48 protein-coding genes and 1 pseudogene (1 of these 49 only partly in view) are annotated in these 56,588 nt (G+C 67.6%); 26 read left to right on the top strand and 23 right to left on the bottom strand.

Annotated elements, in window-relative coordinates; genetic code table 11:
• The first annotated feature begins 520 nt into the window (after positions 1 to 520).
• The 9 genes from AC3A6F_RS15945 to paoC (AC3A6F_RS15985) all read left to right on the top strand — a co-directional run bounded on the left by AC3A6F_RS15945 (position 521) and on the right by paoC (AC3A6F_RS15985) (position 11,215).
• Entirely contained in the window at positions 521 to 925 is a 405-nt protein-coding gene (locus AC3A6F_RS15945) for a Rap1a/Tai family immunity protein (RefSeq protein WP_487682367.1), read from the top strand.
• On the top strand, positions 922 to 1,347 hold the full coding sequence (locus tag AC3A6F_RS15950; protein ID WP_487682369.1) for a T6SS effector amidase Tae4 family protein: 426 nt from the start codon (positions 922 to 924) through the stop codon (positions 1,345 to 1,347). Before AC3A6F_RS15945 ends, AC3A6F_RS15950 begins: the two co-directional genes overlap by 4 nt.
• A 159-nt stretch (positions 1,348 to 1,506) precedes the next feature.
• Complete coding sequence (locus AC3A6F_RS15955; RefSeq protein ID WP_487682371.1) at positions 1,507 to 1,782, top strand: hypothetical protein; 276 nt, start codon at positions 1,507 to 1,509, stop codon at positions 1,780 to 1,782.
• Between the two features lie 395 nt (positions 1,783 to 2,177).
• On the top strand, positions 2,178 to 3,026 hold the full coding sequence (locus tag AC3A6F_RS15960) for a universal stress protein (RefSeq protein ID WP_487682373.1): 849 nt from the start codon (positions 2,178 to 2,180) through the stop codon (positions 3,024 to 3,026).
• A 28-nt stretch (positions 3,027 to 3,054) separates the two neighbouring features.
• The gene (locus tag AC3A6F_RS15965; protein WP_487682375.1) at positions 3,055 to 4,839 is read left to right on the top strand and encodes a PHA/PHB synthase family protein; all 1,785 of its coding nucleotides are present in this window, start codon (positions 3,055 to 3,057) and stop codon (positions 4,837 to 4,839) included.
• A 270-nt stretch (positions 4,840 to 5,109) separates the two neighbouring features.
• Positions 5,110 to 5,763: an aldehyde dehydrogenase iron-sulfur subunit PaoA gene (gene paoA, locus AC3A6F_RS15970; protein ID WP_487682377.1), complete on the top strand. Its 654-nt coding sequence runs from the start codon at positions 5,110 to 5,112 to the stop codon at positions 5,761 to 5,763.
• A complete protein-coding gene (locus AC3A6F_RS15975) occupies positions 5,760 to 6,713 on the top strand; it encodes an FAD binding domain-containing protein (RefSeq protein WP_487682378.1) in 954 nt (317 codons plus the stop codon). The genes paoA and AC3A6F_RS15975 overlap by 4 nt, the downstream gene beginning before the upstream one ends.
• Before the next feature lie 4 nt (positions 6,714 to 6,717).
• Positions 6,718 to 8,925 (top strand): aldehyde oxidoreductase molybdenum-binding subunit PaoC, encoded by a 2,208-nt coding sequence (paoC, locus tag AC3A6F_RS15980; RefSeq protein WP_487682380.1) that lies wholly within the window; start codon positions 6,718 to 6,720, stop codon positions 8,923 to 8,925.
• 88 nt (positions 8,926 to 9,013) lie between these two features.
• Positions 9,014 to 11,215, top strand: coding sequence for an aldehyde oxidoreductase molybdenum-binding subunit PaoC (gene paoC, locus AC3A6F_RS15985; protein ID WP_487682382.1), 2,202 nt, complete (start codon positions 9,014 to 9,016; stop codon positions 11,213 to 11,215).
• A 4-nt stretch (positions 11,216 to 11,219) separates the two neighbouring features.
• Here the strand turns inward: paoC (AC3A6F_RS15985) and AC3A6F_RS15990 are convergent, their stop codons facing one another.
• The 3 genes from AC3A6F_RS15990 to AC3A6F_RS16000 all read right to left on the bottom strand — a co-directional run bounded on the left by AC3A6F_RS15990 (position 11,220) and on the right by AC3A6F_RS16000 (position 12,911).
• Complete coding sequence (locus tag AC3A6F_RS15990) at positions 11,220 to 12,197, bottom strand: GGDEF domain-containing protein (RefSeq protein WP_487682384.1); 978 nt, start codon at positions 12,195 to 12,197, stop codon at positions 11,220 to 11,222.
• Between the two features lie 99 nt (positions 12,198 to 12,296).
• Entirely contained in the window at positions 12,297 to 12,506 is a 210-nt protein-coding gene (locus tag AC3A6F_RS15995) for a hypothetical protein (protein ID WP_123070961.1), read from the bottom strand.
• Positions 12,507 to 12,911: a hypothetical protein gene (locus AC3A6F_RS16000; protein ID WP_487682386.1), complete on the bottom strand. Its 405-nt coding sequence runs from the start codon at positions 12,909 to 12,911 to the stop codon at positions 12,507 to 12,509.
• A 111-nt stretch (positions 12,912 to 13,022) separates the two neighbouring features.
• On the opposite strand from AC3A6F_RS16000, the gene AC3A6F_RS16005 reads away from it, so the two are divergent.
• Positions 13,023 to 13,703, top strand: a complete 681-nt coding sequence (locus AC3A6F_RS16005) for an SOS response-associated peptidase (RefSeq protein WP_487682388.1) — start codon at positions 13,023 to 13,025, stop codon at positions 13,701 to 13,703.
• An 18-nt stretch (positions 13,704 to 13,721) separates the two neighbouring features.
• Here AC3A6F_RS16005 and AC3A6F_RS16010 read toward each other — a convergent pair whose 3' ends face one another.
• The 4 genes and pseudogenes from AC3A6F_RS16010 to AC3A6F_RS16025 form a co-directional block, all read right to left on the bottom strand.
• Positions 13,722 to 14,096: an IS1595 family transposase gene (locus AC3A6F_RS16010; RefSeq protein WP_487682390.1), complete on the bottom strand. Its 375-nt coding sequence runs from the start codon at positions 14,094 to 14,096 to the stop codon at positions 13,722 to 13,724.
• 326 nt (positions 14,097 to 14,422) lie between these two features.
• Positions 14,423 to 15,040: pseudogene (locus AC3A6F_RS16015) on the bottom strand (IS1595 family transposase); the annotation flags it as partial.
• Positions 15,041 to 15,207: 167 nt separating this feature from the next.
• Positions 15,208 to 16,593 (bottom strand): right-handed parallel beta-helix repeat-containing protein, encoded by a 1,386-nt coding sequence (locus tag AC3A6F_RS16020; protein ID WP_487682392.1) that lies wholly within the window; start codon positions 16,591 to 16,593, stop codon positions 15,208 to 15,210.
• Positions 16,594 to 16,833: 240 nt separating this feature from the next.
• Positions 16,834 to 17,988 carry a right-handed parallel beta-helix repeat-containing protein gene (locus AC3A6F_RS16025; RefSeq protein WP_487682394.1) on the bottom strand — a complete coding sequence of 385 codons (1,155 nt, stop codon included), beginning with the start codon at positions 17,986 to 17,988 and terminating at the stop codon, positions 16,834 to 16,836.
• 608 nt (positions 17,989 to 18,596) lie between these two features.
• Here AC3A6F_RS16025 and AC3A6F_RS16030 point away from each other — a divergent pair.
• Positions 18,597 to 18,968, top strand: coding sequence for an Lcl C-terminal domain-containing protein (locus tag AC3A6F_RS16030; RefSeq protein WP_487682396.1), 372 nt, complete (start codon positions 18,597 to 18,599; stop codon positions 18,966 to 18,968).
• A 24-nt stretch (positions 18,969 to 18,992) separates the two neighbouring features.
• On the opposite strand, the gene AC3A6F_RS16035 is transcribed toward AC3A6F_RS16030, so the two are convergent.
• Together AC3A6F_RS16035 and AC3A6F_RS16040 are read right to left on the bottom strand one after the other, a co-directional pair.
• Positions 18,993 to 20,435, bottom strand: coding sequence for a M20/M25/M40 family metallo-hydrolase (locus AC3A6F_RS16035; RefSeq protein WP_487682398.1), 1,443 nt, complete (start codon positions 20,433 to 20,435; stop codon positions 18,993 to 18,995).
• Between the two features lie 110 nt (positions 20,436 to 20,545).
• Positions 20,546 to 21,691: a metallophosphoesterase gene (locus AC3A6F_RS16040; protein WP_487682400.1), complete on the bottom strand. Its 1,146-nt coding sequence runs from the start codon at positions 21,689 to 21,691 to the stop codon at positions 20,546 to 20,548.
• Positions 21,692 to 21,886: 195 nt separating this feature from the next.
• On the opposite strand from AC3A6F_RS16040, the gene AC3A6F_RS16045 reads away from it, so the two are divergent.
• The 5 genes from AC3A6F_RS16045 to AC3A6F_RS16065 all read left to right on the top strand — a co-directional run bounded on the left by AC3A6F_RS16045 (position 21,887) and on the right by AC3A6F_RS16065 (position 27,772).
• Positions 21,887 to 22,366, top strand: coding sequence for a glycine zipper 2TM domain-containing protein (locus AC3A6F_RS16045; RefSeq protein WP_487682402.1), 480 nt, complete (start codon positions 21,887 to 21,889; stop codon positions 22,364 to 22,366).
• 99 nt (positions 22,367 to 22,465) lie between these two features.
• Positions 22,466 to 23,428 (top strand): protein kinase domain-containing protein, encoded by a 963-nt coding sequence (locus tag AC3A6F_RS16050; protein ID WP_487682404.1) that lies wholly within the window; start codon positions 22,466 to 22,468, stop codon positions 23,426 to 23,428.
• Entirely contained in the window at positions 23,425 to 25,764 is a 2,340-nt protein-coding gene (locus AC3A6F_RS16055) for an FtsW/RodA/SpoVE family cell cycle protein (protein ID WP_487682406.1), read from the top strand. Before AC3A6F_RS16050 ends, AC3A6F_RS16055 begins: the two co-directional genes overlap by 4 nt.
• Positions 25,734 to 27,311, top strand: a complete 1,578-nt coding sequence (locus AC3A6F_RS16060; protein WP_487682408.1) for a hypothetical protein — start codon at positions 25,734 to 25,736, stop codon at positions 27,309 to 27,311. Before AC3A6F_RS16055 ends, AC3A6F_RS16060 begins: the two co-directional genes overlap by 31 nt.
• 8 nt (positions 27,312 to 27,319) lie before the next feature.
• The gene (locus AC3A6F_RS16065; protein ID WP_487682410.1) at positions 27,320 to 27,772 is read left to right on the top strand and encodes an SH3 domain-containing protein; all 453 of its coding nucleotides are present in this window, start codon (positions 27,320 to 27,322) and stop codon (positions 27,770 to 27,772) included.
• 39 nt (positions 27,773 to 27,811) lie between these two features.
• On the opposite strand, the gene AC3A6F_RS16070 is transcribed toward AC3A6F_RS16065, so the two are convergent.
• On the bottom strand, positions 27,812 to 28,210 hold the full coding sequence (locus AC3A6F_RS16070) for a nuclear transport factor 2 family protein (RefSeq protein ID WP_487682412.1): 399 nt from the start codon (positions 28,208 to 28,210) through the stop codon (positions 27,812 to 27,814).
• The gene (locus AC3A6F_RS16075) at positions 28,207 to 28,998 is read right to left on the bottom strand and encodes an NAD(P)H-dependent oxidoreductase (RefSeq protein WP_487682414.1); all 792 of its coding nucleotides are present in this window, start codon (positions 28,996 to 28,998) and stop codon (positions 28,207 to 28,209) included. The genes AC3A6F_RS16070 and AC3A6F_RS16075 overlap by 4 nt, the downstream gene beginning before the upstream one ends.
• A gap of 88 nt (positions 28,999 to 29,086) precedes the next feature.
• Between AC3A6F_RS16075 and AC3A6F_RS16080 the strand changes: the two genes are divergently transcribed.
• Positions 29,087 to 29,980, top strand: a complete 894-nt coding sequence (locus AC3A6F_RS16080; protein WP_487682416.1) for a LysR family transcriptional regulator — start codon at positions 29,087 to 29,089, stop codon at positions 29,978 to 29,980.
• Between the two features lie 60 nt (positions 29,981 to 30,040).
• Here AC3A6F_RS16080 and AC3A6F_RS16085 read toward each other — a convergent pair whose 3' ends face one another.
• Positions 30,041 to 30,787, bottom strand: coding sequence for a hypothetical protein (locus AC3A6F_RS16085; RefSeq protein WP_487682418.1), 747 nt, complete (start codon positions 30,785 to 30,787; stop codon positions 30,041 to 30,043).
• A gap of 45 nt (positions 30,788 to 30,832) precedes the next feature.
• On the bottom strand, positions 30,833 to 31,555 hold the full coding sequence (locus AC3A6F_RS16090) for a MarC family protein (protein ID WP_487682420.1): 723 nt from the start codon (positions 31,553 to 31,555) through the stop codon (positions 30,833 to 30,835).
• 303 nt (positions 31,556 to 31,858) lie between these two features.
• Between AC3A6F_RS16090 and AC3A6F_RS16095 the strand changes: the two genes are divergently transcribed.
• Both AC3A6F_RS16095 and AC3A6F_RS16100 read left to right on the top strand, forming a co-directional pair.
• Complete coding sequence (locus AC3A6F_RS16095; protein ID WP_487682422.1) at positions 31,859 to 34,030, top strand: phosphocholine-specific phospholipase C; 2,172 nt, start codon at positions 31,859 to 31,861, stop codon at positions 34,028 to 34,030.
• Between the two features lie 19 nt (positions 34,031 to 34,049).
• Positions 34,050 to 34,724, top strand: a complete 675-nt coding sequence (locus AC3A6F_RS16100; RefSeq protein WP_487682424.1) for a PEP-CTERM sorting domain-containing protein — start codon at positions 34,050 to 34,052, stop codon at positions 34,722 to 34,724.
• A gap of 24 nt (positions 34,725 to 34,748) precedes the next feature.
• Here the strand turns inward: AC3A6F_RS16100 and AC3A6F_RS16105 are convergent, their stop codons facing one another.
• Complete coding sequence (locus tag AC3A6F_RS16105; RefSeq protein WP_487682425.1) at positions 34,749 to 35,270, bottom strand: GNAT family N-acetyltransferase; 522 nt, start codon at positions 35,268 to 35,270, stop codon at positions 34,749 to 34,751.
• A 72-nt stretch (positions 35,271 to 35,342) separates the two neighbouring features.
• Here AC3A6F_RS16105 and AC3A6F_RS16110 point away from each other — a divergent pair, with 72 nt between their 5' ends.
• The 3 genes from AC3A6F_RS16110 (at position 35,343) to AC3A6F_RS16120 (ending at position 39,345) form a co-directional block, all read left to right on the top strand.
• The gene (locus AC3A6F_RS16110) at positions 35,343 to 36,608 is read left to right on the top strand and encodes an MFS transporter (RefSeq protein ID WP_487682427.1); all 1,266 of its coding nucleotides are present in this window, start codon (positions 35,343 to 35,345) and stop codon (positions 36,606 to 36,608) included.
• 62 nt (positions 36,609 to 36,670) lie between these two features.
• Positions 36,671 to 37,654: a PP2C family protein-serine/threonine phosphatase gene (locus AC3A6F_RS16115; RefSeq protein ID WP_487682429.1), complete on the top strand. Its 984-nt coding sequence runs from the start codon at positions 36,671 to 36,673 to the stop codon at positions 37,652 to 37,654.
• 116 nt (positions 37,655 to 37,770) lie between these two features.
• A complete protein-coding gene (locus tag AC3A6F_RS16120) occupies positions 37,771 to 39,345 on the top strand; it encodes an FHA domain-containing protein (protein WP_487682431.1) in 1,575 nt (524 codons plus the stop codon).
• Between the two features lie 222 nt (positions 39,346 to 39,567).
• On the opposite strand, the gene AC3A6F_RS16125 is transcribed toward AC3A6F_RS16120, so the two are convergent.
• From AC3A6F_RS16125 to AC3A6F_RS16160, 8 genes are all read right to left on the bottom strand, one after another.
• Positions 39,568 to 40,458, bottom strand: a complete 891-nt coding sequence (locus AC3A6F_RS16125) for a pirin family protein (protein WP_487682433.1) — start codon at positions 40,456 to 40,458, stop codon at positions 39,568 to 39,570.
• Positions 40,459 to 40,503: 45 nt separating this feature from the next.
• Positions 40,504 to 42,747, bottom strand: a complete 2,244-nt coding sequence (locus tag AC3A6F_RS16130) for a bifunctional serine/threonine-protein kinase/formylglycine-generating enzyme family protein (RefSeq protein WP_487682435.1) — start codon at positions 42,745 to 42,747, stop codon at positions 40,504 to 40,506.
• 10 nt (positions 42,748 to 42,757) lie between these two features.
• A complete protein-coding gene (locus tag AC3A6F_RS16135; protein ID WP_487682437.1) occupies positions 42,758 to 44,824 on the bottom strand; it encodes a coiled-coil domain-containing protein in 2,067 nt (688 codons plus the stop codon).
• Between the two features lie 144 nt (positions 44,825 to 44,968).
• Positions 44,969 to 45,985, bottom strand: coding sequence for a hypothetical protein (locus AC3A6F_RS16140; protein WP_487682439.1), 1,017 nt, complete (start codon positions 45,983 to 45,985; stop codon positions 44,969 to 44,971).
• The gene (locus tag AC3A6F_RS16145; RefSeq protein ID WP_487682441.1) at positions 45,982 to 47,088 is read right to left on the bottom strand and encodes a hypothetical protein; all 1,107 of its coding nucleotides are present in this window, start codon (positions 47,086 to 47,088) and stop codon (positions 45,982 to 45,984) included. The genes AC3A6F_RS16140 and AC3A6F_RS16145 overlap by 4 nt, the downstream gene beginning before the upstream one ends.
• A gap of 27 nt (positions 47,089 to 47,115) precedes the next feature.
• Positions 47,116 to 47,676 carry a hypothetical protein gene (locus AC3A6F_RS16150; protein ID WP_487682443.1) on the bottom strand — a complete coding sequence of 187 codons (561 nt, stop codon included), beginning with the start codon at positions 47,674 to 47,676 and terminating at the stop codon, positions 47,116 to 47,118.
• The gene (locus AC3A6F_RS16155) at positions 47,673 to 48,980 is read right to left on the bottom strand and encodes a hypothetical protein (protein ID WP_487682445.1); all 1,308 of its coding nucleotides are present in this window, start codon (positions 48,978 to 48,980) and stop codon (positions 47,673 to 47,675) included. The genes AC3A6F_RS16150 and AC3A6F_RS16155 overlap by 4 nt, the downstream gene beginning before the upstream one ends.
• Before the next feature lie 91 nt (positions 48,981 to 49,071).
• A complete protein-coding gene (locus tag AC3A6F_RS16160; RefSeq protein WP_487682447.1) occupies positions 49,072 to 52,194 on the bottom strand; it encodes a penicillin-binding transpeptidase domain-containing protein in 3,123 nt (1,040 codons plus the stop codon).
• Positions 52,195 to 52,417: 223 nt separating this feature from the next.
• Between AC3A6F_RS16160 and AC3A6F_RS16165 the strand changes: the two genes are divergently transcribed.
• Together AC3A6F_RS16165 and AC3A6F_RS16170 are read left to right on the top strand one after the other, a co-directional pair.
• A complete protein-coding gene (locus tag AC3A6F_RS16165) occupies positions 52,418 to 52,654 on the top strand; it encodes a hypothetical protein (RefSeq protein ID WP_487682449.1) in 237 nt (78 codons plus the stop codon).
• Between the two features lie 162 nt (positions 52,655 to 52,816).
• Positions 52,817 to 53,332, top strand: coding sequence for a YXWGXW repeat-containing protein (locus tag AC3A6F_RS16170; RefSeq protein WP_487682451.1), 516 nt, complete (start codon positions 52,817 to 52,819; stop codon positions 53,330 to 53,332).
• A 24-nt stretch (positions 53,333 to 53,356) separates the two neighbouring features.
• Here the strand turns inward: AC3A6F_RS16170 and AC3A6F_RS16175 are convergent, their stop codons facing one another.
• Positions 53,357 to 55,306, bottom strand: a complete 1,950-nt coding sequence (locus AC3A6F_RS16175) for a S9 family peptidase (RefSeq protein WP_487682453.1) — start codon at positions 55,304 to 55,306, stop codon at positions 53,357 to 53,359.
• Between the two features lie 87 nt (positions 55,307 to 55,393).
• Between AC3A6F_RS16175 and AC3A6F_RS16180 the strand changes: the two genes are divergently transcribed.
• Together AC3A6F_RS16180 and AC3A6F_RS16185 are read left to right on the top strand one after the other, a co-directional pair.
• Entirely contained in the window at positions 55,394 to 56,059 is a 666-nt protein-coding gene (locus AC3A6F_RS16180; protein ID WP_487682455.1) for a ribonuclease HI family protein, read from the top strand.
• Positions 56,056 to 56,588, top strand: partial view of an HD domain-containing protein gene (locus AC3A6F_RS16185; protein WP_487682458.1) — the 5' portion only. 127 nt of this gene lie beyond the right edge of the window; 533 of the gene's 660 nt are visible here — the first part of the coding sequence; the start codon lies at positions 56,056 to 56,058; its stop codon lies beyond the right edge, outside the window. The genes AC3A6F_RS16180 and AC3A6F_RS16185 overlap by 4 nt, the downstream gene beginning before the upstream one ends.

Genomic DNA, 56,588 nt, shown 5'->3' on the forward strand with positions numbered 1-56,588 from the left:
GACCTCAGCCTTGCACACTCAATCAATGCTCTCGAGAATCGTGCGACAAACGCGCGGCAGCCGATAATTGATGAGACCATGTCCATACGTCGGACCTGACACCGCTTCCTGACACCGCTTCCTATGTGACGCAGCTTCCGGACACCGCTTCTGCCCGCCGTGCGCGACAGGGTCAGGTCTGACATTCGGACTCGACCTCAGCCTTGCACACTCAATCAATGCTCTCGAGAATCGTGCGACAAACGCGCGGCAGCCGATAATTGATGAGACCGTGTCCAGATGTCGGACCTGACACCGCTTCCTGACACCGCTTCCTATGTGACGCAGCTTCCGGACACCGCTTCTGCCCGCCGCGATAAAACGCGTACTGACCGATCAGCGGAGCCCCGCCGATCATTGAGCCACAGGTCAATAACGACAGCCTGCTGGCGCCGGGCTAAGACGGCCTCGATCAATCGGTGCCGCACACTCGCGTGACAGTTGACGCCAACCAATTCTCCCATTCAGCACATCGGCCACGATGGCTTCTACAACCTGGGAGGACACGATGGCTCGAAAAATGCGGATGGCGACATGCGCGACGGTCCTACTGGCGGCCCTGCTGCCGGTCGAGGTGCTTGCGGTGCCCTACATCCCAACCTTGACCGGCGAGAAATTCGTTCGGGACATGCTGGCCGCCCCTGACAACGGCGCCGCTTCGATGCGCCGTGAGCGTGCGATGGGCTACATGGATGGCGTCATGGATGGCACGGTCGGCCTGCTCTGGTGCCCGGCTGGGCAGCACGTTGGGCATGAGCTCAGCTACCTGGCCGCTGAGCAAATGGAGTTGCTGCCGGCGGACCAGTTGAAGAAAGGTGCCGCACCACTCATCGTGGCTGCCCTGGCCAAGATCTACCCATGCCCAACCAAAGGGAGGACGTCGTGAGACCGGCACTGCTCAGCGTGATGATGCACTATCCTAACCGCACCAAACGTGAAGATCTGTATGCCGACATTGGCTGGAATGACCTTATCGACGATAGGGCCTACAACGACACCTGCGCGATTCGCATAAGCTATGGCCTGCTCATGGCCGGGGTGAGCTTGCCCGGCGCGCGGATGAAGGCGAATGCTGGCGCCCTCAAGGGCAAGTACGTCGAGCCGGGCCAAGCCAAGTTGTCGAACATATTGCGGCACCAGTGGGGCGCGCCCGAGGTCTACAGGGGCGAGCAAGCTGCGCGCAACGGAATAGGCTCGCGTACAGGCGTGGTGTCGTTCTTTCGCATTGGCGGAGGCGACGGCGGTCACGAGTCGGCCGAGATGGTGGCACTGGTCGGCGTCATGAGCACGACATTCGAGGTCGCTTGAGTACCAACGAACCACGACGCCCATGGTCCGACATTGAATGCATCCATTTCACAACACTCGAGCAGCCGGAAGCAAGAGAGTCAAGGCTTTACCTGTTCAGTATCTTGCGCACTCACAAGTTCCGTAATACGCTGACTAGGTTAACTTCTGGCGGGCATCATGGGATTTTTCTCGGCATCAAAATCGTTCTTTTCTGCCATCGCGGGCGCGCTCACGACGACCCATTCCTGGCAGTACAACACGGCCCGAGACCAGCGCACCTGCACCTGCTGCGGCCGGCAAGAAGAAATGGTCCTCGACCTGGTCAGCACGAACTGGGAAATGCTCGTTCCCGGCGACCTGACCGCGCACGCCGCGAAGCCCGCCACCACTGAATCGCAACCGTCCGCCGCACCAGACCTGGTCGCGGCGCGCATCCCAGGCGCCTCCACCTAAAAAAAGGCCGCTGCCGCACGAAGCAGGCAACGGCCAAGTCCTCGGCAGGGCCGAGATGGAGACACAAGAGAACCGACCACTTCGCCGGCAATGACATAAGTATGCGGCCACCGCGCATCGTCACAAGGCCTAAAAGAGGTAATCGCTACCGCGTCCTTGCGTCAGAGCAGTCGTACGCACTCCTGACAATGCCCCTCGGCATTCATCTTCCCTTCTTTCTTAGCTTTTTTGATTCACATCAATCGCGGTCCTGACATGCGTCCGATCCGGGAATAAAGTGGACTTCGAGTAATCCAAGTGTATAGGCCAGATGACGTTCAGGGTCCATCGCCTTGGCGGGATACCGGCATGCCTATCCGCCCGAGTCCGCTTTTACCGAGAAGAAAGGAACGAGCATGTACAAGACCATCGTGGTTCACGTCGACGGCAGCCCCGAGCAAGAGGCGCGCTTGCGTGCCGGCGCACTGCTGGCCAATGCCTTCGACGCCCACCTCGTCGGCAGCGCGGCCACCGGCATTTCCTGGTTCGATTATTCCCTGCTGGTCGGCTCGATGGGGGCGCCGATGATGCCCGAATCCGATTTCAACGGGGTGCGCGAGGCGGTCGAGGCGCGGCTGGAAGAATTCAGCACCGCCGTCGGGCGCCACGGCGTCAACAGTTTCGAGACGCGCATGCTCGAAGACGACGCCCGCTACGCCCTGCTGCTCGAATCGCGCTACGCCGACCTCGTGATCGTCAGCCGCGACGCCGAACCGATCGTCGTGCCGGGCATTCCGGCCCAGGCGCGCGGCTTGCCCGAATACATCGCGCTGCATGGCGCGCGTCCCGTCCTGGTGGTGCCACCCGGCTGGAAAGGACGGCTCCTGCCCGGCACCGCCGTCGTCGGCTGGGATGGCAGCATGCAGGCGATCCGCGCGATCTCCGCCGCCCTGCCCCTGCTGCGGCAGGCGGATGCAGTCAAGCTCACGCTCATCAATCCCGGCGCCATGGCCGAGATGCATGGAGAAGAACCCGGCGCCGACATGGCGCTGCACCTGGCGCGCCATGGGGTCAAGGTCGACGTCGTCATCGAGACCACGCGCAGCAGCACCGGCGAGGCGCTCCTCAAGGTCGCGCGCGAGCACGATGCCGGCTTGATGGTCACGGGCGCCTTCGGCCATAGCCGCTACCGCGAGTTCGTCCTCGGCGGCGTCACCCGCGCGCTGCTGGCGGGCAGCACGACGCCGCTCCTGATCGCGCACTGAGCGCAGCAGCATCCCGCGAGCCCTCTTCATGGCGCCCGACACTCGCCCCGATGCCGCCGGCAGCTCGCGCCGGCTCGAAGGCAGCGCCTGGCTCGGCGGCACCCACCGCCATGCGCGCGTCGCCGGCAGCGGGCATGTCCATGCCGACCTCGTGCTGTGGGCCTGGCTCGGGCGCATGACCGGCAACCTGTCGCCGGCCGCGCTCGGCATGGCGTGGTTCGACTGGGCCAGCCACCTCATGATGTCGCCCGACAAGCAGCACGAACTGGCGAGCGATGCCGTCCTCGGCTGGCAGCGCTGGCTGCAATACCTGGTCACGCCGGCCGCCGATGGCGCCGACCTGGTGCGGCCGCTGGCCCAGGACAAGCGTTTCGTGGATCCGGCCTGGAATACCTCGCCCTGGCGCCAGCTCAGCCAGGGCTTCCTGCTGAGCCAGCAATGGTGGCACCGCGCCACCTCCACCGTGCGCGGCGTCGCGCCGCACCATGCCGACGTCGTCACTTTCCTCGCGCGCCAGATGCTCGACTGCGTGGCGCCGTCCAACTTCGTCACCACCAACCCCGTCGTACAGCGCGCCGTGCTGGCCAGCGGCGGGCTGAACCTGGCCAATGGCGCCGCGCGCGCCTGGCGCGACGTACAAGCCCAGCTCGCGGGCAAGCCGCGCGAGGTCAACTACCGGCCAGGACGCGAGGTAGCCGTCACGCCGGGCAAGGTGGTGATGCAGAACCGGCTCATCGAATTGCTGCGCTACGACCCGGTCGGCCCCGCCGTGCACGCAGTGCCGCTGCTGATCGTGCCGGCCTGGATCATGAAGTTCTACATCCTCGACCTGTCGCCGCACAATTCCCTGGTGCGCTACCTGGTCGAGCGCGGCCATACCGTGTACATGGTGTCGTGGAAGAATCCGCAAGCCGAAGACCGCGACCTCACCATGGACGACTACCGCCAGCTGGGCATCACTGCCGCGCTCGACGCCATCGTGGCCCAGACCGACGCCAGCAAGATCAATGCCGCTGGCTATTGCCTGGGCGGCACCCTGCTCGCGATCGCCGCCGCCGCCATGGCGCGCGACCACGACCGGCGCCTGGCCAGCATCTCGCTGCTGGCGGCCCAGGTCGACTTTACCGAGCCCGGCGAGCTGTCGCTGTTCATCGACGACAGCCAGGTCAGCTTCCTCGAAGCCGCCATGTGGCAGCAGGGCTATCTCGACACGCGCCAGATGGCCGGCGCCTTCCAGCTGCTGCGTTCTAACGACCTCATCTGGTCGCGGCGCCTGCGCCACTACCTGCTCGACCTGCCCGAGCAGGAGAGCGACCTCATGTCCTGGAATGCCGACGCCACCCGCATGCCCTATCGCATGCACACCGAATACCTGCACCGCCTGTTCCTGCGTAACAGCCTGGCCAGCTCGCGCTACCTGGCCGGCGGGCATCCCGTCTCGCTGAGCGATATCGACGTGCCCATCTGCGCGGTGGGCACGCTCACCGACCACGTCGCGCCTTGGCGCTCGGTGTACAAGATCATTCCTCTCACCGACACCGAGATCACCTTCATTCTCACCAGCGGCGGCCACAATGCCGGCGTGGTCGCCCCGCCGGGCAGTCCCAACCGCAGCTACCAGGTCGCCGTGCACCGCCACGACGACCCGTACATCGATCCCGACCGCTGGCTCGCGCGCGTGCCCCAGCTCGAAGGCAGTTGGTGGCCCGCCTGGGATCAATGGCTGTCACGCCATGCCGGCAAGCATGTAGCGCCGCCAGCCCCGATGCCGGACACGGCGCCCGCACCGGGTGACTACGTCCTTCAGCAATAGGCTTGCCTCCCCCTTCCGCACTATCGCGTTGGCCAGTGCCTACGGCCGGCGCGCGTGCCGTTCGTGCCGCCGCCTCTGCCAAGAACCCTTTCCGCCGGCTGATATTGACAGCCAACGGAAAACTTCAAGTTTCAAGGGAACGCGGCCTTCCCGATAGCTGACTTAGAATCAATTCGACAACCCCGCAAGCCCTTCCACACCTGCCGGCGCCGCAGTATTGACGCCGAGAACTGGCGTGGGCAACGCACTCTAGAGAAGGAAGCCACAAGCATGGACCAATTCAGCGACGTCAAGCTCACCCGGCGCGACCTGTTGATCGCCGGCGCCCTGTCGGTATCGACCGCGGCCGTACCGGGCGCGCATGCCCAGCAGGCCGCACCCACGGCCGACGCGACCACCACTCCCCCGCCGGTCACCACCGGCGTCTCTTTCACCGTCAACGGCAAGCCGGTCACCCTGCAGCTGGACACCCGCACCAGCCTGCTCGACGCGCTGCGCGAGCACCTGCACCTGACCGGTTCCAAGAAGGGTTGCGACCAGGGCCAGTGCGGCGCCTGCACCGTCATCATGGACGGCCGCCGCATCAATTCCTGCCTGTCGCTGGCTGTCATGCACGAAGGCGCCAACATCACCACCATCGAGGGCCTCGGCACGCCAGAGAAGCTCCATCCGATGCAGGCGGCGTTCATCAAACACGACGGCTACCAGTGCGGCTACTGTACCCCCGGTCAGATCTGTGCCAGCGTGTCCGTGATCGAGGAAATCCGCCAGGGCATTCCAAGTCACGTGACCGCCGACCTGAATGTGAAGCCCCTGCTCTCCGTGGAAGAGATCCGCGAACGCATGAGCGGCAATATCTGCCGCTGTGGCGCCTACTCGAACATCATCGATGCGATCACCGAAGTGGGAGGGGTCAAGGCATGAAGGCATTTACCTATCAGCGCGCCACCTCGGCGCGTCAAGCCGCCGAACTCGTCGCCCGCACCCCGAACGCCCGCTTCATCGCCGGCGGCACCAATCTGCTCGACCTCATGAAACTCGAGATCGAGACCCCGACCGCCCTGGTCGACGTCAACGGCCTGGGCTTCGACAAGATCGAGCCAACAGCGGACGGCGGCCTGCGCGTGGGCGCGCTGGTGCGCAACACCGACCTGGCGGCCGACGCGCGCGTGCGCAAGGATTACGCCGTGCTGTCGCGCGCCCTGCTGGCCGGCGCCTCGACCCAGTTGCGCAACAAGGCCACCACCTCCGGAAACCTGCTGCAACGCACCCGCTGCCCCTATTTCTACGACACGGCGCAGAAGTGCAACAAGCGCCAGCCGGGCAGCGGCTGCGCCGCCATTGGCGGTTTCACCCGCCACCATGCCGTGGTCGGCGCCAGCGAAGCCTGCATCGCCGTGCATCCAAGCGATATGGCGATCGCCATGCGCCTGCTCGACGCCGAGGTGGAGACCGTGAAGGCCGACGGCAGCATGCGCAGCATCCCGATCGCCGACTTCCACCGCCTGCCTGGCAACACCCCGCACATCGAGACCGTGCTCGAACCGGGTGAGTTGATCACGTCCGTCAAGTTGCCGAAGCCGCTGGGCGGCGTGCACGCCTACCGCAAGGTGCGCGACCGCGCTTCTTACGCATTCGCCTTGGTCTCGGTGGCCACCGTGATCCTGCCCGACGGCAGCGGCCGCGTGGCGGTCGGCGGCGTGGCCCACAAACCCTGGCGGGTCGAAGAAGCCGAACGGCAGATGGCGCAAGGCGCCAAGGCGGTGTCGGATCGCCTGATGGCCGGCGCCCGCACCACCGAGGACAACGCGTTCAAGGTGGCCCTGGTGCACCGCACCCTCGCGGAAGCGATGAACGCAGCGAAGAAAGGCTGATCCCATGAAATTCACCACTGCAGCCACCACCAATCCCATCGACCGCCAGCGCTATGTCGGCCAGCCGCTCGACCGCATCGATGGCCCGCTCAAGTGCACCGGCACGGCTCCCTACGCCTACGAGCACCACAAGGAAGTGCCGAACGCCGCCCACGGCTTCGTGGTCGGTTCCAGCATCGCCAAGGGGCGCATCGCCTCGGTCGAGATCGAGGCTGCGCGCCGCGCGCCCGGCGTGCTGGCCGTGGTCACGGCCGCCAACGCCGGCAAGCTGGGTAAAGGCGACATGAACGTCGCCCATCTGCTGGCCGGCCCCAAGGTCGAGCACTACCACCAGGCCGTGGCCCTGGTGGTCGCCGAGACCTTCGAACAGGCGCGCGCCGCGTCCCACCTGGTGCGCGTGAAATACGTCGAAGAGAAAGGCAAGTTCGACCTGGCCGCCGAAAAGGACAAGGCCGTGAAACCCGACTGGGAATCCGATCCGCCCGACTCCAAGGCCGGCAACTTCCAGCGCGGCTTCGATACCGCCCCGGTGAAACTCGACGCCACCTATACCACGCCGGACCAGTCGCACGCGATGATGGAGCCGCACGCCACCACCGCGGTCTGGGAAGGCGACAAGCTGACGGTATGGACCTCGAACCAGATGATAGCCTGGTGCGTCAAGGACCTGTCGAAGACGCTGAACATCCCGAAGGACAAGGTGCGCGTGATCTCGCCCTACGTCGGCGGCGGTTTCGGTTCCAAGCTGTTCCTGCGCGCCGACGCCCTCCTGGCATCCCTCGGCGCGCGCGCGGCCAAGCGCCCGGTCAAGGTGGCGCTGCACCGCCATCTGATCTTCAATAACACCACCCACCGTCCGGCCACCATCCAGCGCATCCGTATCGGCGCCGGCCGCGACGGCCGCATCACGGCCATCGGCCACGAATCCTGGAACGGCAACCTGCCCAAGGGCAGTTCGGAAGTCGCCACCCAGCAGACCCGCCTGCTGTACGCCGGCGCCGACCGCATGACCGCGACCCGCGTCGCCCTGCTCGACCTGCCGGAAGGGAATGCGATGCGCGCGCCGGGCGAGGCGCCGGGCATGATGGCGCTCGAGGTGGCGATCGACGAGATGGCCGAGAAACTCAACATCGACCCGGTCCAGTTCCGCATCCTGAACGATACCAAGGTCGATCCCGAAAAGCCGATCCGCAAATTCTCCGAGCGCCGCTTCGTGGAGTGCATGCGCATGGGCGCCGAGAAGTTCGGCTGGAACAAGCGCAATCCCAAGCCGGGCCAGACCCGGGAGGGCCGCTGGCTGATCGGCTACGGCGTGGCCTCGGCCTTCCGCAACAGCCCGGTGATGAAGTCGGCCGCGCGGGTGCGGCTCACCGGCGACGGCAAGGTGATCGTCGAAACCGACATGACCGACATCGGCACCGGCAGCTACACCATCATCGGCCAGACCGCGGCCGAGATGCTGGGCGTGCCGCTGGATCGGGTCGAGGTGCGCCTGGGCGACTCCAGCTTCCCGACCTCGGCCGGCTCGGGCGGCCAGTGGGGCGCGAACAGCTCGACCTCGGGCGTATACGCCGCCTGCGCCAAGCTGCGCGAACAGGTCGCCGCCAAGCTCGGCGTCAAGGAAAGCGAGGCCGAATTCGTGGACGGCACGGTCCGCGCGGGCGGGCGCAACCTGCCGCTGGCGCAAGCCGCGGCCGGCGGCGAGCTGGTGGCCGAGGACACGATCGAATTTACCGGTGGCCTGGACAAGAAGAACCAGCTGTCGACCTTCGGCGCCCACTTCGTCGAAGTCGCGGTCGACGCGATCACCGGCGAAGTCCGGGTGCGGCGCATGCTGGCCGTGTGCGCGGCTGGCCGCATCCTCAATCCGAAGCAGGCGCGCAGCCAGGTGATCGGCGCGATGACGATGGGCGTGGGCGCGGCGCTGATGGAACACCTGGTGGTCGACAAGCGCCTCGGCTTCTTCGCCAACCACGATCTCGCCACCTACGAGGTGCCGGTGCATGCCGACATCCCGCACCAGGAAGTCGTGTTCATCAAGGAAGAAGACGAGCTGTCCTCGCCCATGAAGGCCAAGGGCGTCGGTGAACTCGGTATCTGCGGTGTCGGCGCCGCGGTCGCGAACGCGATCTACAACGCCACCGGCGCGCGGGTGCGCGAATACCCGATCACGCTCGACAAGCTGATCGAGAAGATGCCGCTGTCCGCCTGACGCCGCATGCGGGGCGGCGCCGCGGCGCCGCTCCGCTTCTTTTCTTGATGCGAGCGCCGCGTTCGCGGCGCCTCGAGAGGTCACACCCATGAAATTCAACACCCCCGCCACCACCAACCCGATCGACCGGCTGCGCCATGTGGGCCGCCCCTACGACCGCATCGACGGCCCGCTCAAGTGCACCGGGCGCGCCACCTATGCCTATGAACACCACCGCGAAGTGCCGAGCGCGGCCCACGGCATCGTTGTCGGTTCCGCCATCGCCAAGGGCACGGTCGCCGCCATCGACGTTGAGGCGGCGCAGCGGGCGCCGGGCGTGCTGGCGGTGGTCACTGCCGCCAGCACAGGCAAACTCGGCAAGGGCGAGAAGAACACCGCGCGCCTGCTCGGCGGCCCGAAGATCGAACACTACCACCAGGCGCTGGCCCTGGTCGTGGCCGAGACCTTCGAACAGGCCCGCGCCGCCGCCAGCCTGGTGCGAGTGCGCTACCGCGAAGAGAAAGGCAGTTTCGACCTCGCGTCGGTGAAAGACAGCGGCATCGCGCCCAAGCCCGAGCGCGACTATCCGCCCGACACCCGCGCCGGCGACTTCGAGCGCCATTTCGAGCTGGCCCCGGTCAAGCTCGATGCGGTCTACACCACGCCCGACCAGTCGCATGCCATGATGGAGCCGCATGCCACCACCGCGCGCTGGGATGGCGGCAAGCTGACGATCTGGACCTCGAGCCAGATGATCGACTGGTGGCGCAGCGACCTGGCCAGGACCCTGCACATGCGCAAGCAGGATGTGCGCGTCGTCTCGCCGTATATCGGCGGCGGCTTCGGCGGCAAGCTGTTCCTGCGCGCCGATGCGCTGCTGGCGGCGCTCGGCGCGCGCGCCGCGGGGCGTCCGGTCAAGGTGGCCCTGCAGCGCCACCTGGTCTACAACAACACCACCCACCGCCCCAAGACCATCCAGCGCCTGCGCATCGGGGCGGGCCGCGACGGCCGCATCGCCGCGATCGGCCACGAAACCTGGAACGGCAACCTGCCGGGCGGGCGGCCCGAGGTCGCGACCCAGCAGACCCGCCTGCTGTACGCCGGCCAGCACCGCATGACCACCACCCGCGTGGCCGTGCTCGATCTCCCCGAGAGCAATTCGATGCGCGCGCCGGGCGAGGCGCCGGGCCTGATGGCGCTCGAGATCGCGCTGGACGAGCTGGCCGAAAAGCTGGGCATGGACCCGGTCCAGTTCCGCATCCTGAACGACACCAAGGTCGACCCCGAAAAGCCGATCCGGCCTTTCTCGGAACGGCGCTTCATCGAGTGCCTGCGCACCGGCGCCGAACGCCATGGCTGGAGCAAGCGCAACCCGAAGCCGGCGCAGGTGCGCGAAGGCCGCTGGCTGATCGGGCACGGCGTGGCGGCGGCGTTTCGCAACAGCCCCGTGATCACCTCGGCCGCGCGCGTCAGGCTGCGCGGCGACGGCACGGTGGTCGTCGAGACCGACATGACCGATATCGGCACCGGCAGCTACACCATCATCGCCCAGACCGCGGCCGAGATGCTCGGCGTGCCGTTGGCGCGGGTAGAGGTGAAGCTGGGCGACTCCGACTTTCCCGTCTCGGCCGGCTCGGGCGGCCAGTTCGGCGCCAACAGCGCCACCGCCGGCGTGTACGCGGCCTGCGTCAAGCTGCGCGAGCAGGTGGTCGGCAAGCTGGGCCTGGCCGGCGAGGCCGAATTCGTCGACGGGGCCGTGCGCGCCGCGGGCCGCAGCCTGCCGCTGGCGCAGGCGGCGCGAGACGGCGAACTGGTGGCCGAGGACGTGATCGAGTTCGGTGACCTGGCCAAAAAGAACCAGCTATCGACCTTCGGCGCCCACTTCGTCGAAGTGGCGGTCGATGCCGTCACCGGCGAAACCCGGGTACGGCGCATGCTCGCCGTGTGCGCGGCCGGCCGCATCCTCAACCCGAAGGCCGCGCGCAGCCAAGTGATCGGGTCGATGACGATGGGCGTCGGCGGCGCGCTGATGGAACACCTGGTGGTCGACCAGCGCCTGGGCTTCTTCGCCAACCATGACATGGCCACCTACGAGGTGCCTGTGCATGCCGACATCCCGCACCAGGAAGTGATCTTCCTCGACGAAGAAGACGAATACTCGTCGCCGATGAAGGCCAAGGGCGTCGGTGAGCTGGGCCTATGCGGGGTCGCGGCGGCGGTGGCCAACGCGATCTACAACGCCACCGGGGTGCGGGTGCGCGAGTATCCGGTCACGCTCGACAAGCTGCTGGACCGGCTGCCGCCCGTGTGAGGCTTCAGGCGGCGGCGTCCACCGCGTCACCGTCGGCCACCACGCGATTGCGGCCACCGCGCTTGGCCGCGTACAAGGCCTTGTCGGCCGCCTCGATCAGCGCTTCCGGCGCGTTCAGGCGCGCGCGGTCGAAGGCGGCGACGCCGATGCTGAGCGTGACCTGCGGATGGTAGGCGGCCGGCGCCTGCTGCAGGCCGAGGCCAGCGACGTGGGCGCGGATACGGTCGGCCAGCACGCGCGCCTGTTCCAACGTGGTGTCGGGCAGCACGGCCGCGAACTCTTCACCGCCGTAGCGCGCCGCCAGGTCGGCCGGCCGCTTGAGCATGCCGGCCAGCTCCTGGGCCACCATGGTCAGGCAGCTGTCGCCCTGCTGGTGGCCAAAGTGGTCGTTATAGGCCTTGAACGAATCGATGTCGACCAGCAGCAGCGCCAGCGCGCCATCCGCGCGCTGCGCGCGGCGCAGCTCGCGCTCCAGCGCCACGTCGAAGTGGCGGCGGTTGGCGATGCCGGTCAGGCCGTCGATGTAGGAACGCGCGCGCAGCGATTCGGCGTGTTCCAGCAGGCGCCGCTCGCGCACCGCGACACCGCTCACGTCGCGGATCTCGACCAGGCAGAAGCGCTGGCCGTCCTCGTCGAAGGGCGTGACCGAGACCGCCTGGTCGATCAGGGCGCCGTCGAAACTACCCGGCTCGCGCAGCGCGAATGGGGCGCGGTTGTTCGAGGGCGGCACGTGCTCGGTGGCGACGCCTTCGAGCAGCGCGGCGAAGATGGCCGCCTCGACACGCGAACCGCGCAGGTCGGGGAAGACTTCGATCAGCGCATGGCCCTGCATGCGCGCCGCGCCGCGGCCGGAACGCGGCACCAGCCAGCCGTTCCAGAGGACGATGCGTCCTTCGTGGTCGAGCACGATCACTCCGCTATCGACGAGATTGAGTACCCGCACCGGCAGGCTGCTGATGGATTCTGGCTTGGACTGGATCACGGATCGGTAAATGTTGAATTTGGGAAACAATTCAAATCATACCGGAAATTCCCGGACCACCGAAAGAACCGGAATTGCCGGCAGCCGCGCCGACCGGGGTCAAGGCGGGCTTTGCAGCATATGCCAGGCCATCGCCACGCAGACGATCGCCACGAAGAACAACAGGCCGAACACGAAGATGCGCATCGAATTGGCCAGGCCCGACACGGCGCGGTTGGCGCTGTCGTTAAGCTTGCCGCGCCGGCGCGCCCCGTTCAGCAGCATCGAAATGAAGATGAACAGGGTCGCGCAGATCAGTACCAGTTTCATTTATGTCCGCACTGCCACCAGGATCAGGGCCACCACCGCCAGCAGCGCCGACAGGCCGGCGGTCACGCTGAGCCAGGTGATCTTCTGGCGCTGCACGTCCACCTTGGCGATCAGTTGGGCGTTCTGGTCGGCCAGGTTGGCGATCAGTTCGGAGGCCGCGCGCATCTGGTTGCGCAAGTCGTTCAGCTCCGCGTCGTTCTGTTCGGAACGCGCAAGCAGGAGGCCGATGATATCGTCTTCTTGCGCGGCCATCTCGGGGCTCAAGCCGGTCGCCGGGTCCACCGCCCCCGGTTTGCGATTGACCGTGTCCCACAGGCGGCGCGCGCCGGTCGCCACCTGGGGCGCGGCGCTGATCACATCGCTCCATGGGACGGTCTTCAATACGGTCCACCAGCCTGCTGCCATACCTGCTCCTTGTCAATCATATTAGCCCGGAGCATACCATTGCCGGACGATGCGGCCAAACGCCACACGGCTCGCGCGCTGCCTAGGACAGCCTTGCGCTAGTATCGAGCCATGTGTGGACGATTTGACCAGAGCCAGACGGCTCGCAACTACGCCAGCGCGATCGGCTGGCTCGACGCGGTGTATGACAGCGAAGCCGCGCCGGCCCATAACGTGCCGCCCGGCACCTATCGGCCCCTGCTGCACATCCAGGATGGCGAGCGGCGGGTGGACGACGTGTACTGGAGCTACCAGGCGCGCTGGGCCAAGGGCAAGGTGCCGGTGACGATCAACGCGCGCATGGACAAGCTCACCAACCGCTATTGGCGCGGGCTGCTCAAGTCGGGGCGCGCACTGGTGCCGGCCGAAGGCTGGTATGAATGGACCGGCGAAAAAGGGCATAAGCAACCCTGGCACATCCACCGCCGCAACGGTGCGCCGCTGTTCATGCTGGCCCTGGCCAATTTTGGCGGCTTTACCGAGAACCGCGCCGAAGCCGGCTTCGTGCTCGTGACCGACGACGCCACGGGCGGCATGCTCGACATCCACGACCGGCGGCCGGTGGTGCTGGATGCGGTCGATGCCGAAACCTGGCTCGACCCGGCGCTTTCGAGCGAAGAAGCGCTGGCGTTCGCGCGCCGCGCCGCCCTGCCCTCGGACGCGTTCGAGTGGCACGCGGTCAGCACGCTGGTCAACCGGGCCGGGCTCGGCGGGCCCGAAGTCGTGCAGCCGATCGATACGGAATCCGAATAGAACGAGGTGCTGTCATCGTTACCTGTTGATGAACCCGAATGCAATACGCAGCAATTGCTCGACAGGAGTGACTCGCCCGCCATCGAGCGCCCAATGCCAGCCCAGATAATTGGGCAGGCGGCGCGACGCCACACCATGGAAGCGCGCCAGCCATTCCTTGAATCTTCGGTGATAGGCGTTGACGTTTTGCACATGGATGGCGCCCTCGACGCCGTTGCGGACGCGTTCGCCGACACTGAGATTGACGGCCTGGTGTGCGATTCCATGGGCACGGGCGAAGGCGGAATAGGCGGCGTTGGCGTCGGTAACCAGCAGCGCCTGGGAATCGAGTTTCGGCAGCAGGTGCCTGACCAGCTGGCTAACCTTCAAGGCTGCTATCAAAGACGTGAGCAAATGTACTCAGCGTCCTCTTCCTGCCCCGAACCGTCTTACTGACCGTATTCGTACCTGACAGGCGTAACTCTCCCGCCTCCCGCCAGCAACACACTAGCGACAGTGCCTGGCGTTGCCGCCAGACTCGCCACGGGTAGCGCCGATCGCGCCGCGAAGGCGCCGGTGGCGAACCGCATCTCCATGCCATCGTGCAGTAAACAAGTATCCCGTTCACGTTCACGTCCTCATCTGCTGTGCTTGGTTTTCGCGACATAGATGAGCACTTCGATCGTGCTACGTTTTACCCGCTTACGTACCGTCAGACACCAAACCCGCGACTAGAGTTCCGCTCCACGGCCTGTAACGGCATCGATGGTTTGTCCGCTGCGGTCGCGCGCCACCAGGATGCAGTCCAGGTGATGCGAGATTCCGCGCAGGGGGGCCTTGCCACCGCGCTTGCGCGGCTTCCGATCGAGCTTGCGCGACCCCTTCTGCGATTCGAGCAGGAACATTTCGTCGGCCTCGACGATGCCGACCAGGCGCTCGGGCCGGTCGTCCTTGGCCCGATCGAGAAAACGGTGGCGCCAGCGAAACGTGGTGTTGGGGTGCACGCCGACACGCTTGGCCGCAGCACGGACTGTGCGGGAATCGAGCACTGCGTCGAGATAGTCGAGCCACTTGCCCTTGTGCCTGAGCCGTGCCAGCGGCGTGCCGGTCAGATCGTTGAAGGTGCGGCCACACGCGCAGCAGCGAAAGCGTTGCAGGTCATTTGCCTGGCCATGGCGGTGGCAACGTTCACAGGCGCAATCCGGGCAACAGCGCCGCTCCGAACGGATCTCGCCGATGAGGGCAACCACCCGGTCGAGCCCGGCGGCCGGATGCGGCGCGGCGAGGACTTCGTGACGCTGCGGCTGGTCCAGTAGCGTTAGTTGGGCGACCTGCTTCGCGAACTCCGGCGTTTTCATGGCGCGCTCCCGATCGATGGCAACCAAGATTGGACCGCGGGTCAGCTCAGCAGTTCAATGCTCATCCATATTTAACGATGATAGTGCCTAGAACAATGGCCCGGACGCTCTCACGTCCGGGCCATTTACCTCGCGGTCACGCCGCCATCACAAGCTATTAACGCTGCTTAACGTTGATACGCGCCCAGGTCGATGCTGCTGCCACGTGCCTTGCCGTCGATGTCGTTCTTCGGCGCGTAGGTGCCGATGCCGCGGCCGACTGCCGGCGAGCTCGCCGTCAGCTTGTAGTCCGGCGTTGCCGCAGTGCGCGAGTAGCCGGCGAACAGCGGTTCCGAGCTGATGGTGCCCGTATGGGTCAGGCCATTGCGCAGCTGGAAGTTGTAGGTCGGGTTCTTGGTGACCAGATTGTTTTTGTAGGTGTTGCCCTTGCCGGTCTTGCCCTGCTCAGAGATACCGTATTTGTTGTCGTACACGATATTGTTGTGCACGTGGACGTTGTTGGCGCCTGCGCTCGTGAAGTAAAAGTCGCCGCCACCGACGATGATGCCGAACACCGACGAGCTTACCGTGTTGTTGACGATCTGGAGGTCGGTCGCATCGTGCCACAGGTGGATCGCCGCCGAACCGACACGGTAGACGATGTTGTTCTTGATCGTGCCCGAGGTGCTGTGATAAATGCCCTGGACGTAGGTGCAGCCTGCCGGGCCGATATCGTGCACGACGTTGCCGATCACATCGCCCTTGACGCCCTTGTAGTAGCTGTCCACGCCGATCGCCGAACCGCCCGCGCTATTGCACGGAATGGTCGTCGCCATATGGTGCACGCGGTTGCCCTCGATGACGTTGTACGAACCGCCGGTGTAGATGCCAAGCACCCATTTGGTGCCGGTGCCGATCTTGCTGCCATCGACGTCAAAGCCGATGATGCTGACGTAGTTGCCACGGTTATCCCAGGCGGTCTTGTTAGTCGATTTGGCAGGCGGTACGATTTTCGCGCCCCATTTCGTGGTCGACACCCAGTAGATGCGGTTGCTTGCCGTACCGCTGGCGGTGGTCCTGATGCCGCCGGCATAGGTGCCGGGCGCCACGAACACGGTCGTGCCGGCCTTGGTCGCGACCTGGGCGGCGCGCGCCAGGGTCTTGAACGGCGCCGCCTTGGTGCCGGCGGCGCTGTCCGAACCGTTCGGCGACACATAATAGTTGTACGGCGTGGCCGGGATCGTGCTCGGGCCGGTGACGGGGCCTGGATTGCGCTTCGTGTATTCAGTGCTGCGCTTGATCTCCGCTTCAACGCTCGCAAGACTGACGCCGCGGCTCACCGCTTGGCTCCAGTACTGCAGGCCGCCCGCATCCGGCTCACGGCCGAGCAGGGTCAGGTACAGCTGGCGCACTTGTTCCTGCGCCGAGGCGGCGGCGGTGGCGGCTGGCGCCGCGCTTTGCGGGGCCGTGGCGGCCTGGGCCGATACGGTAGCGGCCAGCAGCAGGGTTGCTGCTGCGGCGACACGGGTCACGTTGGTGCGGAGGTTCGAGGCGATCATGGTGCTGCTTTTCATCTGAGGTTTCCTTCTAGTCCGGAAAAAAGACCGGGCAATGGAGGGGCCACGCGCAGGGCGCGACTGTCCACGCGAGGCGTGGGCGTCTCCTGATGTGTCGGAGCGGAGGGTGCGCATGCGCCCGTCCACGAGATCCGCCAGCTGGCGCTGGCGCGGGTGACGCCGGATGAAGCTGGCCGTGGCTGGCTTCGGTCCGGGTCGGTGCTGCCGGGGGTACTGCCTGGTGCTGCCTGGTGCTGCTTAGTGTTGATAAGCGCCGAGGTCGATGGCCGTGCCGCGTGCCTTGCCGTCGATGTCCGCCGCCGGGGCATAGGTCGCCAGGCTGCGGCCGATCGCCGGCGAGCTGGTCGACAACTTGTAGTTCGGCAGTGCCGCAGTGCGCGAGTAGCCGGCGAACAGCGGTTCCGAGCTGATGGTGCCCGTATGGGTCAGGCCATTTCGCAGCTGGAAGTTGTAGGTCGTGTTCTTGGTGACCAAGTTGTTTTTGTAGGTGTTGCCCTTGCCGGTCGTGCCCTGCTCCGAGATGCCGTACTTGTTGTCGTACACGATATTGTTGTGCACGTGGACGTTGTTGGCGCCGGCTTTCGTGAAGTAAAAGTCGCCACCGCCCACGATGATGCCGAATACCGACGAGCTCACCGTGTTGTTGACGATCTGGAGATCGGTCGCATCGTGCCACAGGTGGATCGCTGCCGAGCCGACGCGGTAGACGACGTTGTTCTTGATGGTGCCCGAGGTGCTGTGATAAATGCCCTGGACGTAGGTGCAGCCGGCCGGGCCGATATCGTGCACGACGTTGCCGATCACATCGCCCTTGACGCCCTTGTAGTAACTGTCCACGCCGATCGCCGAGCCGCCGGCGCTATTGCACGGAATGGTCGTCGCCATATGGTGCACGCGGTTGCCCTCGATGACGTTGTACGAACCGCCGGTGTAGATGCCGAGCACCCATTTGGTGCCGGTGCCGATCTTGCTGCCGTCGACGTCGAAGCCGATGATGCTGACGTAGTTGCCCCGGTTATCCCAGGCGGTCTTGTTGGTCGATTTGGCAGGCGGTACGATTTTCGCGCCCCACTTCGTGGTCGACACCCAGTAGATGCGGCTGCTAGCGGTGCCGCTGGCAGTGGTCCTGATGCCGCCGGCATAGGTACCAGGCGCTACGAACACAGTGGTGCCGGCCTTGGTCGCGGCCTTGGCGGCGCGCGCCAGCGTCTTGAACGGTGCGGCCTTGGTGCCGGCGGCGGTGTCCGAGCCGGTTGGCGAGACGTAGAAATTATTCGGTGTGGTCGGGATGGCGGCAGCGTTGGCCGACATGGCGGCGGCCAGCAAGGCGATGGCGGTGGCGGCGCGGGTGACGTTGGTACGGATCGAAGCGAAGGTAGCGAAGGTCTGCATGAATGTGTCTTACCCTAATTAATCAATGTAACCCTTTGAGCGCAGGAAACTTCCTAAGTTCAACTTTTTTTAGGAAATCTTTTTTGGCGGTATTAGATTTCTAAGAGAAATTTCTTCTTGGAAATCAAACGCTTGCTAGAAATGCCGATGCAATCCACGCCAAGGGACGGTCTCGCTGAGTTATCTGGAAGCGGACCCGCGCTCGGTGCGCGGTGTCGGCAAGACGCGCATGCGGGGAATGCGCAGGGAGTCGAGCTGCGCGATCCTGATGCTTTAGTGCTGGAAAGCGCGGAGGTCGATGGCGCTGCCGCGGGCCTTGCCGTCGATGCCGGCCGCCGGAGCGTAGGTCGCCAGGCTGCGGCCGATTGCCGGCGAGCCGGTCTACAGCTTGTAGTTCGGCAGTACGGCGGAGCGTGAGTAGCCGGCAAAAAGCGGTTCCGAGCTGACGGTGCCGCTATCCTTCAGGCAAATGCGCAGCCGGAAGTTATAGGTCGTGTTCTCTTCCCCTTAGAAATTTAACGCGACCATGATCTAGATCGAACTCGACACGAAACCAAAAGTCGCGCTCAGCAGTCTTATCCCACGCTACTTAACGCGAGGAGATTTCAATGGGCGAATACATGCAAATCCGGGGCATGCTGCAAGATGGCGAGGAATACGCCGGTCTGATCTTGGGCAAGGATGAACCCGACTACCACCTGGTCTTGCTGCCAGGCGACTCCTCCGACGTCAGCTGGCCCACCGCCGTGACCTGGGCCAGCGGCCATGGGGGCGCGCTGCCGACGCGGCGCGAACTGGCGCTGCTGTTCGCGAACCTGCGCGAATCGTTCGAGCGCAACTGGTACTGGTCGAGCGAGCCGCACGCCACCCGCGTGCAGCTGGTCTGGGGCCAGAATTTCGCAAGCGGCATCCAGACCATCTATGGCCGGCCCTACCGCGGCCATGCGCGCGCGATACGGCGCATCAGCACAGCGGCCTGAGCCGGCAACACGGGCGGGCCGGGTTCAGGGCTTCGGCACGCTGGAGCGGCCGATGTCCTGCTCCATATTCGCCAGGTACCAGGCGGTCGCGGTCATCAGCGCTACATGGCGGCGCAGGATGTCGGGATCGACCTTGTCCAGCGTGTCGGCCGGCGTGTGGTGGTAGTCGAAATAGCTCGAGGTGTCGACGATCGGCGCGAAGCTCGGCACGCCTGCGCGTTCCAGGCCGGCCAGGTCGCCGGTGGCCAGCACATCCTGGCGCTGGAACACATTGGCGCCGATCGGCTGCAGTGCCGCTTGCAGCGGCGCGAACAGCTTGACCGACTGCGGCATCACGCTGGCGCGCAGGCCGAAGGGGCGGCCGACGCCGTTGTCGCTTTCGATCGCGCCGAAGTGCTTGCCCGCGTTCGCCTGCTCGGCGGCGAGGTAGGCGGCCGCCCCGCGCTGGCCGTTCTCTTCATTCATCCAGGCGACGAAGCGGATGGTGCGGCGTGGACGGTAGTCGAGCTTTTTGAGCACCTCGAACACGGCCATCGCGCTGGCGACGGCCGCGGCATCGTCATGCGCGCCCGGCGACAGGTCCCAGGAGTCCAGGTGGCCAGAGACGATCACGATTTCGTCCGGTTTTTCGGTGCCCGGCAAGTCGGCGATCACGTTGAAGCTGTCGGCGTCCGGCAGGTTCTGCGGGGTCAGCACCAGCTTCATGCTCAGCGGGCCGCGCTTGGCCAGGCGCGCCATCAACATCGAGTCCTCCGCCGTCACGGCGGCGGCGGGGATGCGTGCATTCTCGAGCAGGCCCGACGACCCGGTATGCGGCAGGCGATAGGCCGCGCCGCCGACCGAACGCACCAGCGCGCCGACAGCGCCGAGCTCGGCCGCCATGCGTGGGCCGTTGCGGCGGTAGGCAGAACCCTGTCCATAGGCGTGGCCGGCCAGGCCGCGATCGGCCATGTGCTGGTCGAACGCCACGTCGAACAGGACGATCTTGCCCTTCACTTCCGCGGCACGGGTCTTGAGTTCTTCAAAACTCTTGAGCACCAGCACCGGCGCCACCAGGCCCTCGGCCGGGGTCGCACCCGAACCGCCCAGTGCGGTCAGCACGACGCGCTGGCTCACGCCCTGCGGACGACCCGTGTACTCGACCAGCTCGCCGGTCTCGATGCCGCGCACCCAGTGCGGCACTTTTACTGGTTGCAAGGTCACCTTGGCGCCGAGCTTGCGCATCGCTTCCGCCACCTGGGTCACCGCCGCCGCCGCGCCGGGCGAGCCGGACAGGCGCGGACCGATCAGGTCGGTCATGTCTTCGGTACGTTGCCAGGCGTAATCGCTGCTCATCGCCGTGTCGCGGATCCTGGCGAGGGCGGCAGGGTCATTGCCGGGACCGGCGGCCAGCGCCGGGACACTCAACAGCGCGGCGGCGATGACGCCCATGACGGGAAGGTGGATAAGACGGAAGCTGCGTTTCATGCGGGAAACCCTTGCTAGTTCGAAAGGTCAAACGATAGCGCATTCGGCAACTTTTCGCTGCTACTTTCTTGCCGTACGTACAGACAGAAAACGGCGCGCGAACGCCTTGTTCAGGCCGCTACCAGCCGCACCAGGGTGATCTCGGATGGCGCGCCGAAGCGCTTCGGCGGCCCCCAGTAGCCGGTGCCACGGCTGGTATACACCCACATATCGCGTACGCGGTTCAGGCCGGCGACAAAAGGCTGCTGCAGCGGCACGAAAAGATTCCACGGGAAGAACTGGCCGCCGTGGGTATGGCCCGACAACTGCAGGTCGAAGCCGGCCTTGGCCGCCTCCGGCGCGCTGCGTGGCTGGTGCGCCAGCAGCACCTTCACCCCGGCCCCGGACGGCGCGCCACGGACGGCGCGCTGCGGGTCGCTCTTGTGCTCCGGGTGGAAATGGTGGGCCGTATAGTCGGCCACGCCGGCAATCACGAGAGAGGCGGCGCCACGCCGGCGCACCACGTGCTCGTTCATCAGCACCGTCAATCCCAGGCGCCGCACCTCGGCGATCCACTCCAGCGCGCCGGAATAGTATTCGTGGTTGCCGGTGACGAAGAACACGCCGTCGCTCGCCTTCAGTCGCGCCAGCGGTTCGGTATGCATGGCCAGGCGCTGCACGCTGCCATCGACCAGGTCGCCGGTGACGGCGATGGCGTCGGCGCCCAGTTTGTTGACCTTGTTGACGATGGCGTTCAGGTAGGCGCGCTTGATGGTGGGGCCGACGTGGATGTCCGAGATCTGGGCGATGGCGTAGCCGTGCAGGTCGGCCGGCAAGTCCCGGATCGGCACGTCGATCTTCACCACCCGCGCCACCCGCCGCGCGTTGACGTAGCCAATCACGGTCACGGCCAGCGCCACCAGCGGCACGGCCAGTGCGCTGGCGTAGCCGATCGCCGGCGTCAGCGCGCCGAAGGGCAGCAACACCAGCAGCGCCAGCAAGATCGCATCGCGCAGCAAGGTGGACACCAGCAGCGACGAGAACAGGCCCATCGACAGCAGGCCGAGCCAGGCGAGCAGGTCCGACCAGCGCCGCCGGCGCAGCGAGGACGACATCAGCCCGACCGGCACCAGCGCGCCGAGCAGGCCCAGCAGGAGGACGCCGGCGGTCGTGCCGGCCAGGCCAAGCCCAAGGTCGGGCAGCAGGCGCATGCCGATATAGACCAGCAGCAATGCCAGCAGGGAGAGGACGACGAAGAAACTACGGCTCGGGCGCATGGCAGTGATCGGATGACGTTGGTCGTGCCTAGATGGGGCGCCCGCTGCTGCTTGCAAGACAGAATGTTACCAACCGAGATGCAGTTGTAAAAAACTGTATTAACGAATGGCACGATTCGAGCCCGGGAATATAGTACGTCCATACCCGGTGTCGCAGTCATCATTCCGATCTCCGCCAGGGTAAAAGGAAAGACCATGTTGAAATCGACAACCCTTGGTGCTGTGCTGCTGGCCGCTGTCGCGGTATCGCCGGCGGCAATGGCCGGTGATCGTGGTACGAACACGGCCGTTGGCGCGGTGCTTGGCGCCGTCGTCGGCCACACGGTCGGCGGCACCGGCGGCGCCGTTGCCGGCGGCGTGATCGGCGCGGCGGTGGGCAATTCCATCAACACTCGCGACGATCGCCGTCATTACGGCCACCACAATGGCTACAACAACGGCTACTACCAGTCGCAACCGGTGTACGTGCAGCAGCGCCCCGTGTATGTGCAACCGCGTCCGGTCTATGTCGAATCGCGTCCGGTCTACGTCCAGCCCCGACCAGTCTACGTGCAACCGCGCCCGGTCTACGTCGAGAATCGCGGACGAGGCTGGGATCGTCATGACCGGCATGACCGGCATGACCGCTGGGATCGCGACGACCGCCGCGGTCACCACCACGGCCACGGCCGCTGATCCACGCCGATCCAATGAGCCGCGCACTGCGCGGCTTTTTTTCGTCTCCCCTCCGCTAGTTCCCCGCATCGGCGCCATGCGCCAGGTTCGGGGGACACCATGTACGAAGCAGGCACCGTCATCTCGCTGGCCGGCGGCCAGTACCGCTTGCGCGAAGCGCTGGCCGGGTCGGCCTATGGCGTCGTGTGGCGCGCCGACAGCCTGCACGCCAACGGCGGCGTGGCCCTCAAGCTGGTCAACCTGGAACAGATGGAACGCGCACCAATCGGCCTGCGCGCGCGCTGGCTGGCCAGCGCCAGCACCGAAATCGCCTTCCTGCGCGGCCTGGCGCCGTGGGATGGCCGCCACATCGTGCGCCTGCTCGACAGCGGCGAGCACGCCGGCATGCCGGCGATGGCGCTCGAGCTGCTCGACGGCGACCTGGCCGGCCACCTGACCCGCGAGATGGCGCTGGGCCGCACGGTCGCCCCCGCCCGCGCCCTGGCCTGGATCGGCCAGGTCAACCAGGCGCTGGCCAAGGTGCACGCCAGCGGCTGGCGCTACCTCGACCTCAAGCCCGGCAACCTGCTGCTGGATGGGGCAAACGATGCCGTCAAGCTGGCCGACTTCGGCACCAACCGGCGCCTGGACGACCTGCGCGCCCACACCTACGCCGGCACCGCCAACTGGCAAGCCCCGGAACAGTTCTTCCCCGACGCCGACGGTTACGCCACCGAGGCGCGCACCGATTATTTCGCACTCGGCGCCCTGCTCTACTACCTGGTCTGCGGCCGCCTGCTGCGCTACAGCAGCGCCTGCGGCCAGGCCTGGCAGGCGCACGGGCGCGACGCGGCGGCCAGCCTGCTGGCCGAGCGCCAGGCCCGGCCACCTGTCCTGCAACCGGACGAAGCGGCGCTGTTCGCCAGCCGCCTGGGCGCGGCCGCCGCTCCCGGGCTCGCGCTGTTGCGCGCGCTGGTGGCCGAGCGGCCCGCCGACCGTCCGCGCCACGCGCTGGACATCAGCCGGGGCCTGGCGGACATCGCATCTGCATTGAATTCCGAACCGCTGCGGAGCGCGGCATGAGGACCCCGTCCTTCGGCACCGGCCTCGCCTGCACCCTGCTCGCGCTGCTGTGCGCCGTTCAGCTGCTGGCCTTGATGAAGGCGCCGGCCGCCTGGACCCCGTCCGGGATCGCAGTGACCCTCGCCCCCGGCGAATCGGTCATGCTGGGCCGCCAGGAACTGGGGGCGCCGCGCGCCGCGCCGCGCCAGCTGGTGCTGCGCCGCGGCCGCGACGGCGACTGGCTGCTGCGCAATGCCGAACCGCTGCAACCCGTCGTGCTGCGCCGTGGCGATGCGCGCCAGCGCAGCAGCGACCTGCCGCTCACGGCCGGCCAGCGCATCCAGGCCGGCGCGCTGCAATTGGCGGTGGTCGCGGCCGAAGCGGGACGCGTCACCCTGCACGATGGCGAACAGACCTGGCACTACGACGGCGCCACCGTGCTGCGCGACGGCCAGCCGCAGCCTGCCTGTCCCGACACCGGCCTCTCGGCGCGCGCGGTGGCGGCCTGGAACCGCTGGCTGCCGCAAGGCGCGAGCCTGGCCCGTCCCCTGAGCCTCGGCGGCCTGCTCTACTGCGGCAACCGCATCGCCGCCGCCGCGATCGAACCCGGCGACGCCCTGCTGCTGCGCCAGGATGACGGCCGCATCGCCCTGTCGGCGCGCGGCGCCCAGCCGGTTCTGGTCTCGAACGGCGCCGGCTGGATCGATGCCGCCCAGCGCGAGTTGCCGCTGGCGGACCTGGATGCCTTCGCCGTCGGCCGCACCTTGTTCACCCTCACTCAGGATGGCGCCACCCTGCGCCTGTCGCCGTCGCGCCAGGTCGCGCTGTCGGCGGCGCCTGCGAACCAGTTGCCGGCCTCGGTGAGCTGGCGCTGGGAGCGGCGCGACCATTTCGCCCTGCCCGCACCGCCGCCGCTGGCCTGGGCCGCCGCCTGCCTCGTCCTGCTGATGGGGCTTGCCTGCATCGCGCCCTTGCTGCGCGGGCGCGGGGGGCGTTCCGATCTTGTGCGCCCGTTTGCAGCAAGCCTGCTGGCCTCCGGCGCCATGCTGCTCCTGGTTACCCAGCGCACCGTCGGTGCCCCCGGCGCCGTCATCTCCCTGCTGTTGGCGTGGGCTACGCTTTGGCTCACCTTGCTGTACCCGCGCCGCGCCTCGCTGCTGGCCTCCAGCGCCGTGCTGCTGCTCGGCGTCGGCCTGCTGGTGCAGCTCGAGATGGGCCTGGGGGCAGGCGACACGGCCTGGCTGCGCCACTTCCAGAACACGACCGCGCTGCTGGGCCTCGGCCTGCCGGGCGCCCTGCTGCTGCTGTCGTGCTTTGCCCGCGGCGCCGTGTCGCGCCCGGTCACCGAGCGCGTGCTGCTGACGTTCGCCGCGCTCGCGCTGGGCGGTCTGCTGCTGCAGGTGTGCTTCGGCGGCGAAACCGGCGTGTACGACATCCAGCCCTTCGAGTTCGCCAAGTTCGCCCTGGCCGCGCTGAGCGCGCACTGCCTGGCGCTGGCCACCGGCGGCGCGGCCCACGGCCGCCACGACTGGCGTTTCTGGCTGCGCATGGCGGCGCCGGTACTGCTGTTCATCTTCCTGCTCGCGGCGGCCCTGGTGCGGGTCGACGATTATTCGCCGCTGCTGCTGCTGCTGGTCTGGAGCGGCGCCATGCTGCTGGCGTGGTGCGCCAGCCATGGACGGCGCGCGGCGCTGGCCTCGGTCCTCGTGGCGGCCGGTCTGCTGGTGGCGGGCGGCGTGACGATGCGCGCCGGCGGCGACCTGCTGGGCGCTTTCGGCTTCTATCCCGAACGCTTCCAGGTCTGGAGCGAGCCGACCATCCACCCGCACACCGGCCAGCAGATGCTGCAAGGCAGCCGCGCCATCGTCCAGGGCGGCTGGCTGGGCGCAGATCAGCTGCTCGGTCTGGCGGCGCTGGGCGGCGCGGCCGGCGAAGCGCTGGCCATTCCCGCCATCCAGGATGACTTTGCGCCCTCCTTCCTGTTGCACCGCCACGGCCTGGCGGCGGGCCTGGCCTTGTGGACCTTGCAGGCGCTGTTCCTGGCGGCGCTGCTGCGCGCCGCCGCCGGCGCCTGGCGTGGCGCCAACGGGGCCAAGGACTTCCGGCGCGCCTGGATCGGCCGCTTCCAGTGCTTCGCCCTGTGCGGCGGCGCGGCCTTCATCGCCGGCCATCTGCTGCTGTCCTGGGGCACCAACCTCGCCATGTTCCCGATCATGGGCCAGCCCATGAGCTTCCTGTCCGCGGGCGGCTCGCACCTGCTGTTTTTCATCTGCCCCCTGCTAGCGTTCGGCATGGCGAGCACCCAATTCAACGAGGAGAGTCAATCATGCCGGTCTATGTCCAACACGAAGTCCTAGGCAAGGTCCAGGATGTGTTCAACGCCGACGCCCTGTGGCAGGCGCCTGGCCTCGCGCTGTTCTCGCGCCGTCCCCTGCTGCGCGACCTGCTCGAGCGCTCGCCGCGCGAGCAGCGCGGCCGCGCGGCCACCCGCTGCTTCTCGCACGTGACCCTGGTGCTGCCGCAGGACGAGGTCGACGACGACCGCCACCTGACCCGCGGCGCGCGCGTGCGCGACCTGGCGCAATCGCTGGCCGCCCTGCACCAGAAGGATTTCGGCGACCTGCTCGGCGGCGACGAAGTGCGCTACCACGTGCTGGGCAGCGACGACCTCGATCCTGGCGAAGTGCAGGTCAAGTTCGGCCACGCCGTCTACCTGCCGGCGCCGGGCGAGCAAGTCCAGTACACGGTGACCGCCTCGCGCGACAGCGCCATCTGGCAGCCGGTCTGCGCCATCTATCCGAACCAGCGCCTGACCCTGGTCGGCCTGGACGGCGCCAACGCCACCTTCGCCGTGCCCGGCTGGCCGTTCGGCCCGGAAGGCGGCCTGCTGCTGGTGAACGACGGTCCTGGCGTCCCGCTCGAACTGCAGGTGCGTCCCAAGGACAGTTTCGAATGCCGCTTCGACGCCGCCAACGGCTACTACGTCCTGCGCGGCAAGGGCGCCAGCGCCCATCGCCTGCTGCTGAAGATCAGCCGCACCGGCTCAAGCGTCGCCGCCCGTCCGCAGCCTGCGCCGACCGCCAGCGCCACACCCGTCATGCCGAGCGCACAGCCGCAGCGCAGCCCGGCGGTGTGGAAGTCGCGCACCGCCACGCCGCCGGCCGCCGACATGACCGCGATGCCGCTGGCCGCTTCAAGCCCGGCGACCCGGCCGGCGCCCACGACGGAGCTCGATGCCACCTACGCCCCGGTGGCGCGCCACCGCATCACGCTGGCCGCGCTGGCCCTGCCGCGGCTGAGCCGCTACCGCGAGACCGGCGCCCAGGCGCTCGAGGTCGGCCTGAACGCCCAGTTGCTGCCCAGCGCGCCGGGCAAGGACAGTGTCATCCGCTTCGCGGTCGACGACGCCGACGAACTGCACGCGATCACCCCGGCCGGCCGCCAGCGCATCGCCGTGCCGTCGCAATTCGCGCCGCTCGACAACGCCAGCATCCGCCTGCTGGCGGTCCAGCAGCAGCTGGCAGAGCGCTATTGCGCGCTGCTGGTGCTGCCGGAGGGTCCGTCGCAGCCGGCCGCATCGGGCACGCGCCTGACCTTCGGGCGCGGCATGCCGTCGCTGGGCGCCCTGCGCGTGCTCGATACGCCGCAATTCGTGCGCCAGGGCGACGGCGCCCCGGCCGCCAGCGCCGACCGCCTCGGCCTGTCGCGCAATGCCTTCAGTTGGGAAGCCTCCGGCGAGGGCCTGCGCATCGCGCGCCTGTCGCCCACGCAGGCGCTGTACCACCTGGACGAGCAGTTGACGCTGGTGGCCCAGATCGACACCGCGACCCAGGATCAGCCTTATGTGATCCCACCGGGGCATCACCTGGTGGCCGGACACTACGTGCTGCGCTTCGACGCCTGAGGACGACGATGGTCACCTGGATTCACGCGGCCGCCTACGCGACGGCTTTGGTGCTGACCCTGTGCCTTTGCGCCTGGCTGACGCCGCGCGCCTGGTGGCGGCGGCCGAACACGCGCGCGCTCGGCGTGCTGGGCATCGGCACTGCGGCCGGCGGGACGCTGTTGCTGGCCATGTTCGGGGCTCCCGCAGCGGCCCCGCAACTTGTGCAGGCGGCGCAGGCCCGGGAGGTGCCAGGCATCGATGTGCCGGTCGCCGGCGCCCGCTACCGCGTGCGCGATGCGCTCAACCTGCGCGTGGCTGGTGGCGTCGGCGCCGAACGCCTGCTGGTGGTGCCGGCCGGCGCGCGAGTGGAAGCGACAGGCTTGCACGACGGCGACTGGTGGCAGGTGCGGGCAACCGTCGATGGCAAGGCGGTCGAGGGCTGGGCCAGCAGCCTGTGGCTGCGTCGTGCCGATGAATGATTTGTTACTGGGCAAAAACAATAAAGTTTGCCATACCGTCTAACGCAGCACTTCGACCGCATGCATGGGATCAGTGTATTCACGTACTTCGACGAATTCGCCATCACGCAGTCGAAACAATATGTGGTACTCGTTCTCATAGCGCTTTCCGCTCTTCGTGACTCCATGAGAGCGTGCTTCAACGGCCACCAAGTCGCCTTCGCCAATCAAGCTTTTCACTTCCATCCTTAATCCGCCATTAAAGAAGGCGAAAAGCGCATCAAGGGCGGGCCGCATTTCAGCTCTGCTTTTTAATCCGGCAAAAGCAAACAAATGAGGTTTGCCATTGACCCACCATGTCGCGTCATTACTCATCATATCGAGAAGCTCGTTGACGCCGCCCTTTTCGAAGTGGCTGAGAAAACGTCCCACGAGACTTTTATTTGCTTCGGTATTCATTCGTGCTCGCGATCTGCGACGTGTATCGACAGCCCGGTTTGCCCAGGGAGTATGTCGTCTCGCAAGGTCAGCGCCGGAATGTTGTAATCGCCCTTGTTCTGAGAACGGAACGCGATGGGATCTGCGCTGAACAAAGTATCGAGTCGTTGTCCGAGTTCGTCGCAGATGTGCGTGAACCTGCGCTCATCTGTGCTGCCAGCTCGATACACGACAAACGGCGGCATCACGTCGAAGCCCGGATAGAACAGAATGCCGTGCTGGATCGGGTAGAGCATGTCGTCGATTGGACCGTTGATGCCACGCGGGCCGTAGTGCGATTCCCAACCACCTGCTGTCACTATCAGCATGGCGCGCTTCCCGGCCAACGTCCCCTCACCGAAACGATCCCCCCAGTGTGTGTCGGAATGCTCGCCAACGCCATAGGCGAAGCCGAAAGCATAGACCCGCTCGATCCAACCTTTCAGGATTGCCGGCATGGAGTACCACCACAGCGGGAACTGAAGAATCACCGCATCGGCCCACAGCAACTTCTCCTGCTCTCGAGCGATATCTTCACTTTGAAAGCCGTTTTCGAAAGCGTGCCTGGATTCGGAAGCAACATCGAACCGGGTCGTGGACAACCGTTGGGTCGTATCTTCGGCATCGACAGCGGCTTTCCACTGCATCGCGTACAAGTCTGATACCTGCACCAGGTGTCCTGCGCTTTGCAGCCGCTGCACGGTGAAATCTTTCAGCGCCCCGTTCAAGGACTTGGACTCTGGATGCGCATGGACGAGAAGAATATTCATCACTGATCTTTCAACGTAAGCAAAGAAAGACAGAATAGGTTTGACTCAGGTATATTGGAAATGAATTATCGACATACGAGCTATTAAGATGCTTAATTTGCGAACGCTTGACTTGAATCTGCTGGTCACCCTTGACGTGCTTTTGGCAGAGCGGAATGTGACCCGGGCAGCACGTCGCCTTAACTATTCGCAGCCTTCCGTCAGCGTTCACCTCGCCAAGCTCAGGGACATTTTTGGTGATCCTCTGTTGCTCCCTGGTCCGCGTGGAATGCAGCCCACCGCAAGAGCTGAGGAATTGGTTCAGCCATTGCGCGACGCGCTTGAATCGTTGGAGCGCGCAGTCACGCCAGCGCGCCCATTCAATCCGGCAGAGTCCCAACATACCTGGCGCATCGCCGCTTCCGACTCCAGTGGCTCGACCATACTTCTACCTGCGATGACCACGATCCGGGCGGCGGCGCCGGCAACCCGGCTTGCAGTGCTGGATCTAGTACCGTCACAGATTGCGAAGCAAGCTGAACAGGGTGACATCGATCTCGCCTTCCATACTGGCGATGGGTCCCCTCCCGGACTGCGCCGTCGCACGCTTTTCGCAGAGCGCTATGTACTTGCTGGCAGAGCGGATCATCCGCGTTTGCATGCGCAACTCACGCTGGAGGAATTTTGCGAACTGGAGCATGTCATTGTGTCGCCAGATCGCGGCGGTTTCTATGGAGCGACTGATGAGGCGCTTGCAAAAGCAGGTTTGAAGCGCAAGGTGGTGCTTTCCGTTCCACAGTTCTTGTTCATGATGTCCGTACTGGCCAGCACAGACCTCGTCGCCATGTTGCCTTCGCGTCTGGCACGCGGTACCAACGTGCTGCAGATCGTCGAGCCACCTGTGGACGTTCCCGGGTATGAAATGGTCATGCTGTGGCACGAGCGTTCCCATCGGGATCCCGCTCATCAGTGGTTGCGGGAGACGATATCAACGTCGATCTGAGGCGTCGCGGTATCTCGCACAGCAGATCTGGCTGCACCGTATCGGTCGTGAATAAGATATCTAATCGCGCGCGGTACGCCACACCTGCTGCTTGGGCGGCGTTTCGTGTGTCGGACAATTGGTGAAGCGCCGCCTGCCGTGCATCTCGATCATCTCGACGTTGGTCGTCGGCGCCCTGTCGGTGACACAGTAGGTACCCCTTCCGGTGATCACCCGCGTGCGACGCGCGCCGTCGCCCGTGTTGTTCACCAGTTCCTCGACCTTGGGCGCTTCCCACAGGCGTGGCGCCGCTATCGCGCGCGCGTGTTCCATCCCCTCGCGCATGCGAATCTGCGGGCTGTCCGGAGGCAGGACGATCAGGGGCTTGTTTTCCTTGCGCAGGGTACGGTCGATCTCGCCGACGCTTCGCCGCGCGTTGGCGAGGATGTCTGTGGCGCTCGGCAGCGCAGCGGGCTGCTCGTCCACTGCCGTGGGCGCTGGCGCGGCCGATGGCGCCTGCGCTACCGGCGATGCGGGGGCCGGAGCGGTTCGCGCTGCCGGCATCGGAGCGGCAACCGATGCCGGCCGCACTTCCTTCACCGGCTCGGGCGCAGCCGGCTCGACGCGCGGTTCCAGCGTTGGCAGCAAGGGTAGCGATATCCACTGCATCGCCTCGTCGCTCCCTTCCTGCTGAGTCGGCGGCAGCTTACCGGCCATCTGCCAGGCCAGGATCAGGGCCAGGTGGACCGCCAGCGTGACGCCAACGCCGGCAAGACGGTCATTGCGCGTGCCGGCGGTCGGCGGGAATGGGGTAGAGAGGCTAGTCATCGACGAGCAGTATAGCCAGCCGGCCAGCGCGTACGCTCACCAATTCTATCCGGCGCCCACGATCGCCCGGACCGCCGCCAGGTGCACCGGCACCGACATCACCTCGAGCAGCAGCTCGCGCAGGCCGTCCCAGACGATCTGCACGCCAAGGCACAGCAGGATGAACGCGGTGAGCCGCAGGAAGACCGCGGTGCCGGCTTCGCCGATCAGCCGCAGCAAGTGTTCGCCATAGCGGAACGCGAGATAAATCAGCACGCCGATGACCCCCAGCGCGATCAAGGCGCCGCCCATGCGCGCGAGCGAGAACACGATCTGCACGTCGTGCAGCGCGACGCCCACCGTGATCGCCACCGCGATCGAGGCCGGGCCGCAGCTGATCGGAAAGGTCAATGGGTAAAAGGCCTGGCGGTGGGCGTGGTCCGGCGTGTAGGCCTCGGCGAGCGCGGTGCGGCTGTCCAGCGTGGAAGGCGTCGCGCCCAGCAGGCGCCAGGCCACCGAAGCCAGGATCAGGCCCCCGCCAACCCGCACGATGGGCAGCGAGATGCCGAAGAAGTCGAGCACATACGAGCCGATGAGCATCGAGCCCGTCATCAGCCAGAACATATTGCGCGCGATGCGGCGCGCCAGCAGCGCGCGGGTCGCGGGCGAGGCGCCCTCGGTCATGCTCAGGAAAATCGGCGCGGTGGCGGCCGGATTCAGGATCGGCAGCATGGTCACCAGCACGAACAGGAAACTTCTGGCTGTCGCCAGCAACAGTTCTATCGTCATAAAAAGAGCGGGGAGTGGTTCTGGCTAACGGTCGACGCTCGCAGCATGCGGGCAGGCGCGCGTGTCGACCACACTGTAACCGATGACCGGGACAGCCTGCACACCGCTGACGCCGACGATTGCAGTCCCGACCATGGATTCGCGCGCGGGACGTTAGTTTGTCATCAACATTTCATCGTCAATACGTAAGCTGGGCGGCGCCGTACGTGAGTTTCCTTGCCTCCCTCCAACCGACCGGATCAATCAAATGCAAGCACACTACTCTGCCCCGCTCATCACGCAACTGCGCATGCAGGTGCGCGCATGAGCCGTCGCGACTTTCTCCGCACGCTGGCCCAGACGGGCGGCGCCAGCGCCGTCCTGGCCACCTTCCCTCCCTCCATCCAGCGCGCCCTGGCCCTGCCCGCCAACCAGCGCACCCGCAGCCTGCAGGACGTCGAGCACATCGTCGTGCTGACCCAGGAAAATCGCAGCTTCGACCACTACTTCGGCACGATGGAAGGCGTGCGCGGCTTCGGCGACCCATTCCCGATTCCGGTGATGGACCGCCAGAACCTCTTCAGCCGCAAGTCGGTCTTCGTCCAGAAAAGCGTGGGCGGCGCGCCGGTGCCCGGCCGGCCCGACTGGCCGCAAGGCCGCGCCATCGCGCCGTTCAGGCTCGACACGGTGAAGGACTTTCCGGTCATCCGCGTGGCGGGCACGCCGCATGCCTGGCTGGACGCGCAACTTGCCTGGGACAGCGGCCGCATGAACGACTGGTGCGCGGCCAAGCAAAACCATTCGATGGGCTATTACGCCGAAGCCGACCTGCCGTTCCAGTTCGCGCTGGCGCGCGCCTTCACGATCTGCGACCACTATCACTGCGCCACGCAGACCGGCACCAACACGAATCGCCTGTTCCTGTTCACCGGCCATAACGATCCGCTGGCCGTGGCTGGCGGCCCGTCGACCGACAACAGTCGCGACAACTTCAATCCCGACCCGTCCACCGATTACCTGTGGACCACCTATCCGGAACGCCTGCAGGCCGCCGGCGTCGCCTGGCAGGTGTACCAGGACATGGCGGACAACTTCACCGACAATCCCCTTGCCGGATTCCGCAGCTTCCGCAACGCGTGGTACCAGCGACCGGGGTACTCGCAGGCACTGCGCGCGCGCGGCGTGAGCACGCGCGACCTCAGCCTGCTCAAGGCCGACGTGCTGGCCAACCGCCTGCCGCAGGTCAGCTGGGTCGTGGCCACCGCGGAAGGGTCCGAGCACCCGGGGCCGTCGAGTCCCGCATCCGGCGCCGACTACATCGCGCGCGTGCTGGACGCGCTGACGGCCAACCCCGAAAGCTGGAGCAAGACGGTCTTCCTGGTCAACTTCGACGAGAACGACGGTTTCTTCGACCACCTGCCGCCGCCCTCGGTCCCGGCGTACACGAGTCACAGCGCCGATCCGGCGCAGGCGCGCCTGGCCGGCGCGTCCACCGTCGACACGACCGGCGAATACCATCACGTCCTCAATGGCGCCGATCCGCGCACGCTGCACCGTCCCTACGGATTGGGCCCGCGCGTGCCGATGTACGTCATCTCGCCGTGGTCCAAGGGCGGCTGGGTCAATTCGCAGGTATTCGACCACTCGTCCGTGGTGCGCTTCATCGAGGCCCGCTTCGGCGTGCGCGAGCCGCTCATCAGCCCATGGCGGCGCGCGGTGAGCGGCGACCTGCTGTCGTGTTTCGACTTCGTGAATCCGCCGGACAGCGGGTTCGGGCAGCTGTTGCCCGAGACGGCGGCGCGCCGCGCGATGGCCTTGGGCCTGCCCAACACCAGGGTGCCGGCGACGCCGACGGCCTTGAGCGCGCCAGTCCAGGCGGCCGGCGTGCGCCCTGCGCGCGCCCTGCCGTATGAGCTGCAGGTGCAGGCGAGAACGCAAGGCGGCCAGGTCGAACTCGCCTTCGACAACGCGGGCGAAGCCGGCGCGGTGTTCCATGTCTACGACCGCCTTGCGCTGGACCAGGTCCCACGCCGCTACACGGTCGAGGCCGGAAAGCAGCTGAAAGGACGATGGGCCACGGCTTCACTCTACGATCTGTGGGTCCTGGGCCCGAACGGCTTCCATCGCCACGTCGCGGGAGACGTGCGCCGCGCCGGCAATGCGGCCGCGCCGGAAATGATCCTGCGCGCCGACCGCAAGGCCGGCGAACTGGTGGTCGAGCTGGTGAACGACGGCTCGCAGCCCTGCACCTTCAGCGTCAGCGCCAACAAGTACTACGACGCCAGGCCGGTCGAGGTGCGCGTCGTCGCGCGTTCGCGCAGCACCGTGCGCCTGCCCCTGGCGTCGAGCCACCACTGGTACGACTACAGCCTGCGCGTCAACGGCTTGCCCGGCTGGCTGCGGCGCTTCGCCGGTCACCTGGAGAACGGACTGCCCTCGATCAGCGACCCCGCGATGCAGGGGCCGGCACGGCTCGACCAGTATCGCGTCAATTAAATCTCACAAGGAGTCTTTCATGAAGTGTCGATTTCTCGTTGGCGCGGCCTTGCTCGTCGCGGTGTGCAGCGCCCAGGCTGCGGTGGTATATGGCGACAACCTGGTCGTCAACGGCGACGCCGAGGCTGGCCTCGCCGGGTGGACCGGATATGCCGGCTACGACATGTTCCAGTCCGTGGACTACGGCAGCAACTGGGTCTTGCCGACCCAGCCCGGCCCGAGCGACCGTGGCGCCCGGATGTTCAGCGGTTTCGGCCAGTATGCCGTCGGCTACCAGACGCTGGACTTCGGCGCGACGACGTCGCAGCGGACGTCGTATTCCCTGAGCGGATGGCTCGGCGGCTGGAGCAACCAGGGCGATAACGCGCTATTTTACGTGCAGTTCCTCGACGAGTCGGGCGATGAGGTGGGAAGTTCCTCGATCGGCCCGGTGACGCCGGGCGACCGCGACAACCAGACCGGCCTGTTCTATCGCGAGTCCGAAGGCTTCATGCCGGCGGGCACCCGCCAACTCGCGTTCTGGTTGTCGATGGAACGGCTGGTCTCGGGCGACAACGACGGCTATGCGGACAATCTTTCCTTCATCCTGCGCTCGCCTGGCGGCGAGGTGCCGGAGCCCGGCATGGCCGCGATGTTCGTGCTGGGCGGCGGCATCCTGGGCTGGGCACGGCGCCGGCGCCAACCCGCGCGCTGACGGCTGACGACGTCCATGGCCTGCCTATCCGTGGCCGTCGTCCGCCCACCCCAGCCGCATCGGATTGAAATACAAGCCTTTCACGCACTGCGTCGGCGCCACCCGCGCGAAACCGAATGCCTCATACGCCGGCACCGCATGGTTCGACGCATTGACCGTGAAATTGCCGTCGCCGCCGCGTGCGATGGCCGCCGCCCGCGCCACATTCCACAAGCGCCGCGCCAGGCCCCGCCCCTGCCAGCGCTTGCCGACGAACAGGTGAAATAAATGGCTGTTGTCGCGGATCGCGATGAAGCCCGCGAGCTGTCCCTCGTCCAGCGCCACGTGATACACATGCCCCAGCGCCAGATATTTGCGCACGCCGATCTGATCGTTTTCGGCCAGGAAGGTCGCGGCACCCTCGCGCGTCGATTCGTGCACGATGAATTCCAGCGCCAGCTCCCGCAACTGGGCGGCAATCGCCGGAACGAGGAGCGGAATATCGGTGTCGACTAGCGGCCTGATGTCCATGGCATGTATTGACAGTGTTGCGCGGAACGTAAACATACCACAGCGTTGATTTTCCATAATGCAATTTTATTGACGCGCGTGCCGACCCCGTCCTACCATGGTTCGATCATGCCGAAAGCCAGCCTCCTCGCCGTATTCTCCCCTGCCGCCGGCACGGTTCCCAGGCGCCGCAAGGTGCCCCTGACGCGGCCGCTGCGCCATGCCCGCTACCGCCGCATCTGGCTCGCCAACCTGGTATCGAACCTCGGTACCTGGGTCCAGACCTTCGCTGCGGCGTGGCTGGTGGCCTCGCTGTCGCAATCGGCCTCGATCACCTCGCTGGTGCAGACCGCCACCTACCTGCCGATATTCCTGTTCGCGCTGCTTGCCGGGGTGCTGGCGGACGCCGTGCACCGGCCTAAATTCCTGTTCTTCTGCAATCTGTTCAATGCCGTATGCGCCGCCGCGATGGCCGTGCTGGTCTGGAGCGGCAAGGTGTCCAGCGGCCCGGTGCTGGCGATTACCTTTTGCCTGGGCATCGGCACCGCCTTCGTCTGGCCGGCCTGGCAGGCGGCGCTGGCCAGCCTGGTCGAACCCGACGAAGTCGAAGCCGCCGCCACGCTCAACAACCTGTCGTACAACCTGTCCGCCATCCTCGGCCCGGCGCTGGGCGGCCTGCTGTTCGGCTGGATCGGGCCGGGCGCCCTGTTCCTGGCCAATGCCGTGTCCTTCATCGGCCTCTTGGGGGTCTACTGGCACTGGTGGCGCGAGGGCGAACCGCAGCCCGGCGCGCGCGACAAGTTCGGCGTGCGCCTGCGGCTGGGCTTGGCCACCGCCTTCGGCTGCCCCCGCTACCGTCGCATCCTGCGCAATGTGTGCTCGGTCTTCTTCGCCACCATCGCCTTCGCCAGCCTGCTGCCGGTGTTCGTGCGCGACGTGCTGCACCTGCGCGCCGGCGTGTATGGCACGCTGATGGGCTGCCTGGGCGGCGGCGCGGTGGCCGCGGCCTTCTTCCTGCCGCAGGTGCGGGCCCGGGTCGACCGCACCGGCCTGCTGGCCGGCGCGCTGCTGGTGTATGGCGCGATGCTGCTGGCCATGCCGCATACGCGCTCGCTGGCCCTGCTCGCACCCATGATCGTGTGCGGCGGCATGGCCTGGTCCACCACTGTCTCGACCCTCAACGCGGCGGCCCAGCTGTCGTTCCCGGCCGAGGTGCGCGCCCGTACGCTGTCGATCTACCTGTTCATCATGTCCGGCGGCTATGCGGCCGGCAGCGTGGTATGGGGACTGGTCGCCGACGCCTGGGGCGTGCGCGCCGCATTCGCCGCCGCCGGCGCCTGCGTGGTGATCAACGCCCTGGTCTTGCTGACGGGCGGCCGGAAACATCCCATCTAATCGTGTCTTTGACCCGTCACGCCAGCGTGTAAAGTGCCGGTATTATCCTGATCACTTTGCCAATGCCAGCCACGCTCGCCGATTTCCGTTTCGCTCCCTGCTTCGACGTCGCGGTCGCGAGCCGCGTCGGTTGCGGCCCATCCACCCGCGCCGAGAACCAGGACAATTTCGTCGTCATCGATTTCGACGGCCGCGCCTGCCGCCTGCAGGACCAGCAGCCGTGCTTTCTCACCGTGGACGGCTGGCCGGCCGGGCATGGCCGGTTGGCGGTGCTGGATGGCATGGGCGGCCACGGCCATGGGCGCGAGGCGGCCGAAGCGCTGGCGGCGGCCCTACTGACGATGCCGGCCTGCGCCACGCTGGACGAACTGAGCGAGCGGCTCGACGCCATCCACGCCGGCCTGCAGGCGCGCTTTGCCCAGGGCGCCAGCGGCGCCGCGCGACCCGGCACCACGCTGACCCTGCTCGAACTGCCGGCGAGCGGCGCGCCGCTGCTGGTCCACGTGGGAGACTCGCGCCTGTACGAACTCGACGCCACGCACGTCACGCCCCTGACAGTCGACCACGTGCCGGCCACCGTCGCCGCCCTCGCCGGCCGCCTCGACGAAGGGGACTGGTGGCGCCAGGTGCACGGCCGCCATGCGCCGCAGATCGCCCAGGCTTTCATCCTTGGCAATGCCTTCGCCGACCCGACGCGCCTGTCCGATCCGCTATTCGCCCTCACCCCGGACAAGCTGCCCTGCTGGCTCGCCCACCTGGCCGACCGCCGCGCGCTGCCCCTGCGGCCCGGCGCGGCCTACCTGCTGGCCACGGACGGGTTCTGGTCCTGCGCCCAGCCGGACGGTTTCGTGGCCGGCTGGCCGGCGTTGATGTACGGCGATCCGGAGGCGGCAACCCTGGTCGAACGTCTATTTGGCCTGCTGGAAAACGATCCGCCGGCCGGACTGCAGCCCGATAACCTGACGGCGCTGGTCGTGCGGCCGCTGGCCCGCCATGCGGACGAAACCGTCCTGCCGGTGGAAGCCCCCACCAAGGCCACCAACTGATCTCATGCTTTTAGAAAATAATGTTGTTAATCAACGAACTTGGTGCGCCGTGCGATTCAAAAACAGCGTAAGCTTGCAATATTGATTTCGACCATTATTTAACTTGTCGCCCTGACATGAACCGCTGCCGTAATCCCGAGCATCCGCACTGTACCGTCTGGGTCATGCCCGACGACGCCATGTGCGCGCACGGGCATGCCCAGCCCGCGGTCGACATGCAGCCAGCCCCCGCGCCGGCAGCCACGCCGGTGACCACGCTGGTGGCCACTACGCCAGCGGCCGGCCTGCCGTCGAGTTTCGACGCCATCACCGCCCTGCGCAGCCGGCGCACTACCGATATCGGACCGGCGCTGACGCTACCCCGGGCCAACCTGCAACGCCCCCAGCTGCACATCAGCGGTTTCGACCCCCGCGCCGCCGGCGGCCGCCAGGCGATCCGCCTCGAGCTGCGCGGCATGCCGATGGATTGCGCGCCCGAGGTGCGCATGCTGGTGCGTTCGGCCCTGCGCCTGCACGGCGGCGAGAGCTATGCCTTCCAGCGCACCTCGCGCGGCGACTGGCGACCCCTGTTCCTCGAATTTTCCTCGCGTGGCCTGGAACACGGCCAGTACCGCATCGAGATCGAGCTGCACAGCCATCATCGCCAGGCCCCGGAATCGAATCGCACCTGGACTTGCTCGCCCGTCATCCTGGTGCCGCGCCAGGACGCCAGCCTGGGCGAGATCCACCAGACCTTCCTCGCCACCCACAAGAACGTGCGCGTCACGGCCGACGACGCCGGCATCGCGCGCGTGAATGCACCGGCCGGCGGACGGATCGACATCGATGTCAGCGCCCGCAATGCCTCGATCGCCCAGCTCAACCTGGACAGCGGCAGCGGCAAGATCGACCTCGGCATGTCGACCATCGCCTGGGACGAAGACCTGATCGAGATCGACATCCCGGTCGAGGCGGCGCTGCATCCCTGCCCCGGCGCCAAGGCCTGCCTGGTGCACGCCGAGGCCGACTCGGCCACGCAGCGCCACGTGCGCCTGTTCGCGCTCGACGAGTGCGTGCTGGGCCGCTTCGAGAGCATCGCCGCCGAGGCCGACCTGCTGCTGGCCCACCACGGCGAGACCGGCGCCGAGATTGGCGGCCTGACGCGCCGCCTGTCGGGACGGCACGCCGTGATCCGACGCAGCCGCCATGGCTTCGAGATCGAGGATGTGTCGCGCTACGGCCTGCTGCTGGACGGTGTCTGGCCCGGCAAGCACATGCCGGTGCAGCTGCGGCTCGGCATGCGGATCGAACTGACGGCCAGCATCAAGGGCATCGTCACACTCGAGGTAACGGCCCTGATGGCGCACGCCGTGGTGCTGCACCGGCTGGACGCCGGCGCGCGCGCCGAATGCTTCTACCTGATGGCGCCGGACTGCCTGCCCGCGTCGAACCGGCACCAGCAAGCGTCCAGCATGCCACGCGCCGCCGCGCTGCCGCTGCTGTTCCATCGCGACGGCGGCTTTTGGCAGCGCGACCGCGACAGCGGCCGCGACACCCCGCTGGCGCCCCAGGCCCAGTTGGACCGCCTGCAGCAGACAGGGCTTGGCATCGCTGCGCGCTTCGTCGCACAAGCCTATCCCGAGGCGCACGGCGGCCACCGCGGTGGCAGCGAACGCCACCACCACGCTCTCACCGTCGCACTCGACGCCTGACGCCGCCTTTCGGGCCAGCGCTCAGCCGTGCGGCGGGATCAGGATCAGGAAGACCAGCGCGGCGCCGGCCAATAGTGCGGCCTGCAGGGCGAACACGATCGCCGGCGCCCGCAGGTGTTCAGGAATCTTCATGGTTCACCTCCCGTATGCAATAAGCCCACGTTGGTGACGCCAGCTTACGCCTGCCCGCAGCCCTCCCGCGCCAGTTAGCCGCGCGGCAAGTCAGTCATGGCGCCAGGCCGCCGGCAAGGGCGGCAGCGGGATGCGTTCCGTTTCTCCCGGCACCGCCACAAAGCGATCCGCTTCCCAGTCGTGCGCCGCCTGCTCGATGCGCTCGCGGCTGGTCGAAACGAAATTCCAGAAGATGAAGCGTTTGCCGTCCAGCGGCGCGCCGCCGATCACGACGAAGCGCGCCCCATCGCGCGAGCTCACCCGCACCGCGGCGCCCGTCTCGAGCATGGCCATCGTGTTGGCGGCGACCGGTTCGCCATCGACCTCGATCGTGCCGAACGGCGCATAGAGCGCGGCCTCGATCGGCAAACGGTCGAGCTCGATGGCGGCGCCGGCCTCGAGGTGCACGTCGAGGTAGAGCGTTTCGGCGAAGGTCGGCACCGGCGAGGTCTGCCCCAGCGCCGTGCCGACCAGCACCCTCACCCTGGCGCCGTCGAGCTGCACCTCGGGGATCTGGTCGGCCGGCGTGTGGCTGAAGGCGGGCGGCGCTTCTTCGTGTTCGCGCGGCAGCGCGGCCCACAACTGCAGGCCGTGGGTGCGGCGCGTGCGCTCGAGCAGGTCGTCGGGCGTGCGCTCGGAGTGCACGATGCCGCTGCCGGCCGTCATCCAGTTGATCGCGCCCGGCTCGATGCGCTGCTCGGTGCCCAGGCTGTCGCGGTGCATGATCGCGCCCTCGAACAGATAAGTCACCGTGGCCAGGCCGATGTGCGGATGCGGACGCACGTCATGGCGCGTGCCCGGCTGGGCCTCCACCGGTCCCATGTGGTCGAAGAACAGGAAGGGGCCGACCGATTGCTTGGCCGCCGCCGGCAGGATGCGGCGCACGGTGAAGCCGCCGCCCAGGTCCTTGTCGTGCGATTTGAAGAGGTGTGCAATGGTCATGGCGAGCTCCTGGACGAAAAGGCAATGCTCGACTGTACACCGGAGTTACAGTTCGCGCACCACCCGAAAGCCGACGATATCGTTCGACAGCACGGCCGAGAAGCCGTTGCGCAGCGCCGAGCGCAGGTAGCGCGGGTTGTACAGCCAGGACCCGCCGCGCAGGATACGCCGCACCTGGTCGCCGCCCAGTTCCCAGGCGCTACCATCCTGCGGGGCGCCCTCGTAGTTGTCATGCACCACGTCCTGCACCCATTCCCAGACATTACCGTGCATATCGTGCAGGCCCCAGGCATTCGGCGCAAACATATCCGCCGGCGTGGTACCGTGCCGGAACTCGCCGCGCGGACCGCCGTTATAGGTGAAGCTGCCGTCGAAATTGGCTTGCAGGGTCGAGATGGTGTCGCCCACATTGAACGCGGTCTTGCTGCCGGCGCGGCAGGCATATTCCCATTCGGCCTCGCTCGGCAGGCGGTAGCGTTTGCCCGTGGCCTCGCCCAGCCAGGCCACGTATTGCAGCGCGTCGAACCAGGTCACGCCGACCACAGGATGCATCTCGGTTTGCGGGAATCCTGGGGACTCCCAATTGACCTCGCCATGCTGTTCCCAGCCGCTGGCCTGCACGAAGGCGCGCCACTCGCCGACCGTCACCGGATAGCGTCCCATGCCGAAGGGGCGCTCGATGCCGACCCAGTGCTGCGGCGTTTCACGCGCGATCCAGTTCTTTTGCGAGCCGGCGGCCATCGCGATGCGGCGTTCGTGCTCGGGCGAACCCATTTCGAATCGGCCGGCCTGGATCAGGACCAGGGCCGGGCCGTTGCCGCTGCCGTCGGTGAACGGGTCGCGCAGGATGGCGCCCGGGTCGACGGCCGGCATCGCTGGCGTCGGCGCGCTTGGCGCCGGCTCGGCCGCGCGCGCCAACTCTTCTTCGCGCGCCTTCTTCTGCTGCGCGACATACGCGGCGGCGGCCCTGGCCTGGGCAGCTTTCCGTGCGGCTTCTTCCTTGACTGCCTGCGCCTTCGCCACCTCTTCGTCGCGCTTGGCCAGCAACTGCTGGCGGAGCAGATCCTTGCGCGCCAGGCGCGCCTCCTCGGCCGCCACCCGCTCGCGCCGCTGCTGTTCGCGCAACTGGATGCGGCGCTGCTCGTCGAGCCGGGCCTGGGCCGCCGCCGCGGCTTCCGCCTCCACCTTGCGACGCGCCGCCAGTTCGCGCGCTTCCTTCTCCGCTTCGACCCGGCGCGCCGCCTCCTGCGCGGCCAGTTCCTCGGCCGATGGGCCGGCCGCCGCGCGGATCGCGTCCAGCAGCGCATGCACCGTGGCCGGACGTTGCGCCGGGTCGGATGCGAAGCCGGCGCGCAGCACTTCCCACTGGCGCGCGCCGAGCGTCTCGGGAACCTGCCCGCCTGCTGCGCCGGGCAGCACACCGGTCAGGAGCTGGTGGATCATCACCGCCACCGCGTACACGTCGAGCGTCGGCTCCGGCACCCGGCCTTCGAGCGCCGCCTCGGGCGCGCGGTAGCCGGCGGTGCCGGACGTCGCCGGCGCATCGAGCGGCGACATCACGCCGCTGGCGCGGGCACGGGCGGCGATGCCGAAGTCGAGCAGCTTCACTTCGCCCTTGCGGGTAACGAACACATTGCCCGGCTTGATGTCGCGGTGGACCAGGCGGTGCTTGGCCCAGGCATAGTCGAGGGCGCCGGCCACCGGGTCGAGCAGCGCCAGTACGCGGTCCAGGGGCAGGCGGGACTCACGCGCCAGCACGGCGTCCAGGTCTTCACCCTCGAGGTACTCCATGATGATGAAGTAGCTGGACGTGGCTGGATCCTGCGCCCATTCGTAGACGCGCACGATGTGCTCGTGGGCCAGGCGCCGCGCGCGGGTGGCTTCCTGGATCAGGAGCTTGGCGTGGCTCGCGGCCTGGGTCAGGTGCGGGGGCAGGATCTTGAGCGCGACCTGGGCGCTGTGACCCAGTTCGGCATGGGTGGCGAGGTCGGTTGCCTGCCACACCTGGCCCATGCCACCGTGGGCGATCAGGCGCTCGAGGCGGTAGCGGCGGGTTTGCGGGCCGATTTCCTGGCCTGCCATCAGGCCGATCTCGGTGCCGGGACGCGCCATGGGCACGTCCGCTACGGGACCGAGTTCAGTGCCGGGCGCTTGCGCACCGGTGCGCTCGGCCGGCGTATAGGCCGCGTCCAGGATCGCGTTCTTGCGCAGGTCGAACTCCTGACGGCTCAACAGGCCGTCTTCGTGCAGCGCGCGTAGTTCGCGGATCTTGTCGATGGCAGTCTGCATTGCTATTGAATCATGCGGGCAGCGTCGCTCCGCAAGCGGCGCAGAAGCGGTCGTCACGCCCGGCAGGGTGGCCGTGGACGCACTGGCGCACGGCAGCCGCGTTGGCCACCATGCCGGAGGCCAGCACCGCCTGCGAAGTCAGCGCCGCCTTGTTCACATCGTTCTGCATGGCCAGCAGGTCGAGCTGGTGGCGCCGGTCCTTGTCGACCTCGAGCTCGCGGCGGGCCTGTTCGGCGGCGACCCGCGCATCGGCCAGCGCCGCGTCGATCTTGCCGACGCCGGCTACGCCGGCCAGCGCGGTCAACTGGTCGCCATCCATCGAGGCATGCACGCGCGTCTTCAGGTAGTCGGCCAGCACCGCCGCATTCGGCGCCTCGGCAAGCGCCAGCTTGGCGGTATCGTCCATCGCACCCAGTGCTTCGGCGCGCGCCATCGCCAGCCGGGCCAGTTCGAGTTCGTGGGCGCGGTCGGCCGCGCGCGCGGCATCAAGAATGCCGGCGCGGCGCTCGTCGGCCTCCAGGGTGACGTCCTGCATCCGGCGCGCGTGCGTGGCGTCGGCGTCGATCGTGCGCAGCAGCTTTTCGTGCTGGGCCTGGGCATCGGCCCGGCCGGCGCCGCGGCGCACGCTCCCGATGCGCTGGCGCGCCTGTTCGTCTTCCCATTCCTGTGCCCGTTCGGCCTCGCGCCGGCGCGCCTCATTGGCCAGCTTCAGGGACTGGAATGTCGCCTCGTGCTCGGCGCCCTCGATGTCGCGCAGCCGCCCCGCCGCTTCTGCTTCGCTCTCGCGCAGCCTTGCCAGCTCGGCGCGCTGGCGCGCCGCGTCCTCGATCTGGCGCGCTTGCTCGATCTTGTTGCGGATCTGCTGTTGCAGCAGTTGCTGGGAAAAGCGCTGCTGGGCCAGCTGGCGCGCCTGGGTGGCCTCTTGCTGGGCGCTCGCGATCTCGGCGCGCATGCGCACGCCGGCCAGCGCGCGCAGGTGCTGCCACTCGGCCGCCTCGTCGGCGCGTTGCGCGTTCTTCTGCGCCATCTCGTGCTCGAGTTCGGCCAGCACCCCGGCCGCGCCATTGGCCAGCGCCTGCTTGCGCGACTGGGCCTCGAGGATGCGGCCATACAGCTCGATCTGGCGCGCCCGCACGCCATGCGCGCGGTCGGCGCCCTGCAGGGACAGTTCTGCGCGCGCGATGGCGTCATCCTGGCGCAGCTCGGCGCGGCGCAGCCGCAGCCGCCCTTCTTCTTCGCTGCGCTTGATGCGCTGCCATTCCTCTGCCGTGTACAACTCGTCAAGTTGGCGGCTGTGGGCCAGCTGCACGTGCTTTTCGTCGGTTGCCAGCCACAGGCTGCCGATGCGGGCGCGGTTGGCGTCGTATTTGTCGTGGCGCAGCTCGAAGGTCTCGACCGCCGTCACCGCCAGGCCGTAGCCGGCCAGGAGCGTCTTGAGGCCGCCCTGCAGGCGCTGGTCGAGCTGTTCGCGCAGCTCGCCATTGGCCGCCAGTTCGCGGATCGAGCGCGCGCCGATGAACTCGAGCGCGAGCTGGCGCACCGGATGCGACAGCAGCTCACGCAACTCGGCGGCGCCGATCGTGCCCGGCGTGGTCATGAAGTGGCGGGAGAAGGCGGGCACGTTCTCGATCCTGACGCTGACCGAAAAACGCAGGGCGATGTCGAGATGTTCGCAGGTGGGGATGTCGTCGAACTCGAACCGCACCGCCAGCGCCCCGGTGCGGGTGACGAGGATCTCGGCATGCTGGTCGCGCAACAGGTGGTTCAGGCGGGTGAAGAAACCTTCGATCTCGTATTCGCCCTGCGGCACCTCGGTGGCTTTATCTCCCTGCAGGATGAAGCCGCGCGCCGTGGCCGGCACGCGCAGCGTCTTGACGAACAGGCCAGACAGCTCGCGCACGCCGAAGAACACGGCCAGTTCGTCGGGGCCCGGCACCCAGCGGTTCTCGACCAGCACCGGCTTGTTGCGCGGCGCGCCCAGGATCACGCCGCAGCCGGCGCAATAGCGCGCCTCTGGCGCGTTCTTGCACTCGCAGCGCGGGCAACTGGCGCCTTTTACTCCGAACATCTGCAACATATCCGACTCCGTTCTGTCCTGTACTTCTCGTCACTTCCAACCACAAACCTGCCGTCCAAGCACTGGATTTTAGCAGGGCCATGCCTTCGGCACGGATCGCTCCCGTGCGCGGGTGCGATCCGGTCAAACAAACCGCTACTCCAGCTAGATGATGCCGATCCGCTCGACGCAAGCCAGGCTGGCGCCGCGCGCGCGCAAGGCTTCGCGCAGTCCATGAGGCAGAGCGGCTTCCCACTCTTTCGGCAGCAGGATGCGGTCGCCCGGGCCGGCCTCGCGCGCGATCAGCGCGCATTTCGGCGCCAGCGCCTCGACCGCCTCGACCCGTCCAGCATGCCAGGCGCTGGAGCTGCCGGTGGCGATCACCCGGCCGCGCGCCAGAAACTCCCGGCCGCGCGCCATGCGGTCGGCCATCACCAGCGCCAACTGGTAAGAGTCGCCCGCGAAGCGCGGCTCGCCGAAACGCACCGTGGTGCGCCACTGGCCCTGGCCACGGCCATCGAAGTGGCGCGACCCGGCCAGCACCGCCGCCACCTGCGCCTGGCGCACCGCATCCACGTCCGGCACGCTGACCGGGTCTTCCCTATCCTTGTCTTCTCCACTCCCGGCCCTGGCCAGCGGCCGCACGCTAACCTCGACCCAGCCCAGGCCATCGTGTTCGCCGCCGCTATGCATCGGGAACCAGGCGCGCGCGCTGGAAATCCCGGCGGCGGGATCGGGCTGGCCGTTCAGGGCGCCCAGGTGCGCCAGGGCGTCGGCGCCGCCCAGCAGCACGCCGTCGGGCATACCTGCCAGCCTGCGGCCATCGATCCGGCCCAGGTGCCAGGCGTCAGACCAGCCATTGGCCACGATCTCGCGCTGTGGTGCAAAGACGTCGCGCACGATGCGGTCGGCCAGCACCGCCGCCAGTTCCCAGTCGCGGTCGGCATCAAGCGGCGCCCGGTCCAGGCTCAGCACCACCTGGTCGCGGCTGTCGAAACGCGGCTCGGTGTGGCGCGCCAGGCGCACCACCTGCTGCATGCGCTCGGCCACGCCGGGCGCGCCCGGCACGCTGCACTTGACGTCGGCGCGCCCGGCGCGCGGACGGCGCGTGGCGGTGATCGTCAGCATGCCGCCATCGACGGCGATGCTGCGGCACTGGACCGCACTTGCGTCTGCGTTCATGCCTCCTCCAGCTCCACTTCGCGTGCCGTGACGGCGCGCCGCGCGCCAGCCTCGGTCTCGAGATTGGCCACGATGCGGTCGGCTTCGTCGAACAGGTTGTCGAGCGGGCTTTCGCCGGCCACCTTCAGGCGCGCCAGCAGCGCCCAGGCCTCATCGAGCGCGGCGGCGGCGCGGCGGCTGTGGCGCGCGCGCCGCAACTGCTCTTCCTGCGCCAGCGGCTGGCCGGGAGCCGCCAGTTCCAGCGCCGGCATGGTGCCAACCGACAGGCTGACCAGGTCGAGCCGGCGCAGCAGCTCCTGATGCTGGCGGAAGCGGCCCTGGTCAGCCGGCAGCACCGCCATGCGCACCGCGCACATCAGGCAGGGCAGCTCGAGGAACAGGCGGCGCAGCGCGCGCGCATCCTCGCAGGCGGGAACGAACGCTTGCTGCGGCGCCGCCGGGGCCAGCACACCCTCACGGGCGGCGGCGGACGGATGGACGGCATCGAGCCGCGCGGCCAGTCGCGCATCGAGCGTGGCCGCATAGTCACGCGCGGCGCCCAGGTCGACCGGCACGCAATCGTCGACCGTCACGCCAAACCGCGTATACATCAGCTGGTTGAAACCGGTGCGGAAGGCATTCCACTCTTCCAGGGTCGTGCAGGGAGGCAGCTCCAGGTTGCCCTGGGCCAGCTCGCGCTGCAGCGCGGTCTGCGCCAGCTCGACGAATCCGCCTAGCTCGACCATGCAGCCGGCCTCACTGGCCAGGAACAGGTCGAAGCGCTGGTGCGTGGCGCGCGGGTCGCTGGCGTCGATCGCGAAGTGCACCCGCAGGCCGATCTCGGGCGCGCCCGCGAACGGCGCCAGCTCGCAGGTATAGGGGCCCGGATGGACGCACCAGGCGGTTTCACCCTCGATCGCGGCGATGCGGCTGCCGGCGGCCTGGCGCCGGCTGCGTCCGCCTCGGTCGACCAGCACGGCGGCGCAGCCTGGCGGGACGGTGAGGCCATTCGGCGCCGGCAGCGCGATCGCCACGCTGCCGAGGCGGGTCGCGTCGAACTCCGGCTGCCGCAGCGGGCGCAGCGTGTTCTGCAATGTACTTTTGAACAGCGAACCTAGCATCATCGTCCTTCCGGGTATGTCAGAACACCACTACGTGATCGGCGTCGCCCGAGGAATCACCTCGAAGCGCGCTCCATGCTGCTGAAAATGCGCCGCGGGCAGCGCTTCGAAAGGCCACGGCCCCTCGCACTCGCCGTCGGCATCGAGTTGTCCTTCCAGTACCAGCGCGCCGCGGCCATCCCGCACCTGGATCGCCGGCCGTACTTCCATTACTTCGGCCGCCCCTGCCGCTTCCGGGTCGAGCTGGACGACCACGGCCAGGCTGCCCGCGGCGTCGACGAAGTGCAGGCGCCACATGCCGTCGTCGGTGCGCAGCAGGTCCAGGGCATTGCCGCTGTCGGCCGCGCGCAACAGGCCGCGGCTGCCACGCCAGTTGCCGGGCTGCGCCTGCGCGCGCCGGCTGTCCGCCAGTTGGCGCAGGCGGCGCAAGGTCAGTGGCGAGGCTTGCAGCGCCGTACGTTCACCCGCCGTCAGCGGCCGGCTGCCGTCCAGCGCCTGCGCCAGCACCGCGTCGGCCAGCACCAGGCGATCGCCCTCGACCCGGCGTCCCAGCAAGACCCCGGCCTGCAACTTGCGATCCAGTTCCGTCATGCCCATCGTCTTTCCTCCTCCATTCCCGCCATCTCGTTCAGACGCGCTATTGCGGCGTCGCGCCGCTTGCGCAGGGTCGGCAGCGAGATCCCATCCAGCCCGGCCAGCTGCTGCATCGTCGGCAGCTCGCCGGTTTGCGGATCCAGCCATTCGGACGGATAGCTGTCGTCGAATGGCCCGAGCAGCTTGAGATACACCGCCAGCCGCACCGGCAGGGAATCCTGCGCCATCCGGCGCGCCGCCCAGCTGGCGCGGTCTTCGCCCAGCGCTGCCAACAGAGCGTAGTTGGGGGGGAGTGAAACTTGTTGCGCGACGAGGGCCAGGCGCGCGGCTTCCTGCGCCTCCACAGGGCCGGCATCGATCGTCGCCTCGGGCTCAAGGCCATCGCCGGCATCCAGTTCCTCCTGACGCGCTTGAAGGATCAGGTCCGGGCCAGGCGTGCTGCCCTGTTCCGATTCATCCAGCACACGCCAGTAGTCGTCCAGCCAGGCGTTGGCCTCGCACGCGTCGTGCAGCCAATCCTGGTCGCGGTTGGCCGACAGCAGCTCGTACTCGCCGATCTCGCGCAGCATGGCGCCGATCTTTTCCGGACTATTTTTGAGGCTGGCGAAGCGCTTGGACCGGGTATGCAGCGGACCGGCCGCGCCGGTATGCAATTCCAGGCTTTCGCTCCAGCGCATGATCCATTCGGGCTTGCAGTCGCCGCTCGTGCGCAGCTGGCGCGCCTCGATCGGCATCGCTACCACTTCCCGGCCCAGGATGGCGCCCACTTGCGGCGCATGCTCGCGCCAGCCGGCGAACAGCCGCGCGACCTCGTGCCAGGCGGTGTCGAGCATGCGGTAGGCGTACATGCGGTTGGGACTGCACGGGCGGCCGCAGGCGGCCTGGTAGTTGTCGCTGTCGACCTTGTCGCGCAGGACGGCGTACAGGTCGTTGAATTTCTTGCGCAGCAGCGCCTCGCCGCCGGGCTGACTCCAGAACGGGCCGATACGCGCATGCTCGGCCGCCACCGCCGTGCACAAGGCGGCCCAGTCGGCCGGGCGCGCCTGCAGCTCGAAGACGAGGCTCAAGGCCAGCTCGCCGCAGGTATCGCCATAGCTGTTGCCAGGCGCCTCGTTGCGCGCGCCGGCCGCATGCAGGGCCTGGGCGACCGCATCGACATAGTCGCCGAGCGACTGTTCAGGATCCGGGTCGAGCAAGGTGTCCGGCCCGAGCCGGGCGCACGCCCGCAGGGAACAGTGTCCCAGCAGCTTGCGGACCTGCTCCCAACCGTGTTCCTGATACCGGGTTCCCGGCAAACGCATACCTTACCCATCCTCTGTTTCGCTCCGCAGCCGTAGCGGATTGAAATAGATGATGCCATACAAACACGGCCTTGAGGCGCGCAAGAGAGCGCTATTTGTCCCTCTTTTCCAACGACTGGGTTTGCATGGATTGCAACAAGGCGGCCACGACCGGGGCTGCATGGCCGCCGCCGGTCGCCCCCGAATGGCTGACAAAAGCAGCGAATGCCAGCCGCCCGGTCTGGCCCGGCAGGGTGCCCGGCTCGAGCCAGCCCATGAACCAGACGGTCGCCAGATCGTCCTGGCCGACCGGCGCCGTGCCGGTCTTGCCGTACAGGCCGGGCCGCAGCGCGTCGAAGCCGGCGGCGCGAAACGCCCCGGCCGCGGTGCCGCCGTCGATCACGCCCTTCATCCCGGCGCGCACGCGGTCCAGGCGCACGCCCAGCGGTTCCCCTGCCCCAGCCTGCGCCGCGCGGCCGTCGAGCGACAGCAGCAGGCGCGGCGCCACGGTGCGCCCCTCCCCGACCGCGGCCGCCACCAGCGCCATCTGCAGCGGCGTGGTCTGCATGCGCAGGCCGATCGCCATCTGGCGCAGTTCATGGCGGCTGTGGACCGGGTCGAGGCGCGAGGCGCTGGCCTGCAGCGCGTCCCACTCGCCCCAGCGATAGTCTGGCGGCAGCAGGCCGCCGTCGAGCCGCAGCGGCTGGCCGAAGCCGAGCCGGCCCGCCATCGCCGCCACCGGCCGCACCGAGTCCATGGCGCCCGGCTCCAGTTCGCGCGCGCCCGGCATGCCGCCGTCCGGCTGGCCCATCAGCGTGCGATCGCTCAGTTCCGCGCTCCAGGCGAACCAGGTATTGACGCTGTGCGCCATCGCCTGCGCCAGTCCCAGGCGGCCATCCTGGGCCCGGGTGCTGGTGATCTGGTCGCGGAAATTGGTAATGCGGGCACGGTTGCCATCGACGGGATAACTGGGCGCGCCGGTGCGGAAATCGTAGCCACCCGCCTGCGCCAGCCGGTCCACCTCATGCAGGGGTAAGCCCTGCAGCAGGCCGTCCAGGCGGGCGTCGCCGCGCGCCGCTCCCTCCAGGCCGAGGGCGGTGATCACCTTGAAGGTCGAGCCGGGGGCCCGGTGTGCGCCGCCGTCGTGCTGGAAGGCGGCGATGCGCAGCACGCTGCGCGCCGGATCGGCGCGGTCGAAGTCGCGCAATTCGCCCCAACGGCCGGGATCGGCCTGGCCGCCGCCGCTGGAGGCCGCGGCCAGGATATCGCCGCTGCCGGCGTCCAGCAAGACCAGGCCGGCGCGCCGCTCCGGCTGGGCATCGACGCCGCCGACGCAGGCCTGGCCGTCCCAGCGACCGCCGCGCAGGCCGATGCAGTCGAGCAGCTGCTGGGCCCTGGCCTGCAGGCCCAGGTCGAGACTCAGCTGCGCCTCATGCTCCGCGCCGCCAAGCCGCGCCAGCATGCCGGCCACGCTGCCGTCGTGCTGGCGGTGCACGCCCAGCAGCGGCGCCAGACCGGCGCGCAGCGCCGCCTCGGCCGGCGCGCCGTCGGCCCACAAGGCGTCGCCATGGCGGTCGCGCAGGTGCACCGGCACGGCGGCGGGCCGTGTTCCGCCGCTGCCGCCGGCCGGCAGCGCCTGCCAGGCCAGGCGCCCATCGACCATGGCCAGGTGGCGGTAGGCGGCGTCGGCGCCGCCCGACATCGCCGCCAGGTCGAGCGGCTCGACCTGCACCGCGATCGCCGCCGCCCCGGCCAGCGGCGCCAGCACGAGCCGCTGCACCGCGTCGCGATCAGGGCAGGCGCGGCCGTCGCAAGCGCCCTGGGCCAGCACGCGCGCGCCCGTCACGCCGCGCACCCGGCCCGCCACCAGCAGCTCGACCGGCTGGCCGCTCGCTGGCGTATTCAAGGTCACGAACGATCCCTGGCGGCCGCCCTCCCAGCCGCCGACCCGCTGCCACGGTTCCCAGCCTTCCGGCAGGCGCGCGAACAGGCGCATCGCGGCCACCGGCAATCCGGTCTCGCGCGGCGCCGGCGCGCCGCCGGCCAGCGCATGCCAGACCGTGTCGGCGCCCGGCCGGGTGCGCCAGGCCACCAGCCGGCGCTCGCTATTAAATATACGCACCTGTTCGCGCACATAGGCGCCATCGGCGCGGTGGTGCAGGCGCTCCAGCAGGCGGCGGTCGCCTGCATCGAGCTGGTGATCTTCCCAACCCGGCAGCGGCGCGCGCGCCTCCTGGCCGGCGCGGTGCCAGGCCAGCAGGTCGCGCGGCGCCAGCTCGACCAGGCCGTCGCGGCCCAGGCGCAGCAGGCCGCGTGCGCGCAGCGCTTCGAACAAGGCCTGATCTTCCATGCCGGGGCCTGGCAGCAGCGGCACCTGCCAGGCGCCCGGCGCCAGGCGCAGCTGTACAGGCTCTCCCTGGGCCGGGAAGGCCTGCACCAGGGCCGCTCCGCCAGCGGCGTCCTGTTGGAAATGATGCAGCACCAGCTCGCCCGCCTGCGGGCAGGCGGCGCTGAGCCGGCGCGTGAAGCGCAGGGCCTCGCTGCCCCATAGCAGCCAGCCGCTATTACCCAGCACGGCCTGGCCCTGGCGCGCGCGCGTCACGTTGCCGCCGCTCGCATCGCCGATCCAGCCCGCCGTAGCGGCGCCAGCATTCCAGGCGAGCGTCAAACCGGTCGCGCCGGCGCCGGCATTGCCGGTGATGTCGATACGTGGCATACCGGAACCCGGCCGGGCCAGCAGCACGCTACGCGGCGGCGCATTGGCAGCGCCCGCGATGCGCACCGCCTCGTCGAAGGGATAGCCGATCCGCAGCGGCAGCATGCGCGGCCGCGCCGGGTCGAGCATCTGGGTGCACAGGTCGACCCGCAACGCCGGCCCGGCGCGCATGCCGCTCGCCACCAGCAGGGCCAGGCCGCCATGCTGGGTGAGCGAGATGCCGCTCTCGCGCGGGACCACGAAGTCGAGCCCCGGCGCGATCGGCTGCAGGGCGCCCAGCGCGACCGCGCCGGGCGTTTCAGCCGCGCCGTCCGGCAGCGCGCGGGCATGCATCGCCAGCGCGACGGCGCCGCCGGCAATCGCCAGCAGCGCAGCCCACAGCCACGCAGGGCCGAGCGAGAAGGACCAGCGGGCGCTGGAGTGTGAAGGACGTGCGCCAGCGCGCAGGTTGCGGGAGCGGCGCCGCGCCGTGCGCGAGGCGGCCAGCTGGCCGATGAGCGAAATGAGCATGCCTGTCATGCGCGTGTCCGATGGTGGTGGCGCCCCTGCGCCCCTCGCGCTCAGCTAGCTGGGGGAGGATGAAAACGCCGGGCCCTGGCCACGTTCATGTGCGCAGGAACGCAGCTCACCCCCTGTTTCCTGCGGCTCGTCGCATCCCGCTGGAGACCATGCGGAGCTTGACCTACAGTGGATACATCGACACACCAACCACCCCTGACTACTTACTAAAAGGAGCTGCAAAATGAACGTCCTCAAACACATGGAAGCCATCTTCATCGCCGCCGCCCTGGTCGCCATCCCGGCGGGCTACCTGGCCAAGATTCCCGATGCCCATGCCAACAGCTACAGCGTCAGCGACGCCGCCATTGCCAGCGGCGACAAGATGGCGGTGGTCACCGTCAGCGCCAAGCGCCTCGACGCCGCCGGGAAGTCGCAAGTGCTGGCGGCGGACACCGTCACCGTCGGGAGCCGCATGTGAACGCCGTCGGTCGCCACCGCGCCGCCAGGATACGGCGCGCGGCGGCCCGAAGCTGCATCATCGGCTGAGCTGTATCATTTGTAAAAACTTGCGTCAAACGCCACGTCCCGATTCACGGATTGCTATATTCCATCGCATCCGCTCAAGGATCTGGAGACGAACATGAAATCCCCCTTTTTGATTGCAGCCCTGATCGCCATCGGCGCCGCTGCCTTTGCCCCACTGGCCTCGCACGCCCAGCCCCATATCTCGGTCGTGATCAACACCGCGCCGCCAGCGCCCGTCTACGAAGTCATTCCCACCGCACGCCGCGGCTACGTCTGGGCGCCCGGTTTCTGGGAATGGCGCAAGCATCGCCACCACTGGGTGCCGGGCCACTATGTCACCGCGCGTCCCGGCTATGTCTACGCGCCGCCGAGCTGGCACCATCGCGGCGGACGCTGGGTGATGGAGCCGTCGCGCTGGAACCGCGGCCCGTCCCACCATTACGGCCCGCCACCTCGCCACTACCGCGACGATCGTGACCGCCATCACCGCAAGCATGACCGCCACCATGGCCGTGACCATGGCCGCGACCGGGACCGCGACGGCATCCGCGACCGCCATGACCGCGACCGCGATGGCGACGGCGTGCGCAACCGCCACGACCGCCGCCCGGACAATCCCCACCGCTACTGAACCACGGCGCGGCAAGGATGCGGATCAGCGCTTCAGGTGCTTGTCCAGGAAGGCAAGGATCTTCGCATCCGCCACGGCCGCGTTCTTTTTCTTGGAGAAGCCGTGGCCCTCGTCGTCGAACACGACGTACTCGACTTCCACCTTGTTCTTGCGCACCGCCTCGACGATCTCGTCGCTCTCGGCCTTGATCACGCGCGGGTCGTTGGCGCCCTGGATCACCATCAGCGGCTTGCGGATGTGATGGGCGTGGAATAGCGGCGAGGTCGCGACCAGGAACTCCTTGTCCTTGACCGGGTCGCCGATCTCGTCGTACAGCGCCTTACGCTGCGCTTCCCAGTACGGCGGGATGCTTTCCAGGGTACGCACCCAGTTGCTGACGCCGAAGATGTCGATGCCGACCTTGAACGCCTCGGGCCGGAAGGCCAGCGCCGCCAGGGTCATGTAGCCGCCGTAGCTCCCGCCCATGATGCCGATGCGCTCCGGATCGATATAACCCTGGCTGGCCAGCCAGGTCTTGGCCTCGACGCAGTCCCACAGCGGCTCCATGCCGTGCTTGCGATCGTCGGCGCGGAAGAAGGTCTTGCCATAGCCCGAGCTGCCGCGGTTATTGATGCCAAGGACCGCATAGCCGTGATTGACCAGGTACTGGATCCGGGCGCTGTAGCCGCGCATGGTCTGGCCACCCGGGCCGCCGTGCACCAGCACCACCGCCGGCACTTTCGCACTCGGCGACGCGCCCTTCGGCCGATAGTAGATCGACGGGATCACCATGCCGTCGAAGGACTTGAAGCGCACCACCTCGGCCTCGACCAGGTCGTTCGGGTCGATCTCGGGGTTCAGGCTGCGCGTCAGCTGCGACGTCTTGCCGCTCCTGAAGTCGTGCACGTACAGATTGCTGGGCGAGCCGTCGCCGTTGAGGTAGAACGCCATCAGCTTGCCGCTCTCCGAGAAAGTCACCTGCCGCATCTCGCCGCCCGGCAGCTTGGGCAAAGCCACCGGGTTGCCTGCCTCGTCATACAGCCGTACCTCGATGCTGCCGTCGCGGTTGACCAGGCTGACGCGGTGACGGCCGTTGCGCGAATAGTCGGTGCCCAGCAGGTCCCAGTCGGCCTTCTCGACTTCCTTGACGTCGCCGCTGGCCAGGTCATAGGCCTTGATGCGTGCGAACTCGCCCTGTGCATTGCTCGTGAACAGCAGGCGCTTCGATGCCGGGTCGAAGTCCGCCGCCGCATGGCTGGCCGGCTCCTTGTGCGGCGTGATGTGTTTCATCTCGCGCGCCTGCACGTTATAGATATAGACGTCGCTGTCCGACGTGGTGGCGGGCTTGTTGAAGGCCAGCCAGTTGCCGTCGCGGCTGATGGCCGAGACATTCATGCCGCTATCGTTCTTGTACATCATCGTGCGCGCATAGGTGGCGGCGTCGTACAGGTACAGATCGAAGAACTTCGGATCGCGTTCGTTGGTGACGACGTAGAAGCCGCTGCCGTCCGGCTTCCAGCCTGCGAACGATGCTTTCAGCTTGTCGCCTGGCGTGAGGTCACGCTCTTTCCCATCGAGCTCGCGCACATACAGGTGGTTCTGCTCGTCGCCGCCGCCGTCGCGCGTGAACAGGATGCGGTCGTCGTTATAGAAGTAGCCGACGGCGTAGGTGGTGTCGGTCTTGGACGCGGTCAGCGCGCGCGGCTTGCCGCCGCCGACGGGCACCGTATAGGCGTTGAAGATGCCGGACTCGTTACTGCTGAACAGGATCTGCTTCTCGTCCTTGCTGAACGAGGCGCCGGTGAGCGATGTCGTCGCCATGAACTGCTCGATCGTGTAGCGCTTGACAGGCTGAGTGCGCGCCTTGGCGGTCGTCTTGACCGGCGCGGCCTTGTCGACTTTGGCGGCTTGGGCAAGGGCCTGCATCGGCGCCAGACCAGCGCCGGCGAACATGGCGAACACGGACAGACTGATAGCACGGCGATTCTTATGCATACGTTCTCCTATAGTTGAGTCCAACAGGATGAGTGTTTCAAAAGTCTTAACATCTGTCAACAAACGCGAATCGGTTATGCTCTCGCCATGAACGACCTCGCCACCCTGCAAGCCGCCGCCTTCAAGGCCGAGCTGTCCGCCGCCCGGCGCCTGACGGCGCGCACCGGCATGCCGGAGGCCGATGCGCTTGAACGGACATTGGCGCTCAGCGCCGGCAGCGCCGGACTGGCCAGCCTGCTCACCGACCGTCAGGCCCAGCGCCGCCACGCCGAACTGCAGGCAGCGCGGCGCCAGGCCAGCGCCGCCGCCGCGCGCACCCGCGGCGCGGGGCCGGAGGCCAGCGCCTGGCGCGCCTGGTTCGACGGCTCGGCACGGCCAAACCCGGGCCGCTGTGGGCTGGGCGCCGTGCTCGAAGGGCCGGCCGGCGAGCGCTATGAACTGTCCGTCGACGGCGGCCATGGCAACAGCAGCGAAGCGGAATACCGCGCCCTGAACGCCGTGCTGCACGCGGCCGTCGAGCATGGCGCGACCGACCTGCTGGTGCTGGGCGACAGCCAGGTCGTGATCGACGACGTCAACGCCCCCGATGGCGCCAATGCGCCGGCCCTGGGCCTGCTGCGCAGCGAGGCACTGGCCCTGCTGGCCGGCCTGCCGCAGGCGCGGCTGCGCTGGATCCCGCGCCACAAGAATACACGGGCCGACGCGCTGTCCCAGCGCGCCGTGCCGCCCCTCACCCTGGAACAAGAAGCATGACCGACACGAGCAATACCGATCTCGCCGGCTGGCGCACCAGGCTGGCCGCCATGGCCGCCGGCAGCGCCGACACCGACGGCGCCCACGACAGCGCCCATCTCGACCGCGTCTGGCGCACTGCGCAGGCGCTGCTGGAACACCATCCCGAGGCCGACCGCCTGGTGGTGCTGGCCGCCTGCTACCTGCACGACCTGGTCAACCTGCCGAAGAACGACCCCGAACGCAACCAGGCCTCGCGCCGCTCGGCGCGGCTGGCGCGCCACCAGCTTGCCCACCTGGGATTCCCGGCCGACAAACTGGACGCCGTGGCGCATGCGATCGAGGCGCACAGCTTCTCGGCCGCAATCCCCGCCGAGACGATCGAAGCGAAGATCGTGCAGGACGCCGACCGCATGGACGGCCTGGGCCTGGTGGGCCTGGCGCGCATGTTCTATATCGCCGGCCGCATGGAAAGCAGCCTGGCCCACCCCAGCGACCCGCTGGGAAAGGAGCGCGACTTCGACGACCGCCGCTATTCGCTCGACCACAT

The sequence above is a fragment of the Massilia sp. Soil_C_3 genome, from assembly GCF_057657035.1.

Coding starts and splice junctions, on each gene's coding strand:
- AC3A6F_RS15945 (WP_487682367.1), top strand. CDS start 521: ATGGCTTCTACAACCTGGGAGGACACGATGGCTCGAAAAATGCGGATG.
- AC3A6F_RS15955 (WP_487682371.1), top strand. CDS start 1,507: ATGGGATTTTTCTCGGCATCAAAATCGTTCTTTTCTGCCATCGCGGGC.
- AC3A6F_RS15960 (WP_487682373.1), top strand. CDS start 2,178: ATGTACAAGACCATCGTGGTTCACGTCGACGGCAGCCCCGAGCAAGAG.
- AC3A6F_RS15965 (WP_487682375.1), top strand. CDS start 3,055: ATGGCGCCCGACACTCGCCCCGATGCCGCCGGCAGCTCGCGCCGGCTC.
- paoA (WP_487682377.1), top strand. CDS start 5,110: ATGGACCAATTCAGCGACGTCAAGCTCACCCGGCGCGACCTGTTGATC.
- AC3A6F_RS15975 (WP_487682378.1), top strand. CDS start 5,760: ATGAAGGCATTTACCTATCAGCGCGCCACCTCGGCGCGTCAAGCCGCC.
- paoC (WP_487682380.1), top strand. CDS start 6,718: ATGAAATTCACCACTGCAGCCACCACCAATCCCATCGACCGCCAGCGC.
- paoC (WP_487682382.1), top strand. CDS start 9,014: ATGAAATTCAACACCCCCGCCACCACCAACCCGATCGACCGGCTGCGC.
- AC3A6F_RS15995 (WP_123070961.1), bottom strand. CDS start 12,506: ATGAAACTGGTACTGATCTGCGCGACCCTGTTCATCTTCATTTCGATG.
- AC3A6F_RS16000 (WP_487682386.1), bottom strand. CDS start 12,911: ATGGCAGCAGGCTGGTGGACCGTATTGAAGACCGTCCCATGGAGCGAT.
- AC3A6F_RS16005 (WP_487682388.1), top strand. CDS start 13,023: ATGTGTGGACGATTTGACCAGAGCCAGACGGCTCGCAACTACGCCAGC.
- AC3A6F_RS16020 (WP_487682392.1), bottom strand. CDS start 16,593: ATGAAAAGCAGCACCATGATCGCCTCGAACCTCCGCACCAACGTGACC.
- AC3A6F_RS16025 (WP_487682394.1), bottom strand. CDS start 17,988: ATGCAGACCTTCGCTACCTTCGCTTCGATCCGTACCAACGTCACCCGC.
- AC3A6F_RS16030 (WP_487682396.1), top strand. CDS start 18,597: ATGGGCGAATACATGCAAATCCGGGGCATGCTGCAAGATGGCGAGGAA.
- AC3A6F_RS16035 (WP_487682398.1), bottom strand. CDS start 20,435: ATGAAACGCAGCTTCCGTCTTATCCACCTTCCCGTCATGGGCGTCATC.
- AC3A6F_RS16040 (WP_487682400.1), bottom strand. CDS start 21,691: ATGCGCCCGAGCCGTAGTTTCTTCGTCGTCCTCTCCCTGCTGGCATTG.
- AC3A6F_RS16045 (WP_487682402.1), top strand. CDS start 21,887: ATGTTGAAATCGACAACCCTTGGTGCTGTGCTGCTGGCCGCTGTCGCG.
- AC3A6F_RS16050 (WP_487682404.1), top strand. CDS start 22,466: ATGTACGAAGCAGGCACCGTCATCTCGCTGGCCGGCGGCCAGTACCGC.
- AC3A6F_RS16055 (WP_487682406.1), top strand. CDS start 23,425: ATGAGGACCCCGTCCTTCGGCACCGGCCTCGCCTGCACCCTGCTCGCG.
- AC3A6F_RS16060 (WP_487682408.1), top strand. CDS start 25,734: ATGCCGGTCTATGTCCAACACGAAGTCCTAGGCAAGGTCCAGGATGTG.
- AC3A6F_RS16065 (WP_487682410.1), top strand. CDS start 27,320: ATGGTCACCTGGATTCACGCGGCCGCCTACGCGACGGCTTTGGTGCTG.
- AC3A6F_RS16070 (WP_487682412.1), bottom strand. CDS start 28,210: ATGAATACCGAAGCAAATAAAAGTCTCGTGGGACGTTTTCTCAGCCAC.
- AC3A6F_RS16075 (WP_487682414.1), bottom strand. CDS start 28,998: ATGAATATTCTTCTCGTCCATGCGCATCCAGAGTCCAAGTCCTTGAAC.
- AC3A6F_RS16080 (WP_487682416.1), top strand. CDS start 29,087: ATGCTTAATTTGCGAACGCTTGACTTGAATCTGCTGGTCACCCTTGAC.
- AC3A6F_RS16085 (WP_487682418.1), bottom strand. CDS start 30,787: ATGACTAGCCTCTCTACCCCATTCCCGCCGACCGCCGGCACGCGCAAT.
- AC3A6F_RS16090 (WP_487682420.1), bottom strand. CDS start 31,555: ATGACGATAGAACTGTTGCTGGCGACAGCCAGAAGTTTCCTGTTCGTG.
- AC3A6F_RS16095 (WP_487682422.1), top strand. CDS start 31,859: ATGAGCCGTCGCGACTTTCTCCGCACGCTGGCCCAGACGGGCGGCGCC.
- AC3A6F_RS16100 (WP_487682424.1), top strand. CDS start 34,050: ATGAAGTGTCGATTTCTCGTTGGCGCGGCCTTGCTCGTCGCGGTGTGC.
- AC3A6F_RS16105 (WP_487682425.1), bottom strand. CDS start 35,270: ATGTTTACGTTCCGCGCAACACTGTCAATACATGCCATGGACATCAGG.
- AC3A6F_RS16110 (WP_487682427.1), top strand. CDS start 35,343: ATGCCGAAAGCCAGCCTCCTCGCCGTATTCTCCCCTGCCGCCGGCACG.
- AC3A6F_RS16115 (WP_487682429.1), top strand. CDS start 36,671: ATGCCAGCCACGCTCGCCGATTTCCGTTTCGCTCCCTGCTTCGACGTC.
- AC3A6F_RS16120 (WP_487682431.1), top strand. CDS start 37,771: ATGAACCGCTGCCGTAATCCCGAGCATCCGCACTGTACCGTCTGGGTC.
- AC3A6F_RS16125 (WP_487682433.1), bottom strand. CDS start 40,458: ATGACCATTGCACACCTCTTCAAATCGCACGACAAGGACCTGGGCGGC.
- AC3A6F_RS16130 (WP_487682435.1), bottom strand. CDS start 42,747: ATGCAGACTGCCATCGACAAGATCCGCGAACTACGCGCGCTGCACGAA.
- AC3A6F_RS16135 (WP_487682437.1), bottom strand. CDS start 44,824: ATGTTGCAGATGTTCGGAGTAAAAGGCGCCAGTTGCCCGCGCTGCGAG.
- AC3A6F_RS16140 (WP_487682439.1), bottom strand. CDS start 45,985: ATGAACGCAGACGCAAGTGCGGTCCAGTGCCGCAGCATCGCCGTCGAT.
- AC3A6F_RS16145 (WP_487682441.1), bottom strand. CDS start 47,088: ATGATGCTAGGTTCGCTGTTCAAAAGTACATTGCAGAACACGCTGCGC.
- AC3A6F_RS16150 (WP_487682443.1), bottom strand. CDS start 47,676: ATGACGGAACTGGATCGCAAGTTGCAGGCCGGGGTCTTGCTGGGACGC.
- AC3A6F_RS16155 (WP_487682445.1), bottom strand. CDS start 48,980: ATGCGTTTGCCGGGAACCCGGTATCAGGAACACGGTTGGGAGCAGGTC.
- AC3A6F_RS16160 (WP_487682447.1), bottom strand. CDS start 52,194: ATGACAGGCATGCTCATTTCGCTCATCGGCCAGCTGGCCGCCTCGCGC.
- AC3A6F_RS16165 (WP_487682449.1), top strand. CDS start 52,418: ATGAACGTCCTCAAACACATGGAAGCCATCTTCATCGCCGCCGCCCTG.
- AC3A6F_RS16170 (WP_487682451.1), top strand. CDS start 52,817: ATGAAATCCCCCTTTTTGATTGCAGCCCTGATCGCCATCGGCGCCGCT.
- AC3A6F_RS16175 (WP_487682453.1), bottom strand. CDS start 55,306: ATGCATAAGAATCGCCGTGCTATCAGTCTGTCCGTGTTCGCCATGTTC.
- AC3A6F_RS16180 (WP_487682455.1), top strand. CDS start 55,394: ATGAACGACCTCGCCACCCTGCAAGCCGCCGCCTTCAAGGCCGAGCTG.